The 57,671-nt window shown below is 68.2% G+C and carries 49 protein-coding genes (2 of these 49 only partly in view); 14 read left to right on the plus strand and 35 right to left on the minus strand.

The features are described 5' to 3' along the window. Window positions 1-678: the 5' end (the start) of a DUF3376 domain-containing protein gene (locus tag EV648_RS25990; protein WP_158294068.1), read on the minus strand. 1,908 nt of this gene lie to the left of the window's left edge; 678 of the gene's 2,586 nt are visible here — the first part of the coding sequence; the start codon lies at window positions 676-678; its stop codon lies beyond the left edge, outside the window. A gap of 143 nt (window positions 679-821) precedes the next feature. Here EV648_RS25990 and EV648_RS25995 point away from each other — a divergent pair, with 143 nt between their 5' ends. Next, window positions 822-1,412 (plus strand): hypothetical protein, encoded by a 591-nt coding sequence (locus EV648_RS25995; protein WP_132297026.1) that lies wholly within the window; start codon window positions 822-824, stop codon window positions 1,410-1,412. Beyond that, window positions 1,405-2,238 carry a hypothetical protein gene (locus EV648_RS26000; protein ID WP_132297029.1) on the plus strand — a complete coding sequence of 278 codons (834 nt, stop codon included), beginning with the start codon at window positions 1,405-1,407 and terminating at the stop codon, window positions 2,236-2,238. The genes EV648_RS25995 and EV648_RS26000 overlap by 8 nt, the downstream gene beginning before the upstream one ends. A 15-nt stretch (window positions 2,239-2,253) precedes the next feature. Here EV648_RS26000 and EV648_RS26005 read toward each other — a convergent pair whose 3' ends face one another. The 3 genes from EV648_RS26005 to hemW all read right to left on the minus strand — a co-directional run bounded on the left by EV648_RS26005 (window position 2,254) and on the right by hemW (window position 6,269). Beyond that, window positions 2,254-3,267 (minus strand): LacI family DNA-binding transcriptional regulator, encoded by a 1,014-nt coding sequence (locus tag EV648_RS26005; protein WP_132297032.1) that lies wholly within the window; start codon window positions 3,265-3,267, stop codon window positions 2,254-2,256. A gap of 133 nt (window positions 3,268-3,400) precedes the next feature. Further along, window positions 3,401-4,723, minus strand: coding sequence for an extracellular solute-binding protein (locus EV648_RS26010; protein ID WP_132297035.1), 1,323 nt, complete (start codon window positions 4,721-4,723; stop codon window positions 3,401-3,403). A gap of 334 nt (window positions 4,724-5,057) precedes the next feature. Beyond that, entirely contained in the window at window positions 5,058-6,269 is a 1,212-nt protein-coding gene (gene hemW, locus EV648_RS26015) for a radical SAM family heme chaperone HemW (RefSeq protein WP_132297038.1), read from the minus strand. Window positions 6,270-6,497: 228 nt separating this feature from the next. Between hemW and EV648_RS26020 the strand changes: the two genes are divergently transcribed. Next, window positions 6,498-8,513, plus strand: coding sequence for an MDR family MFS transporter (locus tag EV648_RS26020; protein WP_132297041.1), 2,016 nt, complete (start codon window positions 6,498-6,500; stop codon window positions 8,511-8,513). Between the two features lie 10 nt (window positions 8,514-8,523). Here the strand turns inward: EV648_RS26020 and EV648_RS26025 are convergent, their stop codons facing one another. Continuing rightward, window positions 8,524-8,970 carry a TIGR03618 family F420-dependent PPOX class oxidoreductase gene (locus EV648_RS26025; RefSeq protein WP_132297044.1) on the minus strand — a complete coding sequence of 149 codons (447 nt, stop codon included), beginning with the start codon at window positions 8,968-8,970 and terminating at the stop codon, window positions 8,524-8,526. 11 nt (window positions 8,971-8,981) lie between these two features. Then, a complete protein-coding gene (locus EV648_RS26030) occupies window positions 8,982-9,335 on the minus strand; it encodes a UBP-type zinc finger domain-containing protein (protein ID WP_132297047.1) in 354 nt (117 codons plus the stop codon). A gap of 248 nt (window positions 9,336-9,583) precedes the next feature. On the opposite strand from EV648_RS26030, the gene EV648_RS26035 reads away from it, so the two are divergent. After that, a complete protein-coding gene (locus EV648_RS26035; RefSeq protein ID WP_132297050.1) occupies window positions 9,584-10,708 on the plus strand; it encodes an alpha/beta fold hydrolase in 1,125 nt (374 codons plus the stop codon). 255 nt (window positions 10,709-10,963) lie between these two features. On the opposite strand, the gene EV648_RS26045 is transcribed toward EV648_RS26035, so the two are convergent. Both EV648_RS26045 and EV648_RS26050 read right to left on the minus strand, forming a co-directional pair. Continuing rightward, the gene (locus tag EV648_RS26045; protein ID WP_199234825.1) at window positions 10,964-11,830 is read right to left on the minus strand and encodes a phosphotransferase; all 867 of its coding nucleotides are present in this window, start codon (window positions 11,828-11,830) and stop codon (window positions 10,964-10,966) included. Between the two features lie 200 nt (window positions 11,831-12,030). Further along, window positions 12,031-13,866: a long-chain fatty acid--CoA ligase gene (locus tag EV648_RS26050; protein ID WP_132297053.1), complete on the minus strand. Its 1,836-nt coding sequence runs from the start codon at window positions 13,864-13,866 to the stop codon at window positions 12,031-12,033. Window positions 13,867-13,973: 107 nt separating this feature from the next. Here EV648_RS26050 and EV648_RS26055 point away from each other — a divergent pair, with 107 nt between their 5' ends. Next, complete coding sequence (locus EV648_RS26055) at window positions 13,974-15,599, plus strand: peptide-N4-asparagine amidase (protein WP_132297056.1); 1,626 nt, start codon at window positions 13,974-13,976, stop codon at window positions 15,597-15,599. On the opposite strand, the gene EV648_RS26060 is transcribed toward EV648_RS26055, so the two are convergent. From EV648_RS26060 to EV648_RS26080, 4 genes are all read right to left on the minus strand, one after another. After that, window positions 15,587-16,186, minus strand: a complete 600-nt coding sequence (locus tag EV648_RS26060; protein WP_132297059.1) for a bifunctional 2-polyprenyl-6-hydroxyphenol methylase/3-demethylubiquinol 3-O-methyltransferase UbiG — start codon at window positions 16,184-16,186, stop codon at window positions 15,587-15,589. The two genes, EV648_RS26055 and EV648_RS26060, sit on opposite strands and share 13 nt — an antisense overlap. Before the next feature lie 57 nt (window positions 16,187-16,243). Continuing rightward, the gene (locus EV648_RS26065; protein WP_132297062.1) at window positions 16,244-17,269 is read right to left on the minus strand and encodes an aspartate-semialdehyde dehydrogenase; all 1,026 of its coding nucleotides are present in this window, start codon (window positions 17,267-17,269) and stop codon (window positions 16,244-16,246) included. 897 nt (window positions 17,270-18,166) lie between these two features. After that, window positions 18,167-18,352, minus strand: coding sequence for a tautomerase family protein (locus EV648_RS26075; RefSeq protein WP_132194310.1), 186 nt, complete (start codon window positions 18,350-18,352; stop codon window positions 18,167-18,169). A gap of 63 nt (window positions 18,353-18,415) precedes the next feature. Then, window positions 18,416-18,745, minus strand: a complete 330-nt coding sequence (locus EV648_RS26080; RefSeq protein WP_132297065.1) for a hypothetical protein — start codon at window positions 18,743-18,745, stop codon at window positions 18,416-18,418. A gap of 180 nt (window positions 18,746-18,925) precedes the next feature. Between EV648_RS26080 and kduI the strand changes: the two genes are divergently transcribed. The 3 genes from kduI (at window position 18,926) to EV648_RS26095 (ending at window position 21,427) form a co-directional block, all read left to right on the plus strand. Continuing rightward, the gene (kduI, locus tag EV648_RS26085) at window positions 18,926-19,765 is read left to right on the plus strand and encodes a 5-dehydro-4-deoxy-D-glucuronate isomerase (protein WP_132297068.1); all 840 of its coding nucleotides are present in this window, start codon (window positions 18,926-18,928) and stop codon (window positions 19,763-19,765) included. After that, the gene (locus EV648_RS26090; RefSeq protein ID WP_305000063.1) at window positions 19,762-20,598 is read left to right on the plus strand and encodes an SDR family oxidoreductase; all 837 of its coding nucleotides are present in this window, start codon (window positions 19,762-19,764) and stop codon (window positions 20,596-20,598) included. The genes kduI and EV648_RS26090 overlap by 4 nt, the downstream gene beginning before the upstream one ends. A gap of 73 nt (window positions 20,599-20,671) precedes the next feature. Next, a complete protein-coding gene (locus tag EV648_RS26095; RefSeq protein ID WP_132297710.1) occupies window positions 20,672-21,427 on the plus strand; it encodes an IclR family transcriptional regulator in 756 nt (251 codons plus the stop codon). Here the strand turns inward: EV648_RS26095 and EV648_RS26100 are convergent. The 4 genes from EV648_RS26100 to lepA all read right to left on the minus strand — a co-directional run bounded on the left by EV648_RS26100 (window position 21,424) and on the right by lepA (window position 26,424). Beyond that, on the minus strand, window positions 21,424-22,608 hold the full coding sequence (locus tag EV648_RS26100) for an MFS transporter (RefSeq protein ID WP_132297071.1): 1,185 nt from the start codon (window positions 22,606-22,608) through the stop codon (window positions 21,424-21,426). The genes EV648_RS26095 and EV648_RS26100 overlap by 4 nt on opposite strands. A 121-nt stretch (window positions 22,609-22,729) precedes the next feature. Next, window positions 22,730-23,356 carry an MOSC domain-containing protein gene (locus EV648_RS26105; RefSeq protein ID WP_132297074.1) on the minus strand — a complete coding sequence of 209 codons (627 nt, stop codon included), beginning with the start codon at window positions 23,354-23,356 and terminating at the stop codon, window positions 22,730-22,732. 267 nt (window positions 23,357-23,623) lie between these two features. After that, entirely contained in the window at window positions 23,624-24,535 is a 912-nt protein-coding gene (locus EV648_RS26110) for an aminoglycoside phosphotransferase family protein (protein ID WP_132297077.1), read from the minus strand. Beyond that, a complete protein-coding gene (gene lepA, locus EV648_RS26115) occupies window positions 24,535-26,424 on the minus strand; it encodes a translation elongation factor 4 (protein WP_199234826.1) in 1,890 nt (629 codons plus the stop codon). Before lepA ends, EV648_RS26110 begins: the two co-directional genes overlap by 1 nt. Window positions 26,425-26,618: 194 nt before the next feature. Between lepA and EV648_RS26120 the strand changes: the two genes are divergently transcribed. After that, complete coding sequence (locus EV648_RS26120) at window positions 26,619-27,524, plus strand: aminoglycoside phosphotransferase family protein (protein ID WP_132297080.1); 906 nt, start codon at window positions 26,619-26,621, stop codon at window positions 27,522-27,524. A 60-nt stretch (window positions 27,525-27,584) separates the two neighbouring features. Here the strand turns inward: EV648_RS26120 and EV648_RS26125 are convergent, their stop codons facing one another. Next, entirely contained in the window at window positions 27,585-30,632 is a 3,048-nt protein-coding gene (locus tag EV648_RS26125) for a S8 family serine peptidase (protein WP_132297083.1), read from the minus strand. Window positions 30,633-30,981: 349 nt separating this feature from the next. On the opposite strand from EV648_RS26125, the gene rpsT reads away from it, so the two are divergent. Then, window positions 30,982-31,242, plus strand: a complete 261-nt coding sequence (gene rpsT / locus EV648_RS26130) for a 30S ribosomal protein S20 (RefSeq protein WP_132297086.1) — start codon at window positions 30,982-30,984, stop codon at window positions 31,240-31,242. A gap of 148 nt (window positions 31,243-31,390) precedes the next feature. Here the strand turns inward: rpsT and EV648_RS26135 are convergent, their stop codons facing one another. Next, on the minus strand, window positions 31,391-32,212 hold the full coding sequence (locus EV648_RS26135) for a MarR family transcriptional regulator (protein WP_132297089.1): 822 nt from the start codon (window positions 32,210-32,212) through the stop codon (window positions 31,391-31,393). A 209-nt stretch (window positions 32,213-32,421) separates the two neighbouring features. On the opposite strand from EV648_RS26135, the gene EV648_RS26140 reads away from it, so the two are divergent. Further along, window positions 32,422-33,207, plus strand: a complete 786-nt coding sequence (locus EV648_RS26140) for a phytanoyl-CoA dioxygenase family protein (RefSeq protein WP_132297092.1) — start codon at window positions 32,422-32,424, stop codon at window positions 33,205-33,207. A gap of 44 nt (window positions 33,208-33,251) precedes the next feature. Here the strand turns inward: EV648_RS26140 and EV648_RS26145 are convergent, their stop codons facing one another. From EV648_RS26145 to EV648_RS26165, 5 genes are all read right to left on the minus strand, one after another. Next, the gene (locus EV648_RS26145) at window positions 33,252-33,758 is read right to left on the minus strand and encodes a DNA glycosylase AlkZ-like family protein (RefSeq protein WP_132297095.1); all 507 of its coding nucleotides are present in this window, start codon (window positions 33,756-33,758) and stop codon (window positions 33,252-33,254) included. 163 nt (window positions 33,759-33,921) lie between these two features. Further along, window positions 33,922-34,920 (minus strand): DNA polymerase III subunit delta, encoded by a 999-nt coding sequence (gene holA, locus EV648_RS26150; RefSeq protein WP_241995608.1) that lies wholly within the window; start codon window positions 34,918-34,920, stop codon window positions 33,922-33,924. Between the two features lie 91 nt (window positions 34,921-35,011). Beyond that, complete coding sequence (locus tag EV648_RS26155; protein ID WP_132297098.1) at window positions 35,012-37,486, minus strand: ComEC/Rec2 family competence protein; 2,475 nt, start codon at window positions 37,484-37,486, stop codon at window positions 35,012-35,014. After that, the gene (locus tag EV648_RS44255) at window positions 37,473-37,892 is read right to left on the minus strand and encodes a ComEA family DNA-binding protein (protein WP_241995609.1); all 420 of its coding nucleotides are present in this window, start codon (window positions 37,890-37,892) and stop codon (window positions 37,473-37,475) included. Before EV648_RS44255 ends, EV648_RS26155 begins: the two co-directional genes overlap by 14 nt. A gap of 570 nt (window positions 37,893-38,462) precedes the next feature. After that, on the minus strand, window positions 38,463-39,305 hold the full coding sequence (locus EV648_RS26165; RefSeq protein ID WP_132297101.1) for a DegV family protein: 843 nt from the start codon (window positions 39,303-39,305) through the stop codon (window positions 38,463-38,465). A 51-nt stretch (window positions 39,306-39,356) separates the two neighbouring features. On the opposite strand from EV648_RS26165, the gene EV648_RS26170 reads away from it, so the two are divergent. After that, entirely contained in the window at window positions 39,357-39,869 is a 513-nt protein-coding gene (locus EV648_RS26170; RefSeq protein ID WP_132297104.1) for a pyridoxamine 5'-phosphate oxidase family protein, read from the plus strand. Between the two features lie 813 nt (window positions 39,870-40,682). Here EV648_RS26170 and EV648_RS26175 read toward each other — a convergent pair. From EV648_RS26175 to EV648_RS26210, 8 genes are all read right to left on the minus strand, one after another. Then, window positions 40,683-43,244 (minus strand): helix-turn-helix domain-containing protein, encoded by a 2,562-nt coding sequence (locus EV648_RS26175; protein WP_132297107.1) that lies wholly within the window; start codon window positions 43,242-43,244, stop codon window positions 40,683-40,685. A 195-nt stretch (window positions 43,245-43,439) separates the two neighbouring features. Further along, entirely contained in the window at window positions 43,440-43,679 is a 240-nt protein-coding gene (locus tag EV648_RS26180) for a hypothetical protein (protein ID WP_132297109.1), read from the minus strand. Window positions 43,680-43,796: 117 nt separating this feature from the next. Further along, window positions 43,797-44,216 (minus strand): YjbQ family protein, encoded by a 420-nt coding sequence (locus EV648_RS26185; protein WP_132297112.1) that lies wholly within the window; start codon window positions 44,214-44,216, stop codon window positions 43,797-43,799. Between the two features lie 12 nt (window positions 44,217-44,228). Beyond that, complete coding sequence (gene leuS / locus EV648_RS26190) at window positions 44,229-46,718, minus strand: leucine--tRNA ligase (RefSeq protein ID WP_132297115.1); 2,490 nt, start codon at window positions 46,716-46,718, stop codon at window positions 44,229-44,231. A 307-nt stretch (window positions 46,719-47,025) separates the two neighbouring features. Next, the gene (locus tag EV648_RS26195; protein ID WP_132297118.1) at window positions 47,026-47,883 is read right to left on the minus strand and encodes a trypsin-like serine protease; all 858 of its coding nucleotides are present in this window, start codon (window positions 47,881-47,883) and stop codon (window positions 47,026-47,028) included. 91 nt (window positions 47,884-47,974) lie between these two features. Continuing rightward, window positions 47,975-48,883 (minus strand): AraC family transcriptional regulator, encoded by a 909-nt coding sequence (locus EV648_RS26200; RefSeq protein WP_132297121.1) that lies wholly within the window; start codon window positions 48,881-48,883, stop codon window positions 47,975-47,977. Then, window positions 48,880-49,644, minus strand: a complete 765-nt coding sequence (locus EV648_RS26205) for a phytanoyl-CoA dioxygenase family protein (RefSeq protein WP_132297124.1) — start codon at window positions 49,642-49,644, stop codon at window positions 48,880-48,882. The genes EV648_RS26200 and EV648_RS26205 overlap by 4 nt, the downstream gene beginning before the upstream one ends. 970 nt (window positions 49,645-50,614) lie before the next feature. Continuing rightward, window positions 50,615-51,613: an endonuclease/exonuclease/phosphatase family protein gene (locus EV648_RS26210; protein WP_132297127.1), complete on the minus strand. Its 999-nt coding sequence runs from the start codon at window positions 51,611-51,613 to the stop codon at window positions 50,615-50,617. A gap of 183 nt (window positions 51,614-51,796) precedes the next feature. On the opposite strand from EV648_RS26210, the gene EV648_RS26215 reads away from it, so the two are divergent. Then, a complete protein-coding gene (locus EV648_RS26215; protein WP_132297130.1) occupies window positions 51,797-52,300 on the plus strand; it encodes a PaaI family thioesterase in 504 nt (167 codons plus the stop codon). 119 nt (window positions 52,301-52,419) lie between these two features. On the opposite strand, the gene EV648_RS26220 is transcribed toward EV648_RS26215, so the two are convergent. Next, the gene (locus tag EV648_RS26220) at window positions 52,420-52,599 is read right to left on the minus strand and encodes a YegP family protein (RefSeq protein WP_132196896.1); all 180 of its coding nucleotides are present in this window, start codon (window positions 52,597-52,599) and stop codon (window positions 52,420-52,422) included. A 129-nt stretch (window positions 52,600-52,728) separates the two neighbouring features. Next, window positions 52,729-53,757 carry an ABC transporter substrate-binding protein gene (locus EV648_RS26225; protein ID WP_241995610.1) on the minus strand — a complete coding sequence of 343 codons (1,029 nt, stop codon included), beginning with the start codon at window positions 53,755-53,757 and terminating at the stop codon, window positions 52,729-52,731. Between the two features lie 101 nt (window positions 53,758-53,858). On the opposite strand from EV648_RS26225, the gene EV648_RS26230 reads away from it, so the two are divergent. Further along, entirely contained in the window at window positions 53,859-54,284 is a 426-nt protein-coding gene (locus EV648_RS26230) for a MerR family transcriptional regulator (RefSeq protein WP_132297133.1), read from the plus strand. Here EV648_RS26230 and EV648_RS26235 read toward each other — a convergent pair. Beyond that, entirely contained in the window at window positions 54,281-56,575 is a 2,295-nt protein-coding gene (locus EV648_RS26235) for a glycoside hydrolase N-terminal domain-containing protein (protein WP_132297136.1), read from the minus strand. The genes EV648_RS26230 and EV648_RS26235 overlap by 4 nt on opposite strands. A 99-nt stretch (window positions 56,576-56,674) precedes the next feature. Next, window positions 56,675-57,671, minus strand: partial view of an extracellular solute-binding protein gene (locus EV648_RS26240; RefSeq protein ID WP_132297139.1) — the 3' portion only. It continues 668 nt past the right edge of the window; the window shows 997 of its 1,665 coding nt (coding positions 669-1,665); its start codon lies off the right edge, out of view; it ends in the stop codon at window positions 56,675-56,677.

Below are 57,671 nucleotides of genomic sequence, written 5' to 3' on the forward strand. Positions count from 1 at the left end.
CCGGGCGAGCAGCTTGGTGTCCTTCAGCCCGTTCTTCTCCGAGACCGAGAACTTCCGCGTCGCGCCGTCGTACACGGCGGCCTTCTCACTCGTGAAGGCGAACAGGTACCGATGGTCCGGTACGACGAACCGCTGGCCGGCCGCGTCCTTCGCCTCGAACTGCTGGACTCCGAGGCCCGAGGCGGTCACGAACAACGTCACAGGCTCGGAGTCCTCCGACTTGCCTGCGTCGGCGACACCCTCCAGCAGGTTGTTCAGCTCGTTCAGGAAGTACTTGCCGTCGAGGACCGAGGTGGACGGCACGCCGACGGCCGGAACCAGCTTGCCGACCTCGAGCGAGCCGAGGCCGACCCAGCGCTGCCGCAGCCACGGTCCGTGGTCGCCGTCCGGGTCGAGCGTCGAGCCGTGCGAGATCGCCGTTGCGAGGAGTGACCCGTTCAGACCGCCCGCGCTGGTCCCGGCGATCACGTCCACGACGACCCGGCGACGTTCGCCGCCGCGATGGCAGAGCTCGCGCCACCTCTTGGCGAGCACCTCGTCGTACGGTTGCGCGGACGCCGTACCGGAGCCGGACGCGCGGCGGATCAGGTCGAGCTCGTGCGTGACCCCGCCCATCCAGACGGCGAGGCTGACACCACCGTTCAGCACCAGCGCGATCCGGATCTCACGGTCGGACATGCAGAAGCCCCCCTTGTCAGGCATCACAGATATCACGGCCGTGACCGGCTCCGACAGTCATCGCAGCGGAGAGTGAACAAAGAGGCAGCCGAACTGTTGTCGGGAGAAGCACGCACCGTCATCATGTGGTGGGGGTGGTCGTCGTGAATTCGTGGCGGACAGCGGCGCCGATCTGCGTGGTGCTGTTGATGCTGTTGGTGGGTTGCGGCGGGTCGAACGACGAGGCCGATCCAGGGACCACGTTGACGCCGACGGACACATCGACGACGGATACGACCGGCGAGCCGCCGGTGGAGCCGACCAATCCGGAGTCGACCCAGGCGACCCGGGACAAACCCTCCATCCAGATCGCGTCCGCGCCGATCGGCGGCAACGTCCAGACCGAGGGCGCGGACCAGTGCGCCGAGGTCAACTGGCTGGGCCGCAACCCGATCCCGGCCGGTACGACCATCCAGCTCGGCGAGGCGAGCCTGGACCCCACGGACCTCTTCGATCTCTACCAGGATGCGTGCGACACGGATCTGCGGCCGTGCACGGAGGTGACGTGGCAGACGACTAGCTTCACGCCCTGCTACGTCGGAGCCCGTCAGGTCGCCCGGGGCGACCGGGCCGCCAAGCTGATCATCGCCGTGACCGCGACCTGCGAGACCGAGGCGGACTGCCAGAGCCTGGCCGGCGACATCCCTGGCAGCCAGATCTCCTTCGCGCCGGGCGATCTCGTGTCGAATGGCTGATGAGCGGTCCCAGGCCGAACGCTGGGTGAGTTTCGCCGCCGGCATCGTCGCGCCGGTGACGTTGATCAGCGCCCTGCTGTTCTACTTCGGCTACGTCTCAGCGCGGTCGCAGTACGAGTACTTCGGGATCGACGTCGACACGATCGGCCTGAGCACCCAGGACTACGTGATGCGCAGCCCGCAGCCGCTGCTGGTTCCGTTGCTCGTGCTCACCCTGATCGCGGTCGCCGTGGTCCTGCTGCACAACGCGATCCAGCCGACCGCCGCCGGAATCACCCGCGCCCGCCGGGTGGCCGTCGTCGTGCTGCTGCTCGGAGTGGTCGGCCTCATCGGCTATCCGTTGCTCGGCGACCTGCCGTACTACGCGCTCGTCGTACCCGTGGTCATCGGGCTGGCGGCAGCCGCGCTCGCCTACCTCTCGTACCTCACCACCAAGCTGGAGCAGCGCAGACCGCACGCCGTCCTGCTCGGGCTGCTCGCGGTGGTGACCATCACCTGCGCGTTCTGGGCGACCGCGACCACCGCCCAGTACTCCGGACGCGGGCTGGCCAAGTCGGATGCCGAGAACCTCGACCAGTTCCCGGTGGTCATCCTCGACACCAAGGAGAAACTGCAACTCCGCTCGCCCGGGCTCGAGGAGACCGCACTCCGGCCGGGATCCGGGCAGACCTTCCACTACCGGTACCGCGGACTCCGGCTGCTCGTGGTCGGCGAGAACCGGTTGTTCCTGGTGCCGCAGAACTGGACTGCCTCGAACACCACGCTCGTCGTACCGCTGGACAACTCGATCCGGGTGCAGTTCCAGTTCGAGAACGACCCGCCCTAACGCTCTGGGCCGAGGTCAGGCCGAGCCGCGGATGATCAGTTCGGTGTTGAAGATCTCCGGGCTGGTCAACTGGGCGCCGCCGATCTTGGCGAGCAGGATCTCGGCCAGCCGGGCGCCGAGCAGTTCCACCGGCTGCCGCACGGTCGTCAGCTTCGGCGTGGTCGTGGTCGCCACTACCGAGTCGTCGAACCCGACCACCGCGACGTCGTCCGGCACCCGCCGGCCGAGCTGGGACAACACCCGCAGCGCGGCGGTCGCCATCAGGTCGTTCGCCACGAACACTCCGTCGAGGTCGGGGTGCTCGTCGAACAACTGCATCGCCGCCTGCTCCCCGCCGTCCGCGGTGAAGTCGCCGAAGGCAACGGCTTCGGTCACTCCCGCCTCGGCGGCGGCCTCCTTGTACCCGGTCAGGCGATCGATGCCGGCGGTCATGTCCAGCGGCCCCGCGATGGTGCCGATCTTGCGTCGTCCGATGGACACCAGGTACTCGACCGCAGTACGGGCTCCGGCGACGTTGTCGACGTCGACGCTCGCGACCGGTACTTCGACGCCGAGCGGGCGGGCGCTGAACACGATCGGCAGCGGCAACTGGGCGAGCTCCTGCAGCACGTTATCGCGACCGTGGTGGCTGACGATGATCGCACCGTCGACGTGCCCGCCGCGCAGGTACCGCAACAGGCGCTGGTCGTCACCCTCCGCGGGCTCGATCAACAGCACCAACTGCGATGAGGTGGGAGCCAGGGTCATGCTGACGCCGCGAAGGATCCCGGCGAAGAAAGGGTCCGAGAACACCCGGCTGTCCGGCTCCGGAACCACCAGCGCGACCGAGTCCGTCCGGCGGGTCACCAGCGCGCGGGCAGCGCGGTTCGGCACATACCCGAGCTCGCCGATCGCCCGCTCCACCGCGGCCACCGTCTCCGGCAGCACCTTCGGCGACCCGTTCACCACCCGCGACACGGTCGCCCGCGAAACCCCGGCGAGTGCGGCCACCTGCTCCAACGTCGGAGATCCACTGTCCTGACCTCGCATAGACAACGGACCTCCCGAGCTGATTGTGACGTTCACACCGTAGTACGAAGATGCCTCCGACCGCGCCCAACACCACACAAGGGCAACGAGTTCCGCGTCGGCTGAACTCGTTGCCCCTTCGGTGGTTGCTCGGTCAGCCGCCCTTGCGGGTGTTGGCGGCTTTCTCGCTGGCGTTGAGGGCCTGTCTCCAGGCGTCCTCGGGCTTCTGTTTGCCTTCGTCCACGCGGGCCAGGGCCTCGGTGAAGACCTGGTTGATCTCGCCGTCGCGAGGGCCCTTGTGCTGTTTGAGGATCACGTTCTTCGCGCGGTCGATGAAGATCTTGCCGACCGGCGCGTTGTTGAAGTACGGATTCACCTGGCTCTTCACCTGCGGCGCGTCGTACGCGTCCACGGTGGAGGGGAACGAGCCGACCTTCTTGAAGACCTTGATCTGCTGCTCGGGCGCGGTCAGCCAGGCGGCCAGTTTCGCGGCCTCCCCGGGCTGCGGCGACTGGGCCGGGACGGTCAGGTACGAGCCGCCCCAGTTGCCACCGCCGCCGGGGAACACGTTGGCGACGTCCCACTTGCCCTTGCCGTAGCTGCCGGCGTTGTCCGCGATCACCCCGAGCAGCCAGCCGGGGCAGGCCATCGTCGCGAAGGCGTCGGTGCGGAAGGCCTTGGTCCAGGCCGGGCTCCAGGCCGGCAGTTTCGCGGACAGCCCGTCGTCGGTACCGCGGACGATCTGGTCCCAGGTCTTCTTCAGCAGCGGGTTCTCCTCGCCCAGGTACCGGTCCTGGTTGGAGTAGTACGCCTGGATCAACTGGTTGCGCATCGCTTCCCAGGTGAGCACCGCGGAGTCGTACCAGGCGGAGTTCGGCACCTTCGACTTGAACCGCCGGCCGACGGCGAAGTACGAGTCCCAGTCAGGGAACAGCGCGGCGACCTTGGCCCGGTCGGTCGGCAGGCCGGCCTTGGCGAACAGGTCCTTGCGGTAGCAGATCGCCTCCGGCCCGATGTCGGTGCCGTACCCGATGATCTTGCCCTCACTGGTGGTGGCGCCGGCGACCTTCCAGTCCAGCCAGCGCTCCTTCAGGTCGTCGGCGCCGTACTGCCGCAGGTCGACGAACTTGTCGGCCTTGGCCAGGTACTTGTAGATCCAGCTGACCTCCATCGCCTCGATGTCGGCCATCCCGGAACCGGCGGCCAGATTCGTCTCGAGGTTCTTGACGTGGTCGTCGACCGTCTCGGCCCGGCGCTCGGTGATCTTGATGTTGGGGTGCAGGCCCTCGTACTCCCGGTAGAGGTCGCTGTACCCGAACTCGTTGAAGGTCGCGATGGTGAGCTCGACCCTCGGGCCGTCGTCGTCGCCGGACCCGGCGGAGCTCTCCTGATCGTTTCCACCGCAGCCGGCTGCCAGCAGAGTGAGGCTGCAAGCAAGGGCAATGACGGCACTGCATTGGCGGGCACTGGGCCGCATTGGAATGCTCCCTGTTACTGAGGACGGGTTGAGAGCGCTCTGATTTAAAAGTGACCTGAGTTTCGAGCGTTTCAACTGAGTGTGTCAAGGACCACACCGTCACTCTGAGACACGACACCGACTAGGTCAGTACATAGCGAGGCGGATTGTCACGGTGTGAACCACGCCGGTGACACAGGGCTGCATTTCCCGCTCTTTTCCTGAATTGACCTGACGAAGTCAACAACTTACGAAGCCGGGCCGGCCGTTCCGGCGAACACAGACAGTGAGCAGCTGGCGCCGAAACTTTCCGGGAAATCGCCGATAAGCGCCACGGCACCGTTTCGGAAAAGCGTCAGGGCAGCAGGTCGCGGACGACGGCGTCGGCGAGGAGGCGGCCGCGCTGGGTCAGGACCAAGCGGTCCCCGGATTCCACCAGCAATTCGTCGGCGATGGCTAGACGTGCCGCGGCGTGGCCGGGCTTGTCGAGCACGTCGACCGGCAACCCTGCCGACAACCGGATCTCCAGCAGGACCCGCTCCACCCGGCGGGTCTCCTCGTCGAGCACCTCCCGCGCGTACGCCGGGCTGTCCCCCGCGGCCAGGCGATCGGCGTAGGCGCTGGGGTGCTTCACGTTCCACCAGCGGACGCCGCCGACGTGGCTGTGCGCGCCCGGGCCGATGCCCCACCAGGTGTCACCGCGCCAGTAGAGCTCGTTGTGCCGGCAGCGGGCGTCCGCAGTACGGGCCCAGTTCGAGACTTCGTACCAGTCGAGGCCGCCGCCGCTGAGCAGTTCGTCGGCGAGCAGGTACTTGTCAGCGAGGTCGTCGTCATCCGGCATCGGCAACTCGCCGCGGCGGACCCGCCGGGCCAACTGGGTGCCGTCCTCGACGATCAACGCGTACGCGCTCACGTGGTCGGGCTCGGCGGACAGCGCCGACTCCAGCGACGTCCGCCAATCGTCGAGCGACTCCCCCGGCGTGCCGTAGATGAGGTCGAGGTTCACGTGCTCGAAGCCCGCCGCCGTCGCCTCCTTCGCCGCCTGCAGCGCGCGGCCCGGGGTGTGCTTGCGGTCCAGGATCTGCAGCACGTGGGGCGTGGCGCTCTGCATCCCGAACGAGACCCGGTTGAACCCGGCCTCCCGGATCGCGGCCAGATAAGCCGGATCGACGGACTCGGGATTGGCCTCGGTGGTCACCTCGGCGTCCGCCGCCAGCCCGAACTCGTCCCGTACTGCGGCCAGCATCCGGCCGAGGTCCTCCGCGGGGAGCAGCGTCGGCGTACCTCCGCCGAAGAACACCGTGTCCACCGGCCGGTCCAGGTCACCCAGAACCCGCCGGGCCATCCGGACCTCCTCCACCGCTGTCTGCGCGTAAGACGCTTGCGAACCGCCGCCACCGAGTTCCTTGGCGGTGTAGGTGTTGAAGTCGCAGTAGCCGCAGCGCGCGGCGCAGAACGGAACGTGCAGGTAGAAGCCGAACGGCCGGGTCGCCGCTTCGAGGACGGCCGACTCCGGCAGCGACCCGTCCCGGGGCGCAACCTCCCCCTCGGGCAGTGTCGATGGCACCCACCCATCGTACGTCCCACGCAATCCCGGAACCCACGCCGGCTTCGACGCTCGGTCCTGCGTCGCTCTCTCGTCGCTAGCTCCCCCACCCCAGGACGCGGCTTCTACGTCGCCGCAGTGTCCACGAGGCGTGCGGTTGGCCCGGCCTCTTCGGTTGGGGCGGGAATCCGAGACGGGATCGGGGTGGTTTGTGGTGGCGGGCTGTTCTGTGGTCGCTAGATTCAGGTGATGGAGACCGAGGCTCAGCCTGTCGGACGTGCCACGCAGAACGCCGTGGTGGTCGTGATTCTGCTGGGAATATTGCTCGCGGCCCTCGACCAGACGATCGTGGCGACCGCGCTCCCGACGATCGTGAGCGACCTGGGCGGGGCCGACCACCTGTCCTGGGTGGTCACGTCGTACTTGCTGGCCGCGACGATCATGACCGCGCTGGTCGGCAAGTTCGGCGACCTGTACGGGCGCAAGCCGATGTTCCTGATCAGCGTCGTGCTGTTCTTGATCGGCTCGGCGTTGTGCGGATTGGCCGACTCGATGCTCTGGCTGGTCGGCTCGCGCGCGCTCCAGGGTCTCGGCGCCGGCGGCCTGCTGGTGACCGCGACGGCGGTGATCGCGGACGTCGTACCGCTCAGCGAGCGCGGCAAGTACCAGGGCTTCATCGGCTCGGTCTTCGGCGTCGCGACGGTCGCCGGTCCGCTGCTCGGCGGGCTGTTCGTCGATCAGTTGAGCTGGCGGTGGGCGTTCTTCGTCAACATCCCGCTCGGCATCGTCGTGCTGGTCGTCGCCGCGATCACGCTGCCCTCGGTGAAGGCCGCGGTGAAACCGGCGATCGACTACCTCGGCATCCTGCTGATCGGCCTCGCGGCGACCGGGCTGACCCTCGTCACCACCTGGGGCGGCAACCTGTACGACTGGACGTCGCCGACCATCATCGCGATGACGGTGGGTTCGGTGATCGCGCTGATCCTCTTCGTACGGGTGGAACAGCGCGCGGCCGAGCCGCTGCTGCCGATCCGGCTCTTCCGAGCGCGGGTGTTCTCGGTCTGCGTGCTGCTGAGCTTCATCATCGGCTTCGCGATGCTCGGCGGGGTCATCTTCCTGCCGACCTACCTGCAGTACGTGCACGGCGCCTCGGCGACGGAGTCCGGGCTGCAGATGCTGCCACTGGTCGCGGGTCTGCTGGTCGCGTCGGTGGCGGTCGGCCAGACGATCAGCAAGACCGGCCGCTACCGGATCTTCCCGATCGTCGGCACGGTGATGATCGCCGGTGGGCTGTACCTGCTGTCGTTGATGGGCAACCAGACGAGCTACCTCCAGACGGCTGGATCGATGGCGGTGCTCGGGCTCGGCGTCGGTCTGTGCATGCCCGTACCTACAGTGGTCGTCCAGAGCACGGTCGACTATTCCGATCTCGGGGTCGCGACGTCCGGGGTGAGCTTCCTTCGGACGCTGGGCAGTTCCTTCGGGGTCGCGGTGTTCGGCTCCGTCTACGCTGCGCAGTTGCCCGAGCGGCTGGCAGGCGCGATTCCTCCTGGTGTCGATCCACGAGCTGCCCAGTCGGTCGAGGGCGTGCACTCGTTGCCGGCGGCGGCGCGTGATGCGATCACCGCCGCTTATGCCGAAGCGCTGCACGTGGTGTTCCTGGCCGCAGTACCGGTGGCTGCCCTCGGCTTCCTGGTTGCCCTGCTGCTGAAGGAAGTTCCGCTGCGCGACACCGCCCGGACGTCGGTGAACGCGAACTCCGGCGTCGGCGACAGCTTCGCCGCACCGGCCTCGGCCGACTCCGAACAGGAACTGCAGAAACTGTTCGCCTACGTCGTCCAGAACCACAAACGCAACCCCGGCCCCGAGGTACTGGCCGAGTCAGGCATCCCACTCTCGCTCGCGCAGACCTGGATGATCCTGCGTGTCTTCCGCGGCGGCACCGAGTCCGGATCCGCCACCCTGCAGGAGATCACCGGCGACCTCAGGGTCCCACCGGGCGTCTTCGAACCGCTGGCCGCCGAACTAGTTGCCGACGGCTACCTCTCGGAAACCCTCGGCCACTACCGCTTCACCACCCGCGGTCTGGAGATGTTCCAGCGCTTCGTCGGCGCCTACCGGGTCTGGATCCTGTCGCGGCTGGAGGACTGGGACGCAGAGAGCGCCCCCGCCTTCTCCGCCGCGGTAGACCGAATCGCCGAACAATTGATCGACCGAGGCCAGTGCCTGACCACCGGCAGACACGCCGCCCTCACCGGTGCGTGAGGGGTGCACGTCAGGAAGGGTTGGTGTAGATGCGAGTTGGCCGGACCAGTACTGCGGTTCGGCCTTCTGCTTTCATCACGCGGTCGTACTCGCTCCAGTTGTCGTGTGTGCCGCCGGCTGCGGTGAAGATGTCGCGCAGCAGGACGCGCAGTACGTCGTCGTCCGTCAGCCACTCGGGCCGGTCGTCCGGGCCCGCGAGTTCGGCGGTGCCCTCGACCGTGGCCCACTGCCATCCGCGCCGGAAGGTCACCGCGAGCTCGGGCCGGGCTCGCAGATTCTTGAGCTTCACCTGGCCGTAGGTGACGAAGGCGAGCACCTGCTCACCATCGTTCGGGTGAGCCATAGCTCCGACATTCACCACCGACGACTGGATGGTCCCGTCGGCACGCCGCGTCGCGACAACCGCGAGGCCCTGGTCCTCGCTCGCTAGGGCAGCCGCCTCCGACAACGTGGTCACGACGGACTCCCCTACTGGTGCAGCTTCGAGGGCCAGTTCGGCGGTACGCGACCCTCGGGACCCGGCGCAGGCTGGTCCTCGGGGTGGTGGTTCGGCGGCGCCAGGGCGGGGCCCTCCACGAACGTCTTGTTCCTGTAGTCCCAGTACCAGTCCTCGCCCGGCTCGAAGCTCTGGATCACCGGATGACCGGTCTGCTCCGCATGGCCGGTCGCGTGCTGCTCAGGCGAGTCGTCGCAGCACCCGATGTGTCCACAGGCCGCACAGCGCCGCAGATGGAACCACCAGCCGCCATCCTGCTCGCACTCGACGCACCCCGTCCCACTCGGCGGGACCGTCGGATCGATGGCCTGGGATTCCTGGTTCATGGGTACCTCCGTCAGTGGCAGGGGTTCTCGGTGCCGCGCCAGAAGTCCAGCACGGTTCCGCCAAACTTGCGAGCCTCCTCGCTATGAGCGAAGTTACCGACCGTCATACAAGGTGAGAACTCCACCACTGCCGGCAACGGTCCGTACTGCGACCCGTACCGGCCGTACAGCGACCGCACCGGTCGTATTGCGACCCGCACCGGGCTCGGCCGGCCGCGGACGGCCCGGGACGTTCGTACGATGACCCGATGGACGACAGCCCCGAATCGGACCACGAGAATCACGAGGATCACGAGGACGACGGCGGCGATGCGCGCGAGATCATCGCCGATCTGGTCCGCATCACGAGTCCGCGCGGAGTGCAGGAGTCGCACCTGGCCCGCATCGGTGGAATCGACCAATGGATCTGCGTCCGCGGCCAGGACCGGAACAACCCGATCATCCTGTTTGTTCACGGCGGGCCCGCTTCGCCGCTGACTCCCACCCTCTGGCAGTTTCAGCGGCCTCTGGAGGAGTACTTTACCGTCGTCAACTATGACCAGCGGGGTGCCGGCAAGACGTACCGTGCTTCCGACCCGGAATCGATCGCGGCGACCATCCACATCGCGCAGTACCTGAGCGACGCCATCGAGCTCGCCGAGTCGATCGTCGCGAAGTACGGCGCGCGGAAGCTCGTGCTGATGGGACACAGCTGGGGAACGGTCATCGGATTCCACGCCGCGCTCGCCCGGCCAGACCTCGTCCACGCCTATGTCGGCATCGGCCAGATCATCAACACGAGGACCAACGAGCAGCTCAGTTTCACCTACGGACTCGAGCAGGCCCGGCAGGCGAACAACTCGGAAGCCGTCCGGGAAATGGAGTCGATCGCGCCGTACCCCGGCGAGACGCCGGTCACCCGCGAGCGGATCATCATCGCCCGGAAGTGGCCGCAGTACTACGGCGGCCTGACCGCCTACCGCGACAACTCCGACTACTACTTCTACGCACCCCTGCTGTCGCCCGAATACGCCGCTGAAGACATCGACGCCATTGGCGAAGGCAACGAATTCACGCTGGCGAAGATCCTGCCGGAATTCCTGGATGTCGACTTCACCGGTGTGCTGGAGTTCCCAATCCCGGTGCTGATGTTCATGGGCCGGCACGACTACACCACCCCGTCAGCCCCGACGGCGGCCTGGCTCGAGGCGGTGGACGCGCCGTACAAGCGCGGCGTGTGGTTCGAGAACTCAGCCCACATGATCCCGTTCGAGGAGCCCGGTAAGACACTCATCAGCCTCGTGACCCACGTCAGACCACTCACCGATCCACCACCCAGTGAGGTCTCCGCCGCCGACCCGATGACCTCCGCAACGGCGCCCAAGGGGCAATAACGTCCCCTCATGGACACCAGCGAATGGACCGTTGAACGCCATCTCGTTGGAACGGCAGTTCGCCGAGGCTTTCGCCGCGTATTGCGGTAGTCGCCACGGTGTTGTCACCGATCACGGTTCGAGCAGTCTCGTGCTCGCCATCGAGTCCCTCGGCCTCCCTGTGGGGCCGATCCTTGTGCCGGCAAGGCGTGGGTTGCAACGGCGACAGCCTCGCCGCTTGGTTCCTTGCCGCTTTCAAGTGACCTTCGGCGATTTCTACAGACCATCCAGTCGCCTGGTCATCTGGTCGAGTGTCGGCCAAGGAGGACCCTCGCGCAGCGAGCGCAGGAATTCCTCTCCGAATCGCCTCCCGTTCGGAAACTGGTCGCCAAGGTCCCAACGCCACGCTGCGACCATCGCGAGAACGAGCTGCCGGCACTCGTCCAGCAGTCCTTGGTCAACGCTCGGGTAGTGCTCGCAGACCGCCTCGGGAACATGGGCGAGATCGAACTCGACGGGTCCACGGCAGCACGTCTCGAAGTCGATGAACAATGGGCCATTCTTCGTGCTGAGCACATTGCCTTGATGCGGCTCGCCGTGGAGCAGCTGCTCCACGGCGCCGCGGTCGTCGATCGCCCGTCGCAGGCTTCGTAGTCTGCTGCTGAGGAACACGCGGTCTGCGTCGGCGAGCTCCGGCGAGAGATCCGGGTTGGCAACGACTTCTTCCGCCTCCGCGATTCGATCCGTGAACCGTGGGGTCGCCACATCAACCTTGCGCATGCCGGCGTGCAGCCGCTCCAGCGCCTTGGCGTAGTCGACTGGTGAGACGTGAGGTGTCACGGGCTCGTAGTAGATCCACAGCGTCACTGCGAAGCCATCGCGCGTGTACACAAGCGGGTCCACCCGGGGCTCCAAGGCGCCCACCGGGCATCCGGCCTCGGCGAGCCGTTGAGCGAGCTCGACTTCGAGCTGTGCAATTTCTTGCCCCACATGGGCGACCCGGGCAAGGACGTCGCATGGCGTCAGCCGCAGCGCCAGCTTGTTCGAGTTGTGGAGAACGATTGCGTCGTTGGCCGGCAGGTCGAGCGATGCGGCGACCGAAGTCGTAGCCGCGATCGCACGCGTGACGTCGGACATCTCCATGACTTCGTCAGGCTACATACGTGATCTTGTTCTGTCCTCGTATATTCGGCGGGGCTGCGGTAGCCGAGAGTCCTGTGCAGCCGGGTGCCGTTGTACCAGCCGATGGGGCGCCGTCGTTGCGGCGTGACGTGGAGCGGTTGTTCTGGCGTGAGGTCGCTAAGGGCCTGTCGAGCGGGGGCGAGCGCCGGAGCAGGCGTGGGCTAGTCGTACATCTTGTCCAGAAGATCCCCGTACGTCGTCTCCACGTGCTTGCGCTTGAGCTTCAGACTCGGCGTCATCTCACCCGACTCCACCGTGAGATCCCGGTCGAGGATGGTGAACTTCTTGATGGTCTCCCACCGGTTCAGCCCGGCGTTCAGCTCGTCGACGTAACCCTGCACCAGCTTCTGCGCCTCGTCCGACGTTACGATCTCGGCGTACGACTTCCCACCGAGACCGCTCTGCTCAGCCCATCCCTGGATCGCGTCCGGGTCGAGGGTGACCAGGGCGCTCACGAAGTTCCGCTGATTGCCGTGCACGAGGAACTGGCTGGCGTACGGGCAGATCATCTTGAAGCGTCCCTCGATCACCTGCGGCGCGACGTACTTGCCGCCGGAGGTCTTGAAGAGGTCCTTCTTCCGGTCGGTGATGAAGAGGAACTCGTCCTCGAAGTGACCGATGTCGCCGGTGTGGAACCAGCCGTCGGCGTCGATCACCTCGGCGGTCTGCTCCGGCAGGTTGTGGTACCCGCTCATCACGCCGGGACCCTTGATCAGGATCTCGCCGTCCTCGGCGATCTTGAACTCGGATGCCGGGAAGATCGGCCCGACGCTCCCGAGCCGGTACTGGTCGGGCCGGTTCAGCGTCGATCCCGCGGCCGTCTCCGACAGCCCGTAGCCCTCGAGGATCAGCAGCCCGGCCGCGTGGAACCACTCGGCCAGCTGCTTGTCCAGCGCGGCCGATCCGGAGACGAAGAAGCGGATCCGGCCGCCGAAGCGCGCGCGGATCTTCGACAGCACCAGTTTGTCTGCCACCGTGTACTGCGCGGCCAGTACTCCGCTGGGCTCCTTGCCCTGCTGGCGCAACTTGGAGACCTGCGTGCCGATCCCGAAGGCCCAGTGGAACAGTTTCGCCTTGACGCCGCCCTCGGCCTCCATCATCGTCACGATCCGGCCGTGCGCCTTCTCGAAGACGCGGGGCGCGGCAGCCATGAAGGTGGGCTGCACTACGGCGGCGTTCTCCACGATCTTGTCCACCCGGCCGTCGATCGCCGTCGCGAAGCCGATCTGGAACTGAACCGCCAGCAACACCTGGCCGAACACGTGCGACAACGGCAGCCACAGCAACTGCAGGTCGTCCGGGCTGAGCACCCGGATCCCCTCCACCGCCGCACCTTCGTACGTCCAAACCGAGTGCGGCAGCCGCACGCCCTTGGGCCGCCCGGTCGTACCGGAGGTGTAGACGAGCGTGCAGAGGTGCTCGGGCCGGATCTGCGCGAGCCGCTCGTCGATCGCGGCGGGGTTCTCGTCCAGGTGCTTGGCGCCGAGTTCGTCGAGCGTGGCGAGGCTGATGACCCAGTCGCCGTCGCGCTCCTCCGGCTCACCGTCGATCAGCACAACTTTGTGCAGCGACGGGGTGTCCGACTTGTGCTGCCGCAACTTGTCGACCTGGCTGGCGTCCTCGGCGAACACCACCTGCACCTCGGCGTCCGCGACGATGTACGAGACGTCCGCGGCCATCGTGGTCGGGTAGATCGTGGTCGTCGCGGCTGCCGCGAGCACCGCCGACAGATAGCACTGGACCCAGTCGAGCCTGGTGCTCGCCGCGACGCCCACCCGCTGCTCGGGCTCGACTCCCAGCGCGATAAGGCCGGCGGCGCGACGGCGTACGAGTTCTTCGGTCTGCTGCCAGGTCACCGACTTCCACTCGGAGCCGGCCGGATACCTGAACGCCTCCCGGTTCGGCGTCGCGGCGACGCGGTCGAGAAACATCTGCGCGAGGTGCTCTTTGCGGTTGCTCAGCAACGCGAGCTGGGGACCGTCGGCAACGGGCTTCATGTCTGGCCTCCATGGGGGGTCAAGTAACCGAACAGTAATGGGCTGAGGCGGCGGAGGCCATGGTCCTCGCTTGCCCGTCCGCACCATCTCGATTACGTTTCCGCAACATGCGCGCACGGTCTGTGGCACTCGTCTCACTGTCCGTTCTACTCCTCGGTTGGCTGTCACCTGCGACAGCCGCGCCGCCGCCTCCCGAGTTCGGCTCGGACTACGCCGATCCCCGGACTCCGGCTCCCCCTGTGGCGGTGCCGAATACCCGGCACTGCTCTGTCGAGATCGTCAGGCACGGCTTCAGGAACTTCGACCCCTACACCTCCACCTACACGCCGCCGGCGGACTGCCGCGGTCCCTGGTCGAAGGTCGTCCTGCGGATGAACGGCTCGGTGAAGGGCGTCCAGTTCGACCGCCTCGGGCACATCACCATCGGCGGTGTCGGCGTCTTCCGGACGTCGACTCCCGAGCCCAGCACAGACGGGATCAGCTGGCAGGTGGAGAAGGACATCAGCTCCTACAGCCCCTTGCTGCGTTCGACCCAGCCCGTGGTGATGGAGCTCGGCAACGTCGTCGACGACACCTACACCGGCGTCCTCGACATCACCGTCACCCTGGACTTCTACGTGACCGGCCGCGGAGCACCAGCCGCCCGTACCGCGTCCGCGGTGCTCCCGCTGCAGGACCAACGACGCGAGGACTCCGACCTCGTCGGTACGGCGACGCTGCCGCGCAACACCACCCGACTGCTCGGGGAGATCTACGTGACCGGCTCGGGTGGCGGCTGCGAGGAGTTCTGGGACACCTCGGCCCCGGCCTCGACGGGCTACTCGTGCCCCGACGGTTCGCCGTACCGGGAGGTCGAGGTGCTCGTCGACGGCAAGGTCGCCGGGATCGCGCTGCCGTACCCATACATCTACACAGGCGGCTGGTCGAACCCGTACTCGTGGCGCCCGTCCCCTGCGCCGCGCGCCTTCGACATCAAGCCGCTGATGTACGACCTGACGCCTTTCGCCGGACTGGTCAGCGACGGCAAGCCGCACGAGTTCCGCGTCCACGTCGCCGGCGTACCGGCCGGGCAGAGCGGCTGGTTCACCGTGCCCAACCTCCACGTCTGGACCGACGCGCACCTGAAGCAGACCCGCGGCGCACTCACGTCGTACTCCGTGGCGCCGCTGACCAAGTCCGACGAAGTCACCGGGTCGAGCGGCGCGCCGGGATCCGTGCTGACCAAGGCGTCCCGCTCGCTCAAGATCAGCGGGTACGTCGATACCTCGGCCGGGCGGATCCGGACGACGGTCGAGCGATCCCTGGCGAATACCTCCGACCACGCCTGGGAGGCGGGCGAGTCCCGCGACACCCTGGACGCCACCTGGCGCGACGTCTCCACCGTGACCACCGGGGCCCGGGTGGACCGGGTCGAGCTGAACTACGGCAAGAACGGCTACCTCAGCTTCTTGCCCAACGCAACGATCCCGGACGGCTACGACGTCATCACTGACCTCGACCTGGCCGACCGCAGCCGCACCACCACCCGCCTCGGCCCGCTCGTGCTGGCAGACCGTCACACCGAGGAGACCTACGACGGCCGCGCCACCTGGATCTACAACGTCCCGCGCGACCAACGTCACGCCACCGGTACCCAAACAGTCCGCTACCGCGCCCACGGCACCGGCGGCTGCTACGACCACACCTTGACAGCCGTCAATGGCACCTACACCGAGGACTACTACCGCTGCTGAGGCTTACGGGCGATCAACCGATGGATCGTCTTCCCGGAACTGCTGCTGGTCACCTCTTCGTCCAGCAGCAGTTCCGCTGGGGCAAGTGCGGTCCTGACGCCGGCCGCGTCGACTACGGCGTACAGACGGCCCGAGTCGTCGCGCTGGTCCTCGCCTTCGGTGACTCGCCAGGTGAGGTAGAGAGTCCCGCCCGGCTTGACGATGTCGATCAGCCTCGAGGCCGCTTCCACCGCGCTGCGCGGGTCCAGGTGCATGATCACCGTCTCGCACAGGACGTTGTCGAACGACTCGGCAGGGATGTTCGCCAACTCCGGCAACGCGGCCGACTGGAATTCGACCTCCGGATGCCGCCGGCGCGCCTCAGCCAGCAACTGCGCCGAAGGCTCGAACCCCACGACGTCGAACCCGTTCGCCGCCAGCCAGGCCGCATCCCGTCCACTCCCGCACCCGATGTCCGCGACGAGTCCTGGCCGGCGGAAGTAGCGCAGTACGAGTTCCTGCAGGTCGGTGCCGGCAGGCTGGCTGTCCCAGTCGTCCGCGAAGGCTGTCGCGGCGCGGTCGTAGGCGTGCAGCGTCAGGTTGTCCATGCCCGCATCCTGCTGCGGCAGGTCTCTCTATGTCAACTTTCTTGACGTCGAGAGATATCAGCGCTGCTGGAGGAGTTCGGCGATCTGTACTGCGTTGAGGGCGGCGCCCTTACGGAGGTTGTCGTTGGAGACGAAGAGAACGAGGCCGCGGTTGCCGGGGACGGACTGGTCCTGGCGGATGCGGCCGACGTACGACGGGTCCTTGCCGGCGGCATGGAGCGGGGTCGGGAGATCGGCCAGTTCCACGCCGGGGGCCTTCGCGAGGAGTTCCGTTGCGCGCTCTGGGGTGATCGAGTCGGCGAACTCGGCGTGGATGCTCAGCGAGTGGCCGGTGAAGACCGGGACGCGGACGCAGGTGCCCGCCACCAGGAGGTCCGGGATGTGCAGGATCTTGCGGCTCTCGTTGCGGAGCTTCTGCTCCTCGTCGGTCTCACCGGTGCCGTCGGCAACGATCGAGCCGGCCAGCGGGAGGACGTTGAACGCGATCGGACCGGCGTACACCTGGGGCTGCGGGAGGGTGATGCCCTCGGTCCCGTGCGCGAGCCGGCCGGAACCGTCGGCCAGGGCGTTGGTCTGCTCCTCCAACTCCCGTACGCCGACGCCGCCCGAGCCGGAGACGGCCTGGTAGGTGGAGACGATCAGGCGGGTCAACCGGGCTTCCTGGTGGAGCGGGCCGAGGACCGGCATCGCGGCCATCGTGGTGCAGTTCGGGTTCGCGACGATGCCCTTGGGGAGGTGGTCGAGGTCGGAAGGGTTGACCTCGGCAACCACCAGCGGGACGTCAGGGTCCATCCGCCAGCCGGAGGAGTTGTCGACGACGATCGCGCCGGCCGCGGCGACCTTGGGGGCGAACTCCTTGGAAGCCGTTTTGCCGTTGGAGAAGAGGGCCAGGTCGAGGCCCTTGAAGTCGGCGCCGGCCGAGTCCTCGACGGTGATCTTCTCGTCGCCGAACGGGAGTTGGCTGCCCGCCGAGCGCGCGGACGCGAAGTACCGGATCTCGTCGATGGGGAACTCACGGTCGATCAACAACTGGCGCATGACGCCGCCGACCTGGCCGGTGGCTCCGAACACTCCTACTCGCATGGAACAAGCCTAGTTGCAGGGATCTGCCCCTCAAGCCCCCTGTCCACCACCCGGTACCGCGCCCACCCGCTCATCCCGCCTCTCGGGGGTTGCCTCTCGGGGGTTGACCCCGGACGGTCGGGGTTGCCTGCTCAGATTCCTGCGGGGCAACCCACTCTCTCGGGGGTTGACCCAGGGATGGCCCCTCGAACGCCGGCGATCTACCGCGGGTCGGCGCGGGTGGTGTTCACCGCGGGGGGGTACCTGCTGGTGTTGTGAGTTGTGCCCCGCGGCGTTGGAGGGGTAACCCACAACTGGAGTTGGTAACCGCCCTCGAATCTGCGGCTGGGCGGGCGGCGGCGTGCTGCGGCGAGCACCGCTGGCGGGATGTTCGCTGGCTGGCGGTTTGCAAGGCGCCAGCGGTCGAACAGCCCGTCATCGGACACCCCCGCTGGGCGCCGTGGGGCCCGTGGCCGTGGGGCCCGTGGACGTCGGGCCCGTGGACGTCGGGCCGGTGGACGTCGGGCCGGTGGACGTCGGGCCGGTGGACGTCGGGCCGGTGGACGTGGGGTTGTGGGGACCTCGGACACCTTGTGGGGACCGGGGACAGGTCATGTCGTGTCCAAGGTCCCGACTTGGTGTCCGAGGCCCCACCTTGTGCACCAGTTGAGCGTCCGGTCCGCCGGGATCTGCTCTGGTGGTGCACAAAGTGCCGGTTCGGGGAGTCCCGCGGGCCCGGGCAGTGGAAGACCCCGAACTTCCGGGCGAGGCAGCTCCCCGAACATCTGGGCAAGCAGCTCCCCGAACATCTGGGAAAGCAACTCCCCGACGTGGGGGTTCCCCCCTGAGAGGGTGGGTCAGCGAGCGAGGTACCGGCCCGGTTCTCTGAGGCGGGAGAGGCCGGCGGGGAGAGTGTCGTCAGGAGTCGGAGACGAGGACTCCGCCGTTGGCTACGTCGGACTTCTCGATTTCCTGGAAGACGATGCGGACGGCTTCGCGCTTGGCGCCGAGGATGGCGATGGCGGAGTCGGTGACGGCGGCGACGAACTCGCGGCGCTGGTCGAGGGTGCGGCCGGACAGGAGTTCGACGGTGATGTTGGGCATCTCAGAGGCTCCTCAGCGGGGAATCGGGTTCTGTAGCGTGGAACATTGTTCCACGAATATGCGTCAGCCGACGGCGGCGGTCGGCCTGGCGGTCACCTCATCGGTCTCGACCGAGTCGGTGTTCAGCGAGCCGAGCAGGTCGTCCACGTCGGCCCGTCGTTCCGGCAGTAGCAGGCCGAGGCCGACGTACACGACCAAGGACGTTGCCAGCGGCAACGCGACGACCAGGGTGGTGTCGGTGGAGCCGATGCCCCACTTGACGATCGCCCAGACGATCAGGCCGGCCGCCCAGGAGGCAATCGCCGCGCGGGTGCCGCAGCGACGGAACCACGGCAGCAGGCCGAGCATCAACGGGATCGAGATCGGGCCCATGGTCGCGGCCACCAGGTCCACGACGATCTTTCAGGACGACGCCCTGCCCGTTGGTGATGATCAGGCCGGATGCGAAGGAAGGTTCCACCTGTCAGAACTGGGCGTCAAGATGCGGAACTCCGATCGAACCCAATCTGAGCCTCACGGCCCGTGACACGGACATCGTTTGACAGGGTGTTCCACTCAGTAGAACCTTGTTCTGTGAATTCGTCGGAGAAGGATCTCGAGGTCAGGCACGCCACCCACCCCGACCAGGTGCGCGGTTTCGACACCGCCGCGCTGCGCGGCAGCTACCTGGTCGAGGACCTCTTCAGCCCGGACACGATCAACGCGGTGCTCACCCACCACGACCGGATCGTGCTGGCCGGCGCGCGGCCGGCCGGCGGTCCGCTCACGCTGGGGACCTGGCCCGAACTGCGCAGCGAGTTCTTCCTCGAGCGCCGAGAGGCCGGCATCGTCAACGTCGGCGGGCCCGGCACCGTGACGGTCGACGGCACCAAGTTCGAGCTGACCACCGGAGCCTGCCTGTACGCCGGACGCGGTGCGCGCGACGTCGTCTTCGAGGGCTCCGAAGCCGCCTTCTACATCTTCTCCGCGGCAGCCCACACCGACTTCCCGACCACGCTGGTCCAGCCGGGCGAGGGGAACCGGCTGGAGCTCGGCGACCAGCAGACCGCGAACCGCCGGACCATCGACCAGTACATCCACGCCGACGGAGTCCGGAGCTGCCAGATCGTCCTCGGCGTCACCACGCTCCACCCCGGCAGCACCTGGAACACGATGCCCGCGCACACCCACGATCGCCGTACCGAGTGCTACTTGTACTTCGGCCTGCCGGAGTCCGAGCGGATCGTCCACCTGCTCGGGGAACCCGACGAGACGCGACATCTGCTGGTCTCGGATCGCCAGGCGGTGATCTCCCCGAACTGGTCGATCCACTCGGGCGCCGGCACCTCGGCGTACAGCTTCGTCTGGGCGATGGCCGGCGAGAACCAGGCGTTCGGCGACATGGACGGCGTCGACGTGAAGGACCTGCGGTGACGTCCAGCCCACCAGGGCCTTCCGTCACCCCGCTTGGGCCGTCCGTTGCCTCGCAAGCGTCTTCCGTTGCCCCGCAGTCGCAGGGGTTCTCGCTGGAGGGTCGCACCGCGCTGGTCACCGGGGCGCGGCGCGGGATCGGGGCCGCGATCGCCGCGGGGTTCGCGGCCGCCGGGGCCGACCTGATCCTGATGGCTCGCGACGCCGCGCTCGAGGACACCCTCGAGGCGATCAAGCAGAGCGGTGGTCGCGAGGCGACGGTGATCACCGCGGACTTCGCCGATCCCGCCGCCGTCGAAGCGGCCGCGACCGAGATCGCCAACAGCCGGACCATCGACATCCTGGTCAACAACGCCGGTACGATCCGGCGCGCGCCGGCGGCCTCGACCAGCCCGGCCGACTGGCATCACGTCATCGACGTGAACCTGAACTCCACCTGGGCCGTGACGCGGCCGGTCGGCGCCGCGATGGTCTCGCGCGGCGAGGGCAAGATCATCACGATCGCCTCGCTGCTCAGCTTCCAGGGCGGTATCACGGTCCCGGCCTACACTGCCAGCAAGCACGCGGTCGCCGGCCTCACCAAGGCCCTCGCCAACGAGTGGGGGCCCTCTGGTGTGCAGGTGAACGCGATCGCCCCCGGCTACATCAGTACGGACAACACCACCGACCTGCGGGCGGACCCGGAGCGGGAGGCGGCCATTCGCGACCGCATCCCGGCCGGGCGCTGGGGCAGGCCGGAGGACCTGGTCGGTGCTGCGGTCTTCCTGGCCTCGGCAGCCTCGGCGTACGTCAACGGGCATGTGCTCGCCGTCGACGGTGGCTGGCTGGCCCGATAGGCGGGTAGGAGACAGACGGCAGTGACGAGTGAACGGGAACGGCGCGAACGGGAGAAGTGACAGGATGAGCGACATGAGTTCGCCCTCGGCCATCGACAAGACGCTGATGGTGCTCGACGCCGTCCTCGAGCACTCGCGGTTCACCGACGTGGTGACGGCGACCGGGCTGGCCAAGTCGACCGTGCACCGGATCATGGCGTCGCTGGTCGAGCACGAGTTCGTCGCGCAGGCCGAGGACGGTTCGTACCATCCCGGCCCGAAGGCGCTGCGGCTGGCCGGGCACGCGCTCACCAACGTGGATCTCGCGACCGTCGCCCGTCCAGTACTGGCCGACCTGGTCGCGCAGACGCGCTGCACGGTGCACGTCGGGCTGCTCAACGGCGACGAGGCGATCTATGTCGCGCGGCTCGACGGGCCCAAGCCGTACCGGATGCCTTCGCGGGTCGGCAAGGCCTTCTGGTTGCACTGCACGGGAATCGGCAAGGCATTGCTGGCGGAGAAGGATGACGAAGCCCTCGATGCACTCGTCACCCGCACCGGGCTGCCCGCCCGGACTCCGCTGACCCACACGACCGCGGCCGCTTTGAAGGCGGATCTCGCGCAGGTGAAGGTACGCGGCTACGCGTTGGACGACGAGGAGAACGAGCCGGGAATCCGCTGCGTCGCCGCCGTCATCCACGACCACACCGGTACTGCGATCGCCGCCGTCAGCATCTCGACGCTGTCCCTGGAGCAGTCGATCGCCCAGGTCGCCCTGATGGCCCCCGCCGCCATTGAAGCCGCCCGCAAGATCTCCGCCGCCCTCGGCTACATGGAGCCAACTAACTAAAGGGGCTGCGCCACGAGAGACGCAGTACGGCGGGCTGCTGCCCAGCTCACCACCGGTACGAACAGGACCCCGACCACTGCGAACCAGACGCCGAGGATGATCCAGCCCGGGACTCCGAGGCCGAGTGGGAGCAGTGCGAGCACCGCCGGCGCGACCATGGTGCTGATCGACATGCTGGTGTTCCAGACGCCTTGGTATTGCCCTTGCGCCTCGTCAGCCGCCAGGTCGAAGCCGAGCAAGAACGAGCCCGAGGACTGCAGCAACTCCCCGATCACCTGGACGAGCGCGCCCACCGCGAGCAGGGCGATGGCAACGACCACGCCGCCTCCGGATGCACCGGCGAACAGAACCATCGATGCCAGCAGCAACAATCCTGCGGTCCTGGTCGCCCGCGCGGCGCTAGCAGGGTCGGCGATCCCCCGGCTCGACCTGACCTGGAACAGCGCGATCACGACGGTGTTGATGATCAGCAGCAGCGCGACCGTCCAGCGGGGCGCCTCGGTGTGGTCGACCACCCAGAGCGGGATCGCCACATCGAGGACGGCGTAGTGGATCGACATCCCCGCGTTGAGCGCCGCGACGGCCAGGTAGCCTCGATCTCGCAGAGCGATCCAGACCGGGCCATCCTCCTTCTTCGGCTGCGGTTCCACCCGCGGTACGGCGAACACGACGAACGCGGCGACGATGCTGAGGAACGAGTCCAGCACGAACATCACCCGGTACGCCGTGCCGGTGTCGAAGTGCAACGCCAGGGCACCGATTCCGGCGCCGAGCATGATCCCGATGTTGGTGATCGCCCGGAGGTAGGCGCGGGCGGCGACCCGGCCTGCGGCGCCCTGGGTGACTGCGGCGATCAGCGCGGCGCGGACGGCACCGGCGCCGCGGTCGATCACAGTCAGCACGATCGCGACGGCCAGGAATTGCCAGAACGTGTCGACTAGCAGGTAGAGCAGGGAGAGGCCGGAGACGAGCAAGCTCAGGATGACGAACAGGGTGCGAGGTCCCCGGCGGTCGGCCAGATGCCCCAACGGCACGGCGGACAGCAGCCCGAACAGCCCCGCGATGGTGAGCCCGACTCCGACCTGGGCGATCGAGAGCCCAACTATCCGGTTGAAGTAGAGCACGCTCACCGTCATCAGCAGCCCGTTGCCGACGCGGCTGAGCAACGTTGCCAAGGCCAACGGTCTCAACGGTCCGGGAGCAGGCAGCAGCCCCTTCACAGCCGGATGTCCGACGGCTTCGATGGCGTGGTCGGCTTCAACGGCGTGGTCGGCTTCAACGGCGTGGTCGGCTTCGGCATCCTCATGCGCGCGCGGCGATGCGCTGGGCTTCGTCTCTGAGTTCGTCCACCAGGTCTGCGTCGGAGTCGAGCATGCCTCGCATCTTGGCCGAGTCTTGCGCGGCGAACATGACGCCGATGGTGACCTCGTGGTCCGGCCTGCTGAGCACCTCGATCCGATCGCCGGCTCCAAGCGTCCCAGTCTTCAGAACCTTGAGGTAGGCGCCGGGCCGGCCCTCTTGATGGAACCGTTTCACCCAGCGAGGAATCCCCATCCGCGCCTGGAACGTGATGCACGGGATCCGCGGCGCCCGCACCATGACCTCGACCTCGTCCCCCAACCGCCAGACCTCACCGATCAGGGCGTTGGTGATGTCGAGGCCCTCGGTCGACAGATTCTCCCCGAACAACCCGGCCGGAATCTCCCGCCCCAGTTGCTCGGCCCACCACCCGGAGTCCTCCCGCGCATACGCGTACATCGCCTGATCGCGCCCACCATGATGCTCGGTGTCACAGACGCGATCCCCTTCGAGGCCGAGGAACCCGACCGGCACCCGCCGACTCTGAGGCCGCTTGTCGATGGCCGTGAGCCCGCTCTCCTTCGGCCCAGGAATCAGCTCTTCGACCACGTTCACCGTCAACACCCGCATACCCGGCATCCTCTCCCGGGCCTGGCGTCGGGTGCCACTGGGTTTCAGCCGCCGCGGCACAGGTCCGCTTCCAGCTCGCATGGTGGTAGCCGACATGGGAGCCCAGCACGGCGGGCCGGACGCAGGCCACCTCAACCACAACTGGTTCGTTCGCCGGAAAGGTATGCACTCAGGTCAGCCAACAGCGCGGGCGAGCCTACCCCAGGGGGCAGCACCCGGAGAAGCGCGGCACGGCTGAGGGCAACCGGCGGCGGGGCGGAGTACGGGTCAGTCCTGGATTGCCTTGGTGATGGCTATGTTGCGGGTGAGCCAGTCGTGGGGTAGGACCTCGTCGGTGCCGGCGTCGGCGATTGCGCCTTTGACGTTGACCATCTGCCGGACGATCACCCAGTCGCGGGCCCGGTCCTCGTCGAGGCCGGCGGCGTCGACGATCGCGTAGAACCGCTGCCGCAACGCGAACCTCAGATCACGCGCCTCCGCGATCTCCTCCCACCGGTTCCACAGCAGCGGCGCGACCTCATGATGCGGATCGCCGGAGAGCGGCTTCGGGTCGATCACCAGCCAGGGTTCACGTTCTGCCGCGAGCACGTTGAAGTAGTGCAGATCCGTGTGGATCAGCCGCCCGTCGGTCTCCGGATCGGCCGCGAAGTCCCGCGCCAGCGACGCCGCCTGCTCGACGTACCGCCGCGGTACCGGAGCCGACGGCGGCAGTTCCAGCAACTCCGCCGCCCACCGCTTCGACTCACCCGACAACGTCCGGAACTGCGGCCCGGCCGGCACGTGCAACCGCTTGTACAGCGACGCGATGATCTCGCTCGCCTCGATCGAGTCGAGCCCCATCAGATCCTGCGGCAGCGCCCGCTCCAGCAGCAGCGCGAACCGCCGCGGATCCGCCCGCAGCAGCCGGATCGCGCCGTTGCCATCCCAGATCCGCAGCGCGAGATGCTCGGTCTCGGCCTCCCAGTGCGGGAACTGGACCTTGAGCATCGCCGGCGTCCCGTCCGTGGTACGGACCGGGACTACGAGCGAACAGTTCCCGTACGCCGATGCGCCGTCGACCCGCAGATCCCACTCGGACAGCAGATCGCGCGCCAGGCGTGGCAATCCGTCGAGCCAGGCGGCCCAGTCGGCGCCACGCGAGGCGACCTTGCGGAACTCCTCAGGGATCTCGACCGGCACTACTTCTTGGCCTTCTCCCCCGGGGCGTCACTGGTCTTGAGGGCGGCGATGAAGGCTTCCTGCGGGACCTCGACCCGGCCCACCATCTTCATCCGCTTCTTGCCCTCCTTCTGCTTCTCGAGCAGCTTGCGCTTTCGGGTGATGTCACCGCCGTAGCACTTCGCCAGCACGTCCTTGCGGATCGCGCGGATCGACTCGCGGGCGATGATCCGGGACCCGATCGCGGCCTGGATCGGTACTTCGAACTGCTGCCTGGGGATGAGTTCCTTCAGCTTGCCGGCCAGCGCGACCCCGTAGGAATACGCGTTGTCGCGGTGCACGATCGCCGAGAACGCGTCGACCGTCTCGCCCTGCAGCAGGATGTCCACCTTGACCAGTGCCGCGGCCTGCTCGCCCGTCGGCTCGTAGTCGAGCGACGCGTAGCCCTTGGTCTTCGACTTCAACTGGTCGAAGAAGTCGAACACGATCTCGGCCAGCGGCAGCGTGTAGCGCAGTTCGACCCGGTCCTCGGACAGGTACTCCATCCCCTGCAGGTTGCCCCGCTTGGTCTGGCACAGCTCCATGATGACGCCGATGTAATCCTTCGGGCTGAGGATCGTCGCGCGCACCACCGGCTCGTAGATCTCGGCGATCTTGCCGTCCGGGAACTCGCTCGGGTTGGTGACGACGTGCTCCTTGCCGTCCTCCATCTCGACCCGGTAGACCACGTTCGGAGCGGTCGAGATCAGGTCCAGGTCGAACTCGCGCTCGAGCCGCTCCCGGACGATCTCCATGTGCAGCAGACCGAGGAATCCGCAGCGGAACCCGAACCCGAGTGCACCCGAGCTCTCCGGCTCGTACTGCAGGGCCGCGTCATTCAGCTGCAGCCGCTCCAGCGCGTCGCGGAGCGTCGGGTAGTCGTCGCCGTCGATCGGGAACAGCCCGGAGTACACCATCGGCTGCGGGTGCTTGTAGCCGCCGAGGGCCTCGGTCGCGCCGCGCACGGACGAGGTGACGGTGTCACCGACCCGGGACTGGCGGACGTCCTTCACGCCGGTGATCAGGTAGCCGACCTCGCCGACGCCGATACTGGGCGACTTCATCGGCTCGGGTGAGATGACGCCGACCTCGAGCATCTCGTGCACCGCGCCGGTCGACATCATCTTGATCTTGTCGCGGTGGGTCAGCTCGCCGTCGACCACCCGGACGTAGGTGACGACGCCGCGGTACGTGTCGTAGACCGAGTCGAAGATCAGCGCCCGCGGCGGAGCGTCCTTGACGCCCTTCGGCGGGTCGACCTGCGCGACGATCTCGCTCAGCAGGTCCTCGACGCCCTGCCCGGTCTTCGCCGAGACGCGCAGTACGTCGGACTCCTTGCAGCCGATGATGTGGGCCAGCTCCGCGGCGTACTTCTCCGGCTGGGCGCCCGGCAGGTCGATCTTGTTCAGCACCGGGATGATGTGCAGGTCCGCGTTCAGCGCGAGGTACAGGTTCGCCAGCGTCTGCGCCTCGATGCCCTGGGCCGCGTCGACCAGCAGCACGGCGCCCTCGCACGCCTCCAGCGACCGCGACACCTCGTAGGTGAAGTCGACGTGGCCGGGGGTGTCGATCATGTTCAGGATGTACGTCGTGCCGTCGGGCGCGAGCAGTCCGCCGGGGGTGTCGGGCTTCGGCGCGAACGGCAACCGGACCGCCTGCGACTTGATCGTGATGCCGCGCTCACGCTCGATGTCCATCCGGTCCAGGTACTGGGCCCGCATCTGACGGCCGTCGACGACACCGGTGATCTGCAGCATCCGATCGGCCAGCGTCGACTTCCCGTGGTCGATGTGGGCGATGATGCAGAAGTTCCGGATCAGCGACGGGTCGGTGCGACCCGGCTGCGGCACGGTCGTGGGGCCTACGGGCACGGAGGGTTCCAGTTCGTCTCAGGGTGGCTCACTGGGAGCGGGGCAACTCCTCAATCATCCCATGGCCTGCCACACCTTTCCGCATCCATCGTCCGACTGCTGCGTCCTGCGGTACGAAGTGGTCTAGGCCGGTCTTGCTCGGTAGGTGAAAATGGCTGCGGCTCGGGGCCGGTCCACCTCTACCCTCGGGAGGTATGGCGCACGCTGCTGGGGTTCGGCTGGCTTACGAGAAGGTGCCCGCGCGGGTGCAGGCCTGGGTCGAGCGCTCGCTCGGCTCATCGGTCGTCTCCGCCTCGACGCAGCAGGGCGGCTTCTCCCCCGGCGTCGCGGCGCGGCTGGTCGCCACGTCCGGCCGGCGCGCGTTCGTCAAGGCGGTCGGCTCGGAGCTGAACCCGGACACTCCTCGCCTCTTCCGCAACGAGATCGCCGCGATGCAGGGCCTGTCCGCGCACTCGCTGCCGCACACCCCTTTCCTGTACGACGTGTACGACGACGGGGACTGGGTGGCTCTCCTACTCGAGGACATCGAGGGATACCTGCCGCCGCATCCGTGGCATCCCGTGGACGCGGCCCGGGTGCTCGACGCCTTGGCGGAGCTGACGGAGTCCCTGCAGCCGTCGCCGTGGCCGGAGGCACCTGTGGCCGCAGTACGGAGTGAGGCGTTTCTGAGCCGGTGGGACAACGTGATCGCCGACGGGCTCGCTGTACCGGCTTGGGCGGCTGGGCGGGAGCAGGAGTTCGCGGAATTGGCCCGGATCGGGCTGGACGCGCTCGCCAAGGGCGACGGGCTCGCGCACTGGGATCTGCGCGCCGACAACATCCTGCTGACCGAGGGACGCGTCGTCTTCGTCGACTGGGCTCACGCGGCGCAGGCGGCCTCATGGGCCGACACCGTCATCCTGCACGCCGATATGCGCGGCTCGGTCGACCTGCCTGATCTCCCGGAGGACGACGGCATCACCGGCTTCCTCGCGGGCATCGCCGGCGGTCTCTGGTGGGGCGCGAGCCAGCCGGCACCTCCTGGTCTCCCCACGATCCGCGACTGGCAGCGGAAGTCAGCACTGGTCCACCTCGACTGGCTGCGCGAACGCCTGTCTTGACTGGACAGACGAACTGCCGGGAGCCCGCTGGATGCGGGGTCCCGGCAGTCAGCGTTTCTGTTAGCTGTCCACGCGGACGATGGTGGAGCCGGAGCCGTCGGCGCCGTCCGAATAGCCCAGGCGGCCCAGGTAGCGGGTGCCGGCGCTCAGACCGGACCAGGCTGCGGTGACGGACACCTGGCCGGCCGCTGTCACCGCTTGGGAGGCCGGGGTCGCCGTGAGGTTGCCTGTCGCGTCGCCGAGCTCCCAGTGGTTCAGCTTAACGGCCTGCTCGGCTGCTCCGGAGAAGAGGTCGACGTAGACGTCGTAGGAACCACCTGCCGGCGCCGGGAGGTTGACCTCTTCCTCTGCCGAACCACCCGTGCTGCTGCCGAGCACAGCCGTAGTACCGGCCTTGTAGACGAAGACGTCGAGGTCTGTGCCCGCAGGGTAGTCCGCGTCGAAGGTGGAGAACCGGGCGTGCTTGGTCCCGGCCGGCACGGTGACGGTGACCTTGGCGACGTGCTCGTTGGCCGCCGGATTGGTGGTCGGGAACGACACCCCGCCCGGGTTCCGCAGAGTAGCCTCGCCGACGGTCGCTGCCGTCAGGCCGCTCACCGTGGTCGAGAGGGTGCCGCTGTAGCCGGCGGTGATCGGCACCTGCACCGAGCCGCTGGTGCCGGTCCCGTTGACCTGGACCGGCGCCTTGACCGTCAGCGGCCGGATCGCGAGTGTGCTGCTCACCACGTGCCGGGCGGAACGCCAGTTGAGCTTACCGAACGAGTACTGCTCGAGCGGCGCCCCGTTGTGCTCGAAGGTCACCCGGTACGTCGCCGTCCGGCCCGGAAGTACGACGAGCAGCTTCGGCGTGACGGTGACCTTGACCCCGGCCAGGCCCTCGACCTTCGGGAAGTACACCTCAGCGAGCTTGCCGACGTTCCGCACGGTCCGCTTGACCGTCTGCTTGCCGGCCAGATCCCCGATCGCGATGGTCGGGTAGTTCAGGTCACTCGGGTCGACCTTGCCCTTCGCGCACAACTCGTGGGTCTCGGCGACCTGACCCGAGGCGCACACGAACTTCGCCCAGTCGTCGTACGACGAGTCGTACACGAGGCCCGGGTCCATCGCCAGCTTCGGCTGGACCAGGCCGGCGCCATACCCGAACGGGTTGCCCGGCGAGCCGGAATCGTTCTGGATCGGCTTGCCGCTGGTGTCGAGCGAGGTGCCGGTGGTGAGCAGGGCGGACTTGATCGCCATCGGGGACCAGGTCGGGTACTTGCTCTTGAGCACCGCCGCGGCTCCGGCGATGTGCGGGGACGCCATCGAAGTACCGCTCATGAACGCGTACTGACCACCCGCGGCGCTGAACGCGCTGGTCGCGGCGAGCACGTTCGTGCCCGGTGCCATCACGTCGGGCTTCAGCAGGTCGCCGTTTCCGGCCGGCGATGGGCCTCGGCTGGAACTGCTCGCGACCTTCGGCGCGTTCACCCGGACCGTCTGCGCCGCGCCGATCTGCGCGGTCGGGGACGCGGCGCCCTCGACGTACGCCTTGATCTCGGGGGCGGCGACGTGGTCCAGGTGGACGGTCGGGACGGAGTGCAGGTCGGAGTCGAGGGTGCCCGGGGTCGGGTTGACCAGGATCAGGCCGATGCCGCCGGCGTTCTTCACCTGCAGGCTCTTGTCGACGCGAGCGTTGACACCGCGATCGCAGACCACGATCTTCCCAGTCACCTTCGCCGGGTCGAGCGTGTTCGGCATGCAGAGCACGAGGTTGGTCGGGTTCGCGCCTGGCAGACCTGCGTCCTTGGCGAGGATCACCGGTGCGCTCGGCGTACCGGCCCCGATGCCCGCACCCGTGTAGGACTTGCCGTTGCCGAGGGTGACGGTGGTCTGGACCTCGCGGTCATGGGTGCCGTTGGCAACCGTCGTGACCCAGGGGAAGTTCTTGCCGACCGTGCTGACGCCCGGGCCGGTGTTGCCCGCGCTGGTCGCCACGAAGACGCCGGCCTTGGCCGCCCGGAGAAAGGCCAGGCCGGTCGCGTTCACGAAGGTCGAGCCGGAACCGGAGATCGAGTAGTTGATGACGTCCACGCCATCGGCGACCGCCGCGTCGATGCCCGCCACGATGTCGGCGTCCGTGCCGGAGCCGCCGCCGGTGGCGTCGACCGCCCAGAGCACCTTGTAGATGGCGAGCCTGGCGTGCGGGGCGATCCCCGAACCCTTGCCGTAGTCCCGGCCGAGCACGTTCATGTCGACGCCGTAGTTGCCGGCCGCAGTACTGGCCGTGTGGGTGCCGTGTCCGCCATAGTCCCGCGGCGAGCGGTACTCCTCGGGGATCGGGCGGTTGCCGATGCCGGCGTCGAAGTACCGGGCGCCGATGACCTTGTTGTTGCAGGCGACCGGGGCCTCGATGCCGACCTGGCAGGTGCCCTTCCACTTCGCGGCGATCAGGGCGTCCGACTGCTTGGTGGTCTTCAGCGGCGCGAAACTGGCCCGCTCCGGGACGTACCCGGAGTCGATCATGCCGATGATCACGCCGTCACCGGCCTTGTCGATACCGCCCGCCTGCTGCCAGGCGCCGCCCTTGCCGGAGAGACCGAGGTACCGCGGGGTGTCGACGGTGTCCTGGTGCTGCATCTCGCTCGGCTCGACGCTCTTCACGCCGGACGACTTGGCGAGCTTGACCGCCTCGTCGTGCGACATCTGCGCGGAGAACCCGGCGTATGTGTAGTTGTAGTCGTACAGCCTCTTCACGTCCGGGAGCGGGTCGAGGAGCCGGCTCCGCTCGCGGCCGAGGTGCTGCACGTAGGAGACGACCTGACCTGCGCTGCGGAGCAACTTGTTGCCCGGGAGAACGCGGGTCGCGGGGAGGCCCGCGATGTCACCGTCGTACTCCGTTACGGGTGCGTCGTCGAGCTGGACGATGTACGCGCCGGTGGGTGACTCCCTGACCTCGTTCGCGGCGGGGTTGTCTTCCCCTGTCGCGGCTCGTGTCGTTGCTGAGGCTTTCGCGATCTCGGTGGCGCTGGTGGTGGCGGTGGCTTGGTTGCCGAGGGCGACCACCAGGGCGGTGGCCGTCGCGGTGGCGACGGCGAGCACCCTGAAGCGGCGGCGGGCGGGAGCTGACACGAAGTTCCTCCAGGCGGGACGGAGCTGGGTGACCGGTGTGACGACCGAACACACCCCCACGGTGATCAGCGCCACGAGGGCCCGAGTATGCCGTCACCCTCCCGCGATGTCACGCTCAGTCCTACCCGTGTCACCAGGAATCACCGCGATACCGGGAGGCACAGGTGGAAGGGTCAGTTGAAAGCGCCCCAGAGCGCAGCTTCAGAGCAGTCGTTCCGGCAATCTCTCGGTTTGGTGCTGACGGCGGCTTGTTGCTAATCTGTCTGTTCGCGCGTGTGCGTTGGTACTCACCCGTGCACGCACCACCTTTCCTGTACTGATCCCAATCTCTGATCGAGGCTCTGCATCCGTGGCGAACATCAAGTCCCAGATCAAGCGCAACCGCCAGAACGAGGCTGCGCGGCTTCGCAACAAGTCGGTGAAGTCGACCCTCAAGACGGCTGTTCGCCGCTTCCGTGAGGCTGCCGACGCCGGCGAAACCGCGAAGGCTCAGGAGCAGGCCCGCGTCGCCGCCCGCCTGCTCGACAAGGCTGCCAGCAAGGGCGTCATCCACGCCAACCAGGCCGCCAACCGGAAGTCGTCCATCTTCAAGAAGGCCGCTTCCCTCTGACACCGCCCAAACGATCGGCCAGTCCCCCGGGGACCCGGCCGATCGTTTTCGCGTACCCAGAACCTGACGCGGTAGCCCCCCGCTACCCTCCCGAACCTCGACGTGCCGTCACCCGATACACCGTGGCCAACCTCATGACCAGGTACATCTAGTAGCCGACAGAGTCGATCGTTGCCGCGAGCGGCTCGAGGTCGGCGACGAGCTGGGCCACCTCGCCCGGCTCCAGGCTGTCGTACGCGGGGGCGGCGAGGGCATCGGTGACCGCCTCGATGCGGTCCTTCGTCTCGCGCCCGGCGGCGGTGAACGCAGCCGAGGCGTCGACGAGACCGCGAGCGCGCAGACCGTCCACGACCGCGGCCAGCTGCGTCGGCGTGAGGGGGTTCAGCCTCCCGTACTCCTCCGGCGTCATGCCCAGGGAGAGCGCGTGGAGCACGTGAGCCTCCTGCCCGCCGATACCGGCGGAGACCAGCGCGGCAAGGTGACCGTCGCCGCGGTGCTCGCGCAGCAGCGTCGCCGCGTGCCAAAGCCGGGCGACCGGCTCGTCAGGCACGGGGAGCGACCGCAGACCGGCGTAGAGGATCCGTCCCTCCATCGGCGCGCTGATCGCCACCCGGGTGGCGAGGTCGGCGGCCCGGCCGAGCGCGGGGGTGTCGGCCAGGTCGCCGAGGATGCGCCGCAGGGCTGCGACGCTGCCCTCCTGGCGGGCGGCGAGCACGGCCTCGGGAGTGGCGATGTCCCAAACTTTCGGGATGCAGGCGGCGACCTCGCCGGGGGCGAAGTTGTAGAAGAGTGCATCCACGACCTGGGCCGGGACCCGGCCCAGGGGTGCGGACCGCGCGGCGAAGTAGCCCGGCCAGTAGCCCTCGTAGCCGAGGGCCTGGAGTGCCTCGGTCGGCTCGGCGGACATGTAGCTGACGAGGTGGATCGGTTCCAGCAGCTGCTGACACAGGCGCCGCGCGATGGGTTCCATGCGAGTGACCTTCAGCAGAGGTTGAAGATGACGGGTCATGGTGACCTCCGGTGGTGAACCGACCGACCCGTTGCCGGTCTCTCACCCTGGCTACGAACGGGCTCGACACCGTTCGACAGGTTCCCGAGAGTTTCTCGAAGACTAACGCCGCCTTCAGGACCGTGGGAATTGGGTTGACGGTGAGGGGTGGGTGGCAAAGGGTGCTTGGCATGTTGTCGGATGCTGAGGTCGCGTCGTTTGGGCGGGATGGGTTTGTGGTGGTTCGAGGAGCCGTACCCCGCCCAGTGGTGGAGGCCTGTGTGGATGTGGTCTGGGAGGAGTTGGAGGGGCGAGGCGTCGGGCGGGATGACGCTGGGTCCTGGACGGCACCTGTTGTGCGGATAGACAGTCCCGAGGAAGGCGACAGGGGGCGGCCGTTCGCTGCGGCCGGGACGGCAAAGGTGTTGTGGGAGGCGTACGACCAGCTGATCGGGCCGGACAAGTGGTGGAAGCGCCAAGGGATGGGTGGGACGATTCCCGTTCGCTTCCCGCATCCCGCTGATCCGAAGGACGCGGGCTGGCATATCGAGACCAGCTACTGGAACGGCACCGATTGGCGGGCGAACATCCGGAGTCGCGAGCGGGGCCTGCTCGCGATCTTTCTTCTCACCGATGTCGGTCCCGACGATGCTCCGACCCGGATCCGCGTCGGCTCCCACGTCGACGCCGCTCGCGTACTGGCTCCCGCGGGCGACGAGGGCCTCGCTCCGGCCGAGGCCGGACCGCCGGTCGTACAAGCGAGCGCCGACCGACCGGTCACCGAGGCGACGGGTGCCGCTGGGGATGTCTACCTCTGCCACCCGTTTCTGGTCCACGCAGCCTCGTGGCCGCACCGCGGCACCAGCCCACGGATGATCACCCAGCCGGGCATTCACCTGCTGGAGCCGTTCCCTCTGACAGACCGAAGCGCCGCCTACCCCGTAGAAGCAGCCATCCTGGACGCCCTCGCCGACTGAAGCGCCGCGCAGATGCCCCTCGGGAGGGGTGCAGAGCGCTCAGGTCAGCGACGGAATGACTCGGGCGCGGTGGATAGGTGTGCGTTGGAGAACGGGAAGGTTAAGACTTCGGCGGCTAGGGTGACGTGCTGGGCGGAAGTGAGGTGTTCGGAGAGCCTGATGTCTACTCGGCTGCCCTTTCGGCCCCAGGCGCCAACGATTCGGCCGTCGACGAGGATGCCGTTGGGATGGAACGTGTCCGAGGCTGGGGTCAGGGTCCGTCTGCCCGGGGCAATGAAGAGGCCGTCGCGGTCCCGGCCGAGAAGGCGGAGATCCGGCTCGACCAGGAAACGCGTTCCGTGCGGAGTGGTTGCCTCGCCGAAGGACGTCTCCTCACCTCGCGGTATCCACGCGGGCGTGCCCTCGAAGTCCACCTCGAGCAGCTCCTCGGACAGCGAGTTCCAGATCTGGCGGGCATCGGCGGCGGGGAGCCCGGCCCACCAGGCGAACGCCTTCGGGGCGGTCGGAGCGAACCGGTGAACATGACGTCGGCACAGCCGGATGGTTCGCAGCCCGCGACTCGAGCGTGGAGGCCCAGGAGTGCGTCTCGAGGCGCCGTGTCCTGCAAGCCGACGTACGCCGCTTCCTCGTACGAGCCCTCCGGCAACCGGTCCACCAGGTGATTCACGCGCAGTCGGTACGACACCGCCTGCTCGCGGGTTACGCGCAGCCGGGTCAACGGCGGCCGTGGGCGTTGCTGACTGTTATCACCATGCGTTCGAGGGCGTAACCGGCGTCGCCCGAAGCACCTTTTACATCGGCGTCGGCTTGAGCCACTGCCTTGATGGCGGTCGCCAGGCCGCCGGCGGTCCAGCCCCGGGCCTGTTGCCTGAGCGTCTTGAGCTTCCACGGCGGTACGCCGACCTCGCGGGCCAGGTCTGCTTCGCGAAGACCGGTGGGAGCACTCGTGTACTTCGCCAGTCCGCGGAGGCCGCCTGCCGTGGCACTGGTCACCAGTACCGCGGCTACTCCGCAATCGAGGGCCCAGCGCAACTGCTCGAGGGCGGGCTCGGTACGTCCCGCGATCGCCGCGTCCGCCACGGCGAAGCTGGTCACCTCGGCGCGGCCTCCGAAGTACTGGCCGATGAGGTCGGGGTTGATCGGCTGGCCGCCGGAGTCGGAGACCAGCTGCGAGCAAGCGCCGGAGAGGGCGCGGAGATCGTGGCCGACGGCGTCGACCAGGGCGGCGGCGCCTCGCTCGTCGATGCTGCCGCCGAGGAGGCGGATCTCGCCGACGACGAACTGCGGGAGCTCCCAGGTCTTGGGGGCAGTGGCGACCACCTCGTTGACGGAGGCTTTGCGCAGCTTGTCGAGGGTGGCCTTGCCCTTCTGGCCGCCTGAGTGGACCAGGATGACGAGGACGTCTTCGGAGGGTGAGGCCGCGTAGTCGAGCAGGTGCGGCACCATCTCTGACGGGAGGTTCTCGAGAGTTCGGAGGACCATCACGCGTTCGGCCGCGAACAGGGACGGGCCGGTCAGTTCGGCGAACACCCCGACGTCGAGGTCCGCGCCGCCGAGGTCGGTGACCTCGACGTCGGCAGTCCCCTTCGAGACAGCCGCGATCGCAGAACGAACAGCCCGGTCGGCGAGGAACGTCTCCGAGCCGGTGACCAGCAGCACGTCGCCGAGCTTGGGCGCAGAGTTCTTTCGAGCAGCCATAACGCCCGCCAGCATGCCATGCCCCTCCGACAATCCTCCACCGCCACCACGACCTACCCACCAGGAGCAGGCACCGGACGCTGAGGTTGCGCGGGTGCGGTGTGGGTTAGGGGGTGGTGGGGTGGGTGGTCAGGGAGAGGTGGTTGTCGGGGGTTGACAGGGAGAGGGAGCCGGTGGTGTCGGTGCGGGCGATTTTCATGCCTTGGTGGGTTAGGAGGTCCAGGGTTCGGGGGGCGGGGTGGCCGTAGTCGTTGTGCTGGCCGGCGGAGATTACGGCCAGTCGGGCGTGGGTGGCGGCTATGAAGGTCGGGTCTTGTTGGGCTGAGCCGTGGTGGGGGACTTTCAGGACGTCGGCGCGGAGGTCGGCGCCGCTTGCCAGGACTGCTCGCTGGGACTCGGGTTCCAGGTCTCCGGTGAGGAGGATTCGGAGGCCGCTGGTTTCGACCATCATGGCGATACTGGCGTTGTTCTCCGGGGAGCCTTCATCGGTGGGGGTTGCCGAGGATTTGCCTGATTCCGGGAGAGCCGGGACCTTGGCCGGCCAGAGGGTGGTCCAGGTGATGGGACCGGCGGTTCGGCGTTCGCCGAGGGTGACTGTGCGGATGGGGATTCGATGCTGAGTAGCCAGGTCGGTCACGCGCTTGTACTCGGCTGGTGGGGAGAAATACGGGGTCACCTCGATCTCGCCGATCGTTCGTCCGCGGAGTACGCCGGCCAGGCCGCCGGCGTGGTCGGCGTGGAAGTGGCTGAGGAGCAGTACGGGGATGTTCTTGATGCCCAGGTCTTGCAGGCAGCGGTCCATGGCTGTGGGGTCTGGGCCGGTGTCGACTACTACGGCGGAGCCGTTGCCGGCGGATAAGGCAAGCCCGTCGCCCTGGCCCACGTCGCAAGCGACCATCAACCAGTTGTCGGGTGGCCAGCCGATTGGGCCGACTGGGCGGAGTACGACTACTGCCAAGATGGTGAGGGCTAGCAGCATGGCGATGGGGCGGGCGAGGATGCGGTGAAGGCTGAAGGTCAGGGCCAGGCACAGGACTGTTAGGACGCCTATGCCGATCACCGTGGCCGGCCAGGCGTTGGTGGCTCCGGGGAGGTCTGCGCCCTGTTGGGCGATGAGGATGATCCAGCGAGCGGGCCAGCCTGCTAGCCAGCCGATGAGTTGGGCCAGATTCGTGCTCAGTAAGGCGATCCCGGCTGCGGCGAAGCCGAGGATTGTTGCTGGACCGACAGCTGGGCCGGCTAGCAGGTTCGCTGCTACGGCAACCAGGGAGACCTGACCGGAGAGCCATGCAACGACTGGTGTGCAGGCGATCTGGGCGGCCAAGGGGCAGGAGATCGCTTCGGCCAGGCGGTCGGGCATCCAGCGTGCCAAGGCGTCTCGCCAGGCTGGTCCGAGAAGGACGATGCCTGCGGTCGCCAGGACTGAGAGCGCGAATCCTGCGGATCTGGCGAGCGAGGTGTCGAGCAATAGCAGGGTGACAACCGCGACGGAGAGACTTCGGACGGCTCGTCTCCCACCTCCAGTCATTGCGGCAAGGGCGACCAAGCCCATCGCGGCCGCTCGGAGCACGCTTGGTTGAGGTCGAGCGAGGATCACGAAGACCACCACGATCGCGAGACCCACGACGGTCAGCCCGCGAGCCCGTACTCCGAGCAGCCGGGCGAGCGGGAGGACGAACGCCAGCAGGAGGGTCAGGTTCGTTCCGGAGACCGCGGAGAGATGAGTCAGGCCGGTGGTCTTGAAGTCTTCGACCAGCTCCGGTGGCAGGGTGGACTCGTCCCCCATGACCAACGCGGGTACTAGGCCGCGGACAGCTTCCGACTCGTCGGCAACTGATTTCCGCAAACCCGCGCGGACCTGCTCGGCGGCTCGCAGCCACCAGGACGGTTCGTCGAGCACGCGCGGGGTCGAACGGGACGACAGCATCGCGGCCACGTCTGACCCGGCTTCAACCAACTCGAGTTTCCCTGTCGCCTCGACATGTTGGCCGAATCGCAGCCGCTGCCAATTCGTTGAGCCGATGACCAGGACCGGGGTGCGAACCTGGGTTGTCGTGCCTCTGCCGGTCACCTCCTCGATCGTTGCCTTGAGCACCACATAAGGCGGGCGCCGGGTGCCGGATCCGCTGCGGACCGATGGATCGCTGTCGATCTTCAGACGGACCTTCACTGCCGCACCCGACGAAGCCAAGTCCATGACAGGACCGGACCTCAGGCCTTGCACCTGCAGGGCGGCTGCCAAGGCCATGCCCACCACGACAACCCCGACTCCGATCGCCGTGACCCGGACGGTGGAGGAGGGAGTCAGCTCCTGAGGCCGAGTCCGTTGACGGTGGAGCAGGATCAAGCCAACCGTGGCGGCCAGGGCCACCGTTGCAACGAGTACTGCGGTCGCCGGTGCCTGGGAGACGAGCCAGACGGCAGTCAGCCAGCCGGTGACTGCAGGGACGAGCAGGCGAAGGTCGGGCCGCTCGCGAGTCGCCTGCTCCTCGGAAGGCGCCGGATGGTCGGGAGCGGGTAGGTCGGTGGCGGCTGGGTCGGGGGCGGGTGGGTCGGGGGCGGGTGGACTAGACGTGGACATGGGGTTTCAGGGATTCGAACTTCTTGGTGCCTACGCCGGTGACCTCCTGGAGTTCGTCCACTGAGGTGAAGCGGCCGTGCTCGGTACGCCAGTCGAGGATTCGCTGGGCCAGGACCGGGCCGACGCCAGGCAGGGATTCGAGTTGAGCGAGGGTGGCTGTGTTGAGGTTGACGGGTTCTCCGGACGTGGTGCCGGGGGTCGTGGGTGAGCCGGGTTGGGTGGCGCTGGGTTGAGGGGCACCGGAGACGCCGACGAGGATCTGTTCTCCGTCGGTGACGGGGCGGGCGAGGTTGAGGGTGGTCAGGTCTACGCCGGGGAGGGCGCCGCCTGCCATCGCGAGGACGTCGGCGACCCGGGAGCCGGGTTTCGCGCGGACCAGGCCGGGCCGCCGTACCTTTCCCGCCACGTGAACGACCACAACAGACCCCGATGACGGAGTTGCCGAGGGAGAAGCACCCGGTGGAGCGGAAACCGAGGCGCCAGGGACGAGGCCAGCGGAGGGCTGCGGGTCGGGGACCACCTGCGGGCGGGCTCGGAGCACTGAGCAGCCGGCCCAGGCCAGGCCGATGACCAGGACGAGGGCGACCACCACGACATGGCGTGGGGACAACGCGAACCTGCTCCCCCGCAACCGATCGGGCAGCATCGTTTCGGGAACCCATCCACCGCGCACCTCCTCATCTCCTCGCAGCTCGTCGGCGTCGCCCAGCACCTCTCCGGCCCGCACAACTCCGGGCGGTGAGGCATCACCCAATGACTTCCCGCCTCGCGCAGACCGTGGCGAGGCGGCATTGAGCCTCGCCAGAGAGCGCAGGCGGTCACCCGGATCGGGCGGTGCTGGAGTACGGCGTGTGACCTTCACGCCAGAGAAAGTACGAGCCTCGGACCGGCAGAACGGAGCCATCCGAGAACCTGGGGACAACCAGGTCCGAAGCAGCAACCAGGTCGGACCAGCGCCAAGGTCCGAAGCAACCAACTAGCGCGGTGCGACGACCACAGCCAGCAGTCCAGGCCCGACGTGGGCGCCGATCACCGCGCCGACCTCGCGCAGGACGATCTCCTCAGCCTGCGGCAGCCGCTCCGCCAGACCGTCCGCCAAGGTGTGAGCCTTGTCGAGATTCGCCAGATGGTGCACTGCGATCTGGACCGGGCCGTCTCCTGCACGTTGCACAGCGATATCGGCCAGCCTGGCGATCGCGCGGCTCGAAGTACGGACCTTCTCGAGCGGGACGATCCGTCCGCCGCTGATGGTGAGCAGCGGCTTGACCGAGAGCGCAGTACCGAAGAGGGCTTGGGCGGCGCCGATGCGGCCGCCTCGCCGCAGGTACTCGAGCGTGTCCACATAGAAGTACGCCGACATCGAGGCCATCCGGGCCCGGGCGGCCGCCTCCACGCCGGCCATGTCCTCGCCGGCGGCAGCCGCGGCGGCAGCGGCAAGCACCGGGAACCCCAGCCCCATCCCCAGAGACCGGGAGTCGACCACTCGCACCGGCACGGGCGATTCCTTCGCACCGATCATCGCGGCCTCGAAGGTGCCCGACATGTCCCCGGAGAGATGGATGGACACGATCGCCTCGGCCCCGGCCGCCGCGACCTCGGCATACGTGTCGGCGAACGACTGCGGAGCGGGCCGGCTGGTGGAGACCGGGGTGAACGTCTTGAGCGCCTCCGCGACCGCGTCGGAGCTGGTCGCGCCGTCGTCGTACGACGTGCCGCCGATGACGACCTGGAGCGGAACCACCGTCAGCGGGTGCCGGAGCACCTCGTGCGCCGACAGACCCGCGGTGGAGTCCGTGACGACGTGCACGCGGGCTGACATGAAGCGAGGTTACCGGACAGTTTTCGTCGGCGCCGGTGTCAGACTCGGCAGATGAAGGAGACCAAGGAGGAAGTCGCCGGTCTGCAGCGGCTGCTGGACGCCGCCTACGATCGCTCGACCGAGCATCTGCGCAACATCATCACCGACTCCCGCAAGCTGTCCGCGGCGGAGCTGGCGGACGTCCTGACCGGCATGTGCACGCTCACTCTGGCCACCGTCACGGCCAAGGGCGAGCCGCGGATCAGCGCGGTGGACGGTCATTTCCTGCACGCCCGGTGGGTGTTCACCACCTCCGGTACGGCGGCCAAGGCGCGCCATCTGCGGGCCCGGCCGGCGGCCAGTATCTCGTACGTGGACGGCGAGCGGATCGGCGTGTTCAGCCACGGTCAGGTGGAGTTCCTCGAGCCGGAGCACCCGGACTTCCCGGCGATCGAGGAGTATCTGGTGGCGCACTACGGCAGCTCCCCGTCGAGCTGGGGCGACGACATCGTTTACTGCCGGCTCGAGCCGAGCTGGATGGTCGGCTACGCCTTCGACAAGGCGGAGGTGCTGGGCAGGACGTAGAGCCGCGACAACGTCGCGCTGGGCAACCTCCAGCACCAGTGCGACCGGTACCGCAGAGCGCGTGCGCATGGCGAGGTGGTGGCCAACCCCTCCGCTGGCCTCCACCTCGCCGGTAGAGCTGACTCCCCCTCGGTGTCAGCTCACTGCGCTTGGTACCGGCATGGCGACGAGCCGTCCCCTGTGCGGCTCACCACCGATCCCCCCGGGAGGCCCCAGCGGCTGACCCACCGGCGGGTGACCAAACCCGCCGGCTTTCCCGTGTCAACCGGACCGGCACTCGTCCCCTGTGTCGTGTGCCCGGTCGCTGCTGGGGCCCCGCCCCGGGTCGCGTGCCCTGACGGTGCACGGCCCCCGGTGTGAGATAGGACAGACCCGCACGTGGCAGCACCCCGGAGATCTCGACAGCTGTTCGGCGCCCCCACCGTCCGGCCGTCGGATGTCCTCCGTGTCGCCTGCTCCGGGCTCGAAGTGTTTCCCGGCAGTCCGGTGCATCGTGTCTGCCTCGTCACGATCACCGCCCCCATTCTCTGCCCTTGTTACTCGAACCCGGTCTCGGATCTCTGTCTCGTGGAACCTGTCCTACGGCTGTAATTCTGGTTCCGCCGGGTATGTCCGGACGAGGCAGAAAACCCGGCAGCTTCCCGGCAGCTTCCGCCGATCGGCGTCACGAAACGTCACCTCACCCGTCGGCCGAGCCGCGCCGACGATGGCAGGAAGAGGCCACTCGGCCCACCGCAGCATGAGCCGCGCCACACAATCACCGGGCAGGCAGAGACCACCCCGGTACGGCGTACGCGGGGCGGGCGGGCGGGGTCAGGAAAGGGCGGCGAGGACGTCGTCGGCGAGGCGGCGCACAGCCTCGGCAGGATCGGGCTGCGGCCAGCCATCTGCCAGCTCGGCGCTTTCGCAGGACTCCTGCAGCACCGCCCAGGCCGTCGGGAGCATGGGCGGGTCCATCGTCCGCTGCCAGGCCAGGAGCTTCCCGCACAGCTCGTCCGCCTGCTCCGACTTCCCGAGCCCGTGCAGCACGGCCACAGCCTCCGGGAGGACGTCCAGCAGGTACACCACGCGTCCCTCGACCTGGAGCCGGTTCACCGCGTCCCGGATCGAGAGCTTGGCCTGCTCGAGGTCACCGGTACGCCGGGCCAGGCGGCTCCGGTACAGCATCACCAGATAGTCGAAGTAGCCGCGATGGCCCCGGATGTCCGCGTCGGCCTCATCGAGCAGTTCTCCGGCCAACTCGTAGTTGCCCGCCTGGAACTCCACCATCGCCAGGCAGCCGGCCACCTTGGTCCGCTCGGGGTCGTCCGAGGCCTGAGCCTCGCGGGCCAGCTCCGCCCAGCGGCGGGCCTCCTCCAGGTTGCCGAGCTCCAGCTCGACCCGGCTGAGCGCCATGTAAGCGATCTCGTCCGGATAGACGCCCGGGTTCACCAGAGCGGCCTCCCAGGCGAGCAGCAGCTCCTTTGCCTCGGGCAACCGGCCCCAGCGCGCCAGAGCCAGCCCGGAGATCGCCTGGACCGTGGCAGACCGCTGCACGTCGCCGTGCCCGCGGGCGTCGGCCACCAGGGTCGGGATCTCCGCCAGGCTCTGGGTGTCGAGCAGCAGCGAGCCGGACGACACCCAGCCGCCGCGAGCCATCAGGCCCATCTCCGACTCGGGTGCGACCAGCGTTCTGGCCTCGCCGTAGTGCCGCCGAGCCGCCCGGACGTCGCCGGTCAGGTTGGAGAGCCGCCCGGCGATAGCCAGCAGCCGACCGCTGATCTCCTTGTCCTGGACGTTCTCCGCGCAGACGCTCGCCCACTGGATGCCACTCTCGGCAATGCTCGCCTGGTACTGCCAGGCGATCCGGAACCCGAGCACGATCTGCGCAGCCGTGTCCCACTCGCCCAGCTCCGCCGCGCGCTCCAGGGCGACCTCGAAGGTGGCCGAGTTCGCGTTGGCCGCCCTGTACCGCCGGTCCCGGTCCGGGCTGGACCAGGCGCCGTCCAGGCCCACCACGTACTTCGCGCACCAGGCGACCGTGCGGTCCCGGTACTCGGTCAGGTCACTCCCCTGCGAGGACAGCCCGGCATACGCGTGCTCGCGGATCGTCTCCAGCATCTTGTACCGCGCGCCGTAGAGCGCCTCGAACTCCAGCACCGGCTGCAGCAGCGACTTGTCGACCAGCTCGGCCAACAGCATCGGCACGTCCACGGCCTCGATCGGCGCACCGGTACACACCCCGACCACCGCGTCGAGGGTGAACGGCGACCCGAGCATCGACGCGCGGTACAGCAACTGCCGAGCAGGGTCGGACAGCGCGTCCACGCTCCAGGCGATGGTGTCGGCCAACGTGCGCTGGTGCGGAGCCCCGAACCGCCGCGGCCCGGACAACAGCCGGAACCGGTCGTCCAGAGCCGCCAGGATCGTCTCGACCGAGAGTGACCCCGCGCGGGCGGCCGCGAGCTCCAGGGCCAGCGGCAACCCGTCCAGCCGCTGGCAGAGCCGCGCCACGATCGCCGCGTTCTCCGGAGTCAGCTCGAAGCCCGGCCGGACCCGCGCTGCCCGCCGGCAGAACATCTCGACCGCGGGGCTCGCCGCGATGTCGGTGAAATCCGTGTCGTTCGCCGGTACGCCGAGCACCTGGACGCGGCGTACGACTTCATCCGGCAGGCCGAGCGGGATCCGGGAGGTGACGAGCACGCCGATCCCCGGGAAGCTCCGCACCATCCGGTTGGCGACGGTGGCGACCCCGTCGAGGACGTGCTCGGCGTTGTCCTCCACGATCACCAGGTCACCTGGCTTCCGGCCGGACAACACGTCGTCGAGGTCCGAAGTACCGGGGGCTGTTCCGAAGGCGTCGAGGATCGCGGACGGTACTGCGGCGTCGCGTTGGACCGTGGTCAGGTCCACGACCACCACGGAGGTGTCGACGCTGGAGACCCGGTCGGCTGCCGCCAGGGCGAGCTCGGTCTTGCCGACGCCACCGGGGCCGACCAGGGTCACGAGCCGGTTCTGCCGCAGCAGCATCTCGAGCTCGAGGAGTTCCTTCTCGCGGCCCACCAGCCCGTCCGGGATCGGCCGGGTCCCGCGCCAGCGCAGACCGGTCGGGGCCGGGTCGGCCACCGCGATGACAGGCCGCACAGTCGCGTGGCCGGCCGCCGCCAGGAACTTGCCGGCGTCGCCGTCACGCAGCCCGAGTCCTTCGGAGAGCAGCCGGACGGAGTCCTTCCGCGGCCGGGCGACCCGGCCCGCCTCGAGCTCACGGATCGTGCGCACGCTCAACCCGGCCCGGTCGGCCAACTCCTCCTGGGAGAGACCCGCCTGGACCCTCAGGTCGAGCAGGAGATCGGCAAACCCACGCCGTCCCTCAGCCTGGCCATCCGCGTCCGACAAGCCCGCCACCCCTTCAGAGCCTCACAGGTCCTCGCACAACATAGCGTGACAGCTCGATGGATACCGTACGCACCCAGTGACCGCAGTACGGGACAGGCTCCGCCACGGGCTGGACAAACAGCTGATTCTAGCCTGGCGAAGGGTTACCAAGGCGGGATTCCCCGATGAATTCCTGACACCGCAAGAATGGCGGCGTCAGGCGCTGGCGCGAACCGCCCCTGGCTCATTCTGCGGAGCGAAATGCGTCGCGTCGTAAAGCGGGGCGGACTCGTAAAGGGAGAGGACGCCGACCCAGTCCTCGATCCGCGCGCTGGTGACGGCGCGCCCGGTCTCCGCGTTCAGCATGCTGCCGTCGCAGATGCTCCGGGTGGCGCGGACGATCAACTCGGTACCGAGACCGAGCCAGCGTTCACGCAGGATGTCGAGGGCTGCCATGCGAAGTATTCAAGCGGAGACGTGTTTCGCATGCGTAACGCAATCGGCAACATCGCGATAAGTCACCAAAATGCGGAATTCACTGGCTACCCGGTAGTCCCTCAACCGCTTTGTCTTTCAACTAGGCAGCCAGGAGAGCCGGACCTGCCGGCGCGGGTTGTCGACGTTGGTGTCCACCAGGCAGATCGATTGCCACGTCCCGAGCGTGAGTCGCCCGCCGATCACCGGGATCGAGGCGTACGGCGGGATCAGGGCCGGCAGCACGTGGTCGCGTCCGTGGCCCGGCGTACCGTGCTTGTGGTGCCAGCGGAAGTCGCGTGGCAGCAACTCCTCGAGCACGGCCAGCAGATCGGTGTCGCTCCCGGCGCCGGTCTCCAGGATCGCGATCCCGGCGGTCGCGTGCGGCACGAACACGTGCAGCAGTCCGTCACCCTGGGCCTGGTGGGCCTCAGCGGCGACGAACTGCTCGCACCTGCTCGTCAGGTCGAAGACGACCTCCCGCGAACCGGTCCCGACGTCGATCAGCTCTGAGCGCATCGGGTCAGCGTCTCAGGCCGGGACGATGTTGACCAGTTTCGGCGCGCGGACGATCACCTTGCGGGTGCCGCGGCCGTCCAGGGCCTTCTGCACCGCGTCGGAGGCCAGCGCCAGCTGCTCCAGCTCGGCGTCGGTGATGTCGGGCGACACCTCCAGCCGGTCCTTCACCTTGCCGGCGATCTGGACCACGCAGGTGACCGAGTCCTGGACCAGCAGCGCCGGGTCGACCTTCGGCCAGCCGGCCTTGGCCACCGTGGGCTCGTGTCCCAGGTTCTCCCACATGTCCTCGGCCGTGTACGGCGCGACCAGGCTCAGCAGGATCGCCACCGTCTCGACGGCCTCGCGCACCGCCGGGTCGGCCGCACCCGGGCCGGAGTCGATCGCCTTGCGGGTGGCGTTCACCAGCTCCATCACCCGGGCGACCATCACGTTGAACCGGTACGACTCCAGCAGCTCGGTCGCGTCGGCCACCGTGCGGTGGGTGATCTTGCGCAGCGCCAGGTCGCCGGTGCTGAAGTCCACGCCGGCCGGAGCCTCGACCGCACCGCTCAGCCGCCAGGCGCGCTGCAGGAACTTCAGCGAACCGCCCGGGGACAGGTCGGCCCAGTCGATGTCGTCGTCCGGCGGACCGGCGAAGACCATGGTCAGCCGGATCGCGTCGACGCCGAAGCTGTCCAGCTGGTCGCCCAGGTTCACCCCGTTGCCCAGCGACTTGCTCATCGCCTTGCCCTCGTTGATCACCTGGCCCTGGTTCAGCAGCCGGGTGAAGGGCTCGACCGCGTCCAGCATGCCCATGTCGTGCAGCACCTTGGTGAAGAAGCGCGCGTACAGCAGGTGCAGGACCGCGTGCTCCTTGCCACCGACGTACTGGTACGCCGGCATCCAGCGGCGGGCGGCCTCGGGATCGAACGGGCCCTCGGTGTACTCCGGCGAGACGTAACGCAGGAAGTACCACGACGAGTCGACGAAGGTGTCCATCGTGTCGGTGTCCCGCTCAGCGGGTCCGTCGCACTTCGGGCAGGCGACGTCGACCCAGTCACGGGCGGACGCCAGGGGCGAGATACCCCGGGGAGCGAGGGCGGCGCCCCGCTGGTCGGGCAGCTCCACCGGCAGCTGGTCGTCCGGCACCGGCACCTCGCCGCAGGACGGGCAGTGGATGATCGGGATCGGCGCACCCCAGTAGCGCTGCCGGCTCAGCAGCCAGTCGCGCAGCCGGTAGTTGATCGTCCGCTCGCCCAGGCCCTTGTCCTGCAGCCAGTCAACGATCCGCGCCTTGGCCTCGGGGATCGGCAGGCCGTTCAGGTCGACCTCGGCGTTGGCGCTGTTGATCGCCGGTCCGTCACCGGTGTAGGCCTTGCCGTCGAAGCCCTCCTCCGGCTGCACGGTCCGCACGATCGGCAGGCCGAACTTCTCCGCGAACTCCCAGTCCCGCGAGTCCTGCCCGGGCACGGCCATGATCGCGCCGGTGCCGTAGTCGGACAGCACGTAGTCGGCCGCCCAGACCGGGATCCGCTCGCCGGTCACCGGGTTGGTCGCGTACGCGCCCAGGAAGACACCCGTCTTCTCCCGGTCGGTGCTCAGCCGCTCGATCTCGGTCGACGCCTTGACCGCGGTCAGGTACTCGTCGAACGCGCCGCGCTGCTCGGGCGTGACCAGTTCCTCGGCCAGCTTCGAGTCCGGCGCGACCACCATGAAGGTGGCGCCGAACAGCGTGTCCGGCCGGGTGGTGAAGACCTTGATCGGCTCTTCCCGTCCCTCGACCCGGAAGTCGGTGAACGCGCCCTCGGACCGGCCGATCCAGTTCCGCTGCTGCAGCAGGATCTCCTCCGGCCACTGCAGCAGGTCCATGTCGTCCAGCAGGCGCTGCGCGTAGTCGGTGGTCTTGAAGTACCACTGGGTCAGCTCGCGCTTGGTCACCTCGTGCCCGCAGCGCTCGCAGCGGCCCTGGACGACCTGCTCGTTGGCCAGCACGGTCTGGTCGTTCGGGCACCAGTTCACGTACGACGCCTTGCGGTAGGCCAGGCCGCGCTCGAAGAAGCGCAGGAACAGCCACTGCGTCCACCGGTAGTACTCCGGGTCGGACGTGTGCAGGCGACGCGACCAGTCGAAGCTCAGCGCGTACCGCCGGATCGACTCCGCCTGGGTCTCGATGTTGGCGTACGTGTACGTCGCCGGGTGTTCGTTGCGCTTGATCGCGGCGTTCTCGGCGGGCAGCCCGAAGGAGTCCCAGCCGATCGGGTTCATCACGTCGTAGCCCTGCTGGAACCAGAACCGGGCCAGCACGTCGTGCAGCGCGAAGACCTCGCCGTGACCCATGTGCAGGTCACCGGACGGGTAGGAGAACATCGTCAGCGCGTAGCGGCGCTCCGCGGACCCGTCGTCGCGGGCCTTGAACGGGTCGAGCTTCTCCCAGACCGGCCGCCACTTCGCCTGCATGGCATGGAAGTCGTAGCCGCCCCGGTCGATCGGGGCGTCCGCCTCGTGCTCCACCTGCTCGCTCACCGTCGTACTCCTGCGTTCTAGAGATGTCATGGGAACCCTGCCAGAAGGTGCTGCCCAATGAAAAAACCCCTCACACAGGAGGGGTCGCCGCACTGACCGGCGCAGAGGCGCCTGGTTGCCAGTACGGCTAGATAAGGAGCAGGGTCACTCGCATATCACCAGATTAGCGCATCCCGCCAGCTGACCGTGACCGGGTTTCTACCGGGGCGACGTGCCGCCAGTCCGGCGGTGGACGCGAGCGGACGGACAGAACTGCTCCTCACGGCGGTCGGACACCGTGAGGAGCAGTTCAGCAGAGACCGGGCCCTCAGCCGAAGGTGACGCCGAACGTCGCCAACCAGTTCTGCACGACCGGGATGTCCACCCGCTGCAGGCCGCCGAGGTAGCGACAGTTGGCGGTGTAGCCGTAGCTGGTCACGGTCACCACGTATCCGCCGTGGAACGTCGGCCCGCCGGAGTCACCGAAGCAGGTGCCGCCGGTACCGCGGTTGTCGTTGATGTTGCCGTTCACCTGCAGGATCTGGTCGGTCAGCTTCTGGCCCGGCTGCTCGGCGAACCGGCGCAGCAGCGGGTACGTCATCGGCTGCGGCTTCTGCGGGCCCGAGTCGGGCTTCCGGACCTCTGTGCCGTATCCGACCGAGGTGAAGATGGTCTTGTTCAGAGTCGGCTGGGCGAAGTCGTCGAGGTAGTTCGCCGGTGCGATCCGCGCGGGCGCGATGGTCGTCAGCGGTCGGTCCAGGACGATCACGCCGACATCGTTCCAGTTGTCCAGGTCGGTGAAGTTCGAGTACGCCGGGTGCGTGTACGCGGTGCCGGACAGGTAACCGGCCGCCTCCAGCTCGGCCTGGGTGTAGCCGGCAGCCGGGTTGGCCGCGACCGGGAAGGGCGACGGTGGTTGCTCGGCGATCACCGATTGGAAGGTCACCAGGGTCTTGCCGAGGGTGCCGTCGGTGCAGTGGGCCGCAGTGAGCACGACCGTCGGCGAGACGAGCGTCGCGCTGCAGCGGAAGCGTCCATCCGGTGAGTAGAAGAGGATCAGTCCGACGTTGGGGTGCCGGTTGCCGTCCGGTTCACCGCCGGTGATCGCGCTGGCCGGCAGCGCCGGCAACAGAGCGACCACGAGAGCCAGTAGGGCAACGCCAAGCGTGCGGGTCAGTCGACTCATGTCATCTCCAGGGGATGGATCACGGTTCCGGCGCAATCGGATTGCAACACCACGCGGGCCGGCGGTCCAGAGGTCGCGCGCAAGGCGAGGGTCATCCTTCGGAAGCGAGGTGACGGGTACCCCCGGCTGCCCGGAAAGCTGTCGGCGACTGACCGTGACGACTCCGGAACGCTGTGCTGAACGGACGGACATCGGAGTAGCCGCATGCCCGCGCGACCTCGGTCACCGTTGCGCTTCCCTCGAGCAGCAACTGCGCTGCCAGGTCGAGCCGCATCAGCCGCAGAGTGGCCATCAGTGAAGCGCCGGTCTTCTGCCGGAACAGCCGCTCGGCGTGCCGTTCGGACAGGTGGACGGCCGACGCCACCTCCCGGACCGCCACCGGCCGGGACAGGTTGTCCAGCAGATGCCGCTGCATCGCCTCGACGACGTACGAGCCTCGATCGCGGGCCAGGCGTTCCACCTGCAGGTCCTCAGCCAGCGCGAAGGCCCGGGCCGTGTCCAGAACAAGCGCGGACCCGAGTGCTGTTATGGACGACCTGTACCCCGACTGCGGAGTCTCCGCCTCGGCAGCAAGTGCAGCGACCAGCCCCGGCAGTCCCCGGAGCTGCCGGGAGACCACCGGCCCGTCGTGCCGGGTCAACCCCGACCACCAGCCGGTGCCGGAGCCGCCCGACACCGGTCTGAAGGTGAATCCCCAGAAGGCGATCCCCAGCGGCGACGAGCGGCTCGACTCGATCTCGTGGACGTCACCCGGGCGGGCCAGGAACAGATCACCCGCGGCCACGTCGTACTGCGCCGTACCGAGGTTGAAGCGGCCCTCGCCGCTGAAGGCCAGGCAGACCTCGTGGAAGGAGTGGTTGTGCCAGTAGTTCCGCCAGTACTCCGGGCGGTAGTGCCCCCAGCTGACGAAGTCGGCGTGGAAGCCGTCGACCTCGCAGGACCCCAGCAGTCCCGCGAGGTCGACGAAGTGATCCGCTGTCGCTACGGACGTGAGGCTCAAGCGCCACTCCTGCCGGTCGGGTCCACTCCCCTCAGCATCATGCCCTGACCGAGCGAGTGGTCGTGGGTCTTCACCGTGGGCGGGTCGGCCGGGTCGCGGTACTGCACGAGCCACGTGGTCCGGGGCTCGTCGCTGACGTTCACCCCCGAGCCGTGCACGGTCAGGTAGGTGAAGAACAGCACGTCACCCGCCTCGGCCGGCTGCGGCACGGCGGAGTCGAACGGTACGTCGGGCAGGTGGTACGAGCCGGCCGGGTCGTGCTCCCGCGGACCGGCAAGGTGGCTGCCCGGGATCACCCGCACGCAGCCCTTCTCCTCGGGGGCGTCGTCGAAGTGGAAGATCGCCGCGCCGACCCGGTGGTCCCGGTGCGGGAAGAACGGGTAATCCTGGTGCAGCGGGAACGGCGACCCGTTCTCCGGCGGCTTCACGAACAGCTTCGTGTGGTGCAGCTGGACGTTCTCCACTCCCATCACCGCGGCGGCCACGTCGGTGAACCGCGGGTCCACCAGCAACCGGGAGAAGGCCGCGTCGTAGAACTGCGCGTCGTGCAGGTGCTGCAGCCGGGTCTTCGCGTCGGACATCCCCATCGCGGACTGCCAGGTGGGGTCGTCGTCGCGGTTGAGCTGCGCCAGCAGGCGGTGGCTCGTCTCCCGGTACGACGCCGCCTCCTCCTTGCTGAGCAGGCCTTTCACCAGCACGAACCCGTGCTCGGCGTAGTGCCCGGCCAGTTCCGACAACTCCGTCGTACTGGTGATCGTCATCGTTTTCCTCCAGGTCGAGTGGACACCATCGAGCCTAGGAAGAGCGGCGCCCGGGTGGCAGGACCAACCCGGACGCCGATGTTCGTCAGACGGACACGTTCAGAGCCCGGGCTGCCCCAGCCGCACGCTGATCCGCGGGTCGGTTGACACCACCGGCGACCCCGTCCGCACCCACGGGTCGCCCCCGAAGTACGTCTCGAAGATCTTCTCCGCGGTCCGGGTGGCCAGCGCCTGGCTGGTGCCGTTCTGCTGCGGTCTCCACCGGCACCACAATCGGGCGGAGGCGGGCCCAGAGGATGAAGAGGGCGGCGAGGACGAGCATCGCGATCCCGCCCCAGGCTCAACTGGTTGACCGGGACTCCTCGGTCGCCTGCCTCAGCCGGCTCGGCTGGCTAGTTTTGGGCGCGGCCAGTACCGAGCGACAGGTAGAACCAGGCAAATCGCCACGCCTGGGGTGCGCCGTGCCCTGCGCGAGCCGCCACGGCAGCAAGTACTACCTGTCGCTCGGTACATCAGGTAAGTCACAACAGCGGCAGGCAACCCGCCTACTTGCGCGCGGGCGCGGCTGGCGGGCGTGAAGTGGCGGGTCGCGGCTGGCAGGTTTCCTGGTCGCTGGCGGCGTGTAGGACGACAGCGGCCGGACAACACGCCATCGGGCGCCCCAGCGGCCGGCCGGCAGCCAGTGGAGGGTGTGGTTGCGGCTACCTGGGACAACCTGTGGGGGCCTGGGACAGGCTATTCGTGTCCGAGGTCCGACTTGGTGTCCGAGGCCGCAGTTCCTACTGCGGGCCGACACGATCGCGCTGAATCGCGCCGCGTTTCCTGTCCACCCCGGGCCTGGCCGCCGTGCCCTTAACTGTCGCGTTGTGACGTCCGCCGGATGCAACCGTCGTCAGACTCTGTTCCAGCTGGTTGCTGACGGCAACGTTGCTGAGGCAGGCGCCTGCCTTACCCAATCTGTGGGGCTGGGTCAGATGCGGATCTCGGCTACTACGGGGCGGTGGTCGCTGCCGGTGGAGGGGAGGACCCACGCTTTGGTGGGGGTGACGCCCCGGACCATGATGTGGTCGATGCGGGCCATCGGGAACTTGGCGGGCCAGGTGAAGCCGAAGCCGTGGCCGGCGGCGCCCTGGGCGGAGCGGAGGCCGGCAGTGAGCGGGGCGAGGCTGCGGTCGTTCGCGGTGCCGTTGAAGTCGCCCATCACCACGACGCCGGCCAGTTTCTCGGCGGCGATCTGCTGACCCAGTTGCTTGATCGTGTCGTTGCGCTGGTTCGAGGTGAAGCCGCCGGCGCCGACCCGGACGGAGGCCAGATGCGCCACGTAGACGGCGACCTTGCCCTCCGGCGTGCTCACCTCGGCCCGCAGCGCCCTGGTCCAGGCGAACCCCACGTCGACGGACTCGCTCTCCTCGACCGGGAACTTCGACCACAACGCCACCGTGCCGCGAGCAACCACGTGCGGGTACGTCGCGGCGAACCGGGCCTTGTAGATCTTCAGATCGGCCGGGGTGATCTCCTCCAGCGCGACCACGTCCGCGTCGGCGTCGATCAGGTCCTGCGCGGTCTTCTCCGGGTCCGGGTTCGCCGCGTCCACATTGTGCGACAGGACGCGGAGGTCATAGGCACCGCCGCCCTTGCCCGGAACAAGCAGATGCCCGAACATCAGCCCCCACACGGCCAGCGGCACCAGCAGAGCCACCCCGGCCGTGGCGGACCGGCGTACCAGGGCGGCAACGGCTAGGACCGGGATCGCGACGCCGACCCAGGGCAGGAAGGTGTCCAGCAGGCTGCCGAGGTTGCCGACCGAGTTCGGCACCCAGCGATGGAACAGCAGGGGCAGGGCCGTCAGGATCGCCAGCACGGCGATCACCCAGCCGCGACGCCACTTGCCGGAGCGGCGTTGACGCCGCGCGGTGGTGCGCGCGGGCTTCGGCTTCCGGCTACGTACGGCTGTCTGGCGGTCCGACATGGAGTGATTGTTGCGGACAGCGGCCCCGGACCAAAGTCTGGGCCGACATCCGTCCGCTGGCGCAGGCGTGCCGGCCGTCCGATTTCATCCGTTGGAACGACCGCTGCGTCCGAAGTGAGGATCCCGTCCACAGCCGTCTCCATTGACCGGTACGGCGTCGGGCAGGTCGGATAGGGTCCGGGCATGGCGGAGTTCAGCGAGACGGCGCAGGTGTTCAGCTGGGTGGATCCGGAGCAGTTGCTGGCGAAGGCGGCCACGTTGACCGGGCTGGAATACCTGGAAGGCATGCGGGACGGGACCATCCCGCCGCCACCGATCGCCGTCCTGATGCAGTTCCGGCCGGTGCACGTCGAGCCCGGCAAGGTCGTGTTCGAGTGCCGGCCGTCACACGCGCACTACAACCCGATCGGCATGGTGCACGGCGGACTCGTCTGCACCGTGCTCGACACCGCGACCGGCTGCGCCGCGCACAGCACCCTCCCCGCCGGCGTCGGCTACACGTCGGTCGAGATCAAGGTGAACTACCTGCGTCTGGTGCTCGCCGACACCGGCCCGCTGACCGCGACCGGTCAGGTGATCAAGGGCGGCAACCGGGTGATATTTGCCGAAGGCAACGTCACCACCAGTGCGGGAGATCTCGTCGCGACAGCCAGCAGTACCTTGCTGGTCCGGCCGCGCCCCGCCTGACGAGCCCGACTCCGAGCCGCTCGCTCCGGCAGGTCCCCCGCACTCCCCCGAGCACCACCCCGCCGCCGGCGCCCCCGTGACACCGTCTGCGTTTCATCCCCCTCAGCTCCGATCGTCGCTCAGCTCTGGTCGTCGACGATCGCGTCGGCGGCGTTCTTCTTCACCGAGGCGACGCCGTTCAGCGCCGAGTCCTTGCTCTTGTACCCCTCGGAGCTGGCGATGATCTGACCGTTCGGCGCCTTCAGCCGAAACCGGTACTCGCCCCGCCCATCCTTGAACACCTCGAACTTGGCCCCCACGATGCACCCTCCCTGGTTTCACATCGTCCTACGCCTGACTATCCCCCCGCGGGGTGTCGGCGTTACCGTCCGGGCCGGAGAACTTCCGGCAACCGGCCCGGAGTACTCGTGAAAGCTGTCCCGGGCCGATCAGCCCTTGGCGCCGAGGAGCTTCTCCAGGTCGTCCAGCGTGGCCATCGCGCCGATCGGACCGAGGCCGAGGAACCAGACCTCGTCGTTCACCCGGGCGACCTTGCCGGCCTTGACCGCGGGCAGCGCCTTCCACAGGTTGCCGTTGACCACGGTGTTCTCGGCGGTCGTGTCCGGCTTGCCGTAGCTGGAGTAGAAGATCCAGTCACCGTCCGCCTTGCCGATGTTCTCCTGCGAGACCTCGACGGCCAGGTCCTGCACGTCCTGGATCTTCGGCCGCGGCAGCCCGATGTCGGTGAGGATGACGCCGATGAAGGACAGGTTGCCGTACAGCCGGATCTCGCCCGGGCGGAACCGGACCAGCGAGATCGTCGGCGACCCGGTGACCTTGCTCTTCACCTCGTCGGCGCGCTTCTGGTAGTCGTTCAGCAGCTGGGTCGCCTTGTTCTCCTCGCCGAGGGAGTCCGCCAGCAGCAGGAAGTCCTCCTTCCACGGGAACCCGGGCCGGATGCTCATCACCGTCGGCGCGATCGCGCTCAGCTCGTCGTACAGGTCGTTGGCGCGCAGCTTGCTGCCGAGGATCAGGTCCGGCTTCAGCGCCGCGATCGCCTCGAGGTTCAGCTCGCTGATCCCACCGACCGTCTTGATGTCCTTGGCCTTGTCGGTCAGGTAGCTCGGTACGCCGTTCTGCCCGGCGGTGGTGGCCATCCCGACCGGGGTGATGCCGAGCGCCAGCACGCCGTCGAGCTCGCCGCTGTCGAGCACCACGATCCGCTCGGGCTTCTTCTCGAGCTTGGTCTCGCCGAGGGCGTGCTTCACCGTGCGCGGGAACGCGCCCGGGCTGGCGTCCGACCCGAGCTTCGCGGTCGCCTCGTCCGCGGTCGAGAACAACCGGCCGCCGGTGGCCACCTCGGTGTCACCCACTCCCGTGTCGGCGGACTTGTCGTCGTTGCTGCCGCAGCCGGCGAGCAGGACGGTCATCATCACCGTGCCCGCGAGCAGCCGGCGAGCCGATCCCATCACAATCATTTCCCTCTCGTAGACCGACGATTGAGATTACAACAACTTTGGGTAGGCATACCTAACCGGTATCGCATTCCGTACCCCGGTACAGGTTTACCGTGGGAGCCATGAGAAGCGGACAGGTGGCCGCCGCGGCCGGCGTCAACCTCCAGACCCTCCGGTACTACGAGCGCCGCGGCTTGCTGCCGGCTCCCGACCGCACCCTCGGCGGACATCGGGTGTATCCGCCCGAGGCTGTCACCCGGCTCCGCGTGATCAAGGTCGCCCAGCGCCTCGGCTTCACCCTCACTGAGATCACCGACCTCCTCGCCGCCGGCCACCAGCACGGCGCCCGGCGCCCGGCCAGGACGTCTGTCAAGCCCGGCCTGCAGGCGCAGGCCGCGAGCAAGCTCGCCGACGTGGAGGCGAGGATCGCCGACCTGACCGTGATCGCCGAGACGCTGCGCTCAGCGCTTGCCGTCGGCTGCGACGACCTCGCCGACTGCGCCACGGCCCCGGAGTGCCCCCTACCCTTCGCCGAACTAGCCCACTAGCCGTCGAGTTCGCTCGTCAGGTCCCGCGTCTCCCCCGCCTCCAGGCGGACCGAGATCGCCTGACCGTTGGGGCCACTGACGGCGAAGGTGCCCGGATGGTCCGCGGTGACTGTGGCGGTGGTGAGTTTGCCGGCCGACCAGGTGACGTCGAAGGAGAGCCCGCCACGAGCCCGAAGGCCGTGGTACGAACCGTCCGGCCACTCGGCGGGAAGCGCCGGGAGGAGGCGGATGACGCCGGTGTGGCTCTGGATCAGGAGTTCGGCCATGCCGCCGGTCATGCCGAGGTTGGCGTCGATCTGGAAGATGTCGCCGGTGCGATGCAACAGGTTGTCCGACACCAGGTTGCTCAGGTAGTTGCGGACCACCCACGCGGCCTTCTCCGACTCCCCCAGCCGCGCCCACAACGCGATCCACCACGCGCTGGTCCACCCACCCGGATCACCCGTCGACGTCCGTACTGCGAGTGACGCGCGCGCGGCGGCCGCCCAGTCCGCAGTACGGACCGGGTCGATCTCCGCTCCCGGGTAGAGGCCGTAGAGGTGGGACTGGTGGCGATGGTCCGGCTCGGAGGGCTGCCAGTCGGTCGGCCACTCCATCAGCCGCCCGTCTGTCGCGATCGGGATCTCCGGCAACCTCCCGACAGCACCGCGGATCCGCGACGCCAGGCCGGTCGACAACCCGAGCGCCTCCTCGGCCTCGACGACGTTCCCGAACAGCTCACGCAGTACCCAGAGGTCGTACGTCGTGGTCAGGTCGACCGACGCCTTCGCACCAGAGGGCAGGATGAAGTGATGCTCGGGAGCAGTGGACGGGATGAACTGCAGTCGCCCGTCCCGGTCCTCCACCAACATCGCGAGCGCGAACTCCGTCGCGCCGGCGAGCACCGGATACGCCCTGTCCCGCAAGTACTCCAGGTCCGGATGGAACCGGTAGTGCTCCATCAGATGCGCCGACAGCCAGATCCCACACGTCGCCGCCATCGCCCAGACCGGGTCGTCATCACCTTCGCCCACGGGCCAGCTGGCTCGCCAGATGTCCGAGTTGTGGTGCGACACCCAGCCCGGCGCGTCGTACAGGATGCGAGCCGTCTCCGCGCCGGACTCGGCCAGGCCTTCGAGCAGGCCGACGAGCGGTTCGAAGCACTCGCGCAGTCCGGTGACGTCGGCGAGCCAGTAGTTCATCTGGGTGTTGATGTTGTTGGTCCAGTCGCTCGCCCATGCCGGGCGGCGGTCCTGGTTCCAGATCCCTTGCAGGTTGGCCGCCTGGGTGCCCGGCCGGGAGGACGCCATCAGCAGGTACCGCCCGAAGCCGAACACCAGCGCGGCCAGATACGGATCGTTGCCTCCAGCACCGACTGCCCGGATCCGCTCGTCGGTCGGCAGGTCGACCGGCGTCCCGAGAGTCAGCTCGGCGCGGTCGTAGAGAGTCGTGTGGTCGTCGAGATGACGCTGCCGGACCTTGTCCAGGGCAACCCCATCCACCAGCCGGACAGCGTCGGCCACGGCAGTTGCCGGATCCTCGCCAGGCTTCGCGGACCAGCCGGCGAAAGTGCTTGCCGCCGACAACACCAGGGTGAGCGAGTCCGCCTCCTCGATGGTGATCCCGGCGCTTGAGGTCTGGACGATGCCCCCGGTGGCGAAGGCTCGCAGTACGACGCCGAAGCCGATGCCGTGACCCTCACGGTACTGGATCGGGTCCGGGCTGGTCCGGTACTCGATGGTCAGGTCCGAGGGCGCGTGGCCCGCCACAGCCACCGTCGTACCGTCAACGACCGAAGCCTCGACGGGATGCTCACTGGAGAGCGCGACCCGTACGTCGACGGCTCCCGGGGCGTCGGCGGTCAGCGTCCACACCATCACCTGGTCAGGCGTCGAGACATAGGTCTCACGGTGGTGGCGCACGCCGCCGCTGGTGTAGTCGACCGAGACGATGCCCGTCCGCAGGTCGAGGCTGCGACGGTAGTTCTCCGCAGTGTCGGTTGAGGTGATCAGCAAGTCGCCGAGCGGCTGGTAGGACTCGACCAGAGGTCCTTGCAGAGCGCGGGTGCGCTCGGTCGCGGCCAACTGGTCGCGTTCCTCCAGCAAGAGGCGACGGACGTCGGCCAGTACCTGCGGGCCGTCCGACACCTCCAGGGTGCGAGGACCGTCGCCGGACCAGACGTCGTCGAGGTTGAGCGCGATCCGCTCGTCGGCGACCCTTCCGAAGACCTTCGCGCCGAAGTGGCCGTTGCCCACCGGAAGCGCCTCGAACCAGTCGGCGGCAGGCGTACGGAACCACAGTTCGTGCGACATGCGGGAGCTTCCTTCACCAAGTGGCGGCCGCGCCAGGAGCCAGGACGGTGGCTCCCGGCGCGGCCGGTGGGGGTGCGGCCGGAGGGGACGGCCGACGGGTTACTTGTTGCCGGACTTGTACTTGTCGTAGGCCTGCTGCTGGATCTCCAGGTACCGCTTCATCCCGGTCGAGTCGAGACCCTTGACGAAGGCGTCCCAACCGGTGTCGATGTTCTTCGTGCCGGTGATGAAGGCGAGCTGGTTCTGCGAGACGTAGCTGTTCAGGTTCGTCTGCAGCGTGGCCAGCTCGGAGCCGAGGCTCGGATCCGGCCAGACCGAGGTCCCCGGGAACCACTGCGCCTTGTCCTCGTGACCCTCGTACTGCTTGGTCGCCTGGAACAGCCGCCGCTCGAGACCGTCGGAGCTGTAGATGTCCTTCGGCACGACCTGCGCGTTCCGGAACGCCAGGGTGATGTTGTACTGCGCCATCGCGTCCCAGGCGATGTTCTTCTTCGCCTTGTCACCGGAGAACCGGTACCAGCCCGGCTCACCATCCAGCGCGATGTCGCCTGCCTGCGGCTTGCGCCAGCCCTCGCCCTCCGGGCCCATCAGGCTGACCTCGCGGCCCTCGTCGCTGTAGATGTAGTCGAGCATCTTGACCGCGGCGACCTGCGCCTCCTTGCTGGCCTTGTTGGTCAGCATGAAGGTGTAGCCGGTCGAGCTCGGGTAGTTGTAGCCGGTGTAGCTCTTGCCCTCGGGACCGGTCAGCGGCGGCACCGCGTCGTACTGCTTGTCGCGGCCGTCCTTGGAGCCGAGCTGGACGAAGATGCCCGGCCACAGCACCGGCACCGAGCCGAGCGTGACGGCCTTCGGGTTGTTGCCCTGGGCCTGCAGCGCCTGCGCGTTCTGGGTGAACGCGGCCTGGTCGATCAGGCCTTCCTTGAAGAGCGAGTTGATGTACTTCAGGCCCTCCTTGAACTCCGGCTTACTCACCGGGGTGACGACCTTGTCGCCGTCCAGCGAGATCAGCGAGCGGACCCCGTTGTTGGCGCCGACCGGGTCGTAGGTGAACGCGTTCATCAGGTACGCGATCAGGCTGCTGTCCTGCGGGTCGGTG

The organism is Kribbella sp. VKM Ac-2568, assembly GCF_004345365.1.
GTDB lineage: Bacteria > Actinomycetota > Actinomycetes > Propionibacteriales > Kribbellaceae > Kribbella > Kribbella orskensis.

What these genes read in the sequence shown, in the direction of transcription:
- EV648_RS26000 (WP_132297029.1), top strand. Translation starts at nt 1,405, where the DNA reads ATGGCTGATGAGCGGTCCCAGGCCGAACGCTGGGTGAGTTTCGCCGCC.
- EV648_RS26005 (WP_132297032.1), bottom strand. Translation starts at nt 3,267, where the DNA reads ATGCGAGGTCAGGACAGTGGATCTCCGACGTTGGAGCAGGTGGCCGCA.
- EV648_RS26010 (WP_132297035.1), bottom strand. Translation starts at nt 4,723, where the DNA reads ATGCGGCCCAGTGCCCGCCAATGCAGTGCCGTCATTGCCCTTGCTTGC.
- EV648_RS26020 (WP_132297041.1), top strand. Translation starts at nt 6,498, where the DNA reads ATGGAGACCGAGGCTCAGCCTGTCGGACGTGCCACGCAGAACGCCGTG.
- EV648_RS26030 (WP_132297047.1), bottom strand. Translation starts at nt 9,335, where the DNA reads ATGAACCAGGAATCCCAGGCCATCGATCCGACGGTCCCGCCGAGTGGG.
- EV648_RS26035 (WP_132297050.1), top strand. Translation starts at nt 9,584, where the DNA reads ATGGACGACAGCCCCGAATCGGACCACGAGAATCACGAGGATCACGAG.
- EV648_RS26045 (WP_199234825.1), bottom strand. Translation starts at nt 11,830, where the DNA reads ATGGAGATGTCCGACGTCACGCGTGCGATCGCGGCTACGACTTCGGTC.
- EV648_RS26050 (WP_132297053.1), bottom strand. Translation starts at nt 13,866, where the DNA reads ATGAAGCCCGTTGCCGACGGTCCCCAGCTCGCGTTGCTGAGCAACCGC.
- EV648_RS26055 (WP_132297056.1), top strand. Translation starts at nt 13,974, where the DNA reads ATGCGCGCACGGTCTGTGGCACTCGTCTCACTGTCCGTTCTACTCCTC.
- EV648_RS26060 (WP_132297059.1), bottom strand. Translation starts at nt 16,186, where the DNA reads ATGGACAACCTGACGCTGCACGCCTACGACCGCGCCGCGACAGCCTTC.
- EV648_RS26065 (WP_132297062.1), bottom strand. Translation starts at nt 17,269, where the DNA reads ATGCGAGTAGGAGTGTTCGGAGCCACCGGCCAGGTCGGCGGCGTCATG.
- EV648_RS26075 (WP_132194310.1), bottom strand. Translation starts at nt 18,352, where the DNA reads ATGCCCAACATCACCGTCGAACTCCTGTCCGGCCGCACCCTCGACCAG.
- EV648_RS26095 (WP_132297710.1), top strand. Translation starts at nt 20,672, where the DNA reads ATGAGTTCGCCCTCGGCCATCGACAAGACGCTGATGGTGCTCGACGCC.
- EV648_RS26105 (WP_132297074.1), bottom strand. Translation starts at nt 23,356, where the DNA reads ATGCGGGTGTTGACGGTGAACGTGGTCGAAGAGCTGATTCCTGGGCCG.
- EV648_RS26120 (WP_132297080.1), top strand. Translation starts at nt 26,619, where the DNA reads ATGGCGCACGCTGCTGGGGTTCGGCTGGCTTACGAGAAGGTGCCCGCG.
- EV648_RS26135 (WP_132297089.1), bottom strand. Translation starts at nt 32,212, where the DNA reads ATGGAACCCATCGCGCGGCGCCTGTGTCAGCAGCTGCTGGAACCGATC.
- EV648_RS26140 (WP_132297092.1), top strand. Translation starts at nt 32,422, where the DNA reads ATGTTGTCGGATGCTGAGGTCGCGTCGTTTGGGCGGGATGGGTTTGTG.
- holA (WP_241995608.1), bottom strand. Translation starts at nt 34,920, where the DNA reads ATGCTGGCGGGCGTTATGGCTGCTCGAAAGAACTCTGCGCCCAAGCTC.
- EV648_RS26155 (WP_132297098.1), bottom strand. Translation starts at nt 37,486, where the DNA reads ATGTCCACGTCTAGTCCACCCGCCCCCGACCCACCCGCCCCCGACCCA.
- EV648_RS26165 (WP_132297101.1), bottom strand. Translation starts at nt 39,305, where the DNA reads ATGTCAGCCCGCGTGCACGTCGTCACGGACTCCACCGCGGGTCTGTCG.
- EV648_RS26170 (WP_132297104.1), top strand. Translation starts at nt 39,357, where the DNA reads ATGAAGGAGACCAAGGAGGAAGTCGCCGGTCTGCAGCGGCTGCTGGAC.
- EV648_RS26180 (WP_132297109.1), bottom strand. Translation starts at nt 43,679, where the DNA reads ATGGCAGCCCTCGACATCCTGCGTGAACGCTGGCTCGGTCTCGGTACC.
- EV648_RS26185 (WP_132297112.1), bottom strand. Translation starts at nt 44,216, where the DNA reads ATGCGCTCAGAGCTGATCGACGTCGGGACCGGTTCGCGGGAGGTCGTC.
- EV648_RS26195 (WP_132297118.1), bottom strand. Translation starts at nt 47,883, where the DNA reads ATGAGTCGACTGACCCGCACGCTTGGCGTTGCCCTACTGGCTCTCGTG.
- EV648_RS26205 (WP_132297124.1), bottom strand. Translation starts at nt 49,644, where the DNA reads ATGACGATCACCAGTACGACGGAGTTGTCGGAACTGGCCGGGCACTAC.
- EV648_RS26210 (WP_132297127.1), bottom strand. Translation starts at nt 51,613, where the DNA reads ATGTCGGACCGCCAGACAGCCGTACGTAGCCGGAAGCCGAAGCCCGCG.
- EV648_RS26215 (WP_132297130.1), top strand. Translation starts at nt 51,797, where the DNA reads ATGGCGGAGTTCAGCGAGACGGCGCAGGTGTTCAGCTGGGTGGATCCG.
- EV648_RS26225 (WP_241995610.1), bottom strand. Translation starts at nt 53,757, where the DNA reads ATGATTGTGATGGGATCGGCTCGCCGGCTGCTCGCGGGCACGGTGATG.
- EV648_RS26230 (WP_132297133.1), top strand. Translation starts at nt 53,859, where the DNA reads ATGAGAAGCGGACAGGTGGCCGCCGCGGCCGGCGTCAACCTCCAGACC.
- EV648_RS26235 (WP_132297136.1), bottom strand. Translation starts at nt 56,575, where the DNA reads ATGTCGCACGAACTGTGGTTCCGTACGCCTGCCGCCGACTGGTTCGAG.